The organism is Streptomyces sp. NPDC031274 (assembly GCF_055570235.1).
Window position 1 is genome coordinate 44,777 of record NZ_JBVIHP010000036.1, and the last position, 46,106, is coordinate 90,882.

Genomic DNA, 46,106 nt, shown 5'->3' on the forward strand with positions numbered 1-46,106 from the left:
AGAGAGGAGTGAGTGGGGGGCCGGAGTAGGGGGGAGTCAGAGAAAGGGGAAAACCGGAAGGTGTCAAAAGGGAGAAAGGGGGGCGGGGGACGCGGGGGGGTGGGGCCCGTGGGGTCCCGTTGCCGTGTGCCCAGGTGTCTGCGCGTCTCCGCACGGTGTCCCAATGGGTCACATGTCTCATTGGGACATTGGCGGGAGTAGAGTCGGACGCATGAGCAACTACCACTCGATCGACGGCGGCTCGCGCCACGCCGACACGGGAATAGATGCACACCGGGGGACACAGAGCGCACAGAACAAGAACGAGAAGAGGCATCCCAGATGTCAGCGCAAGAACCCGCCCTGTCCGCCGAGATGAAGGCCGTCCAGTACCGCAGCGTCGGCGCCGCCCCCGAGGTGGTCACCGTCCCGCGCCCGGAGCCGGGTCCCGGCCAAGTACTCCTGAAGGTCACCGCCGCGGGCGTCTGCCACTCCGACATCGCGGTGATGAGCTGGCCCGCCGAGGCGCTGCCCTTCCCACTACCGCTCACCCTCGGCCATGAGGGCGCGGGGACGGTCGCCGCGCTGGGCGAGGGCGTCACCGGCTTCGAGGTCGGCGACTCCGTGGCCGTCTACGGCCCCTGGGGCTGCGGAGCCTGCCTGATGTGCGCGCAGGGCAAGGAGAACTACTGCACGCGCGCCGACGAGCTCGGCATCCGCCCGCCGGGGCTCGGGGCGCCCGGCGCCATCGCCGAGTACATGATCGTGGACGACGCGCGCCATCTGGTCCCGCTCGGCGACCTCGACCCGGTGACCGCTGTGCCGCTCACCGACGCGGGCCTGACCCCGTACCACGCCATCAAGACCTCCCTGCCCAAGCTGGCCCCCGGCAGCACCGCCGTGGTCATCGGCACCGGGGGCCTCGGGCACGTCGCCATCCAGCTGCTGCGCGCGCTGACGTCGGCACGGGTGATCGCCCTGGACGTCACCGAGGAGAAGCTGCGCCTCGCCCGCAAGGTCGGCGCCCACGAGACCGTCCTGTCGGACGAGCACGCGGCGGCGAAGGTCCGCGAGTTGACCGGGGGCCTCGGCGCCCACGCCGTGTTCGACTTCGTCGGCGCACCGCCCACCATCGCTACGGCGACCGCCTGCGCCGCGGTGGAGGCGGACATCACCATCGTCGGCATCGGCGGCGGGATCGCGTCCGTCGGCTTCGGCACGACTCCCTACGACGCGGCGGTCCGCGCCCCTTACTGGGGCAGCAGGTCCGAGCTGATCGAGGTCCTCGACCTGGCGCGCTCCGGCGTGATCGACGTCCACGTGGAGACGTACGCCCTGGACGACGCACCCAAGGCGTACGAGAACCTGCACGAGGGCCGGATCAGCGGCCGGGCGGTCATTCTGCCCAACGGCTGACCCGGTTTCCGGGGGCCAGGGCGGTGGCGGACCACCGCGCCGACCGCCTCGTGCCTAGACGCGCAGCAGTTGTTCCACGGATTCGCGGTACTGCCGCAGAGCGAGGCGCAGTTCTTCCGTCTGCGTCTCGCTGTCCTGGCCCTGCCAGCTTGTGCGCAGGGTCCGCCGCCGTTCCGCGAGGGTTTCGGTCAGATGCCTGACGGCGTCGTCGAAGAGGCTGTCGGCCTCTCTCACCGCCTGGCGGGGGTCGTCGACGAAGGCGCTGAGGGCCTGTTGGAGTCGTAGGCCGAGCTTGTCCCGTTCGTCCTGCGGAAGCAGTACGGAGCCGGGGGCGGACTCGGTGACCGGGGGGATGGGGGTGACGGGAGTGACGGCGGCGGGAGCGGGGGAGCCGCTGCCGACAACCGGCTCGTGCGGTGTGAGGTGCTTGGCGTCCGTCATGACGTGCCGCTTCCCTTCGCGTGACGTCGGGTCAGTGCCCACGGTGCGTGGCCGCGGTCGGCGGGGGACCGCCGGCTGTTACGGGGCGAGCTGTTCCGGTTCGAGTCGACCGCGTGCTCGGAGGTCAGGGCCTCGAAGAGGTGCCGGGCCTCGACCATGGCCTCGCGCAGTTCCTCGGTGCCGCCCTTCTTGTATGCCGCCGTGTGCACGCTGCGGTAGCCGTGGACGGAGTGGGCGTGGTGCACGGAGAGCGCGGCCACCTGCTCCTCGAAGCGCTCGCCGTCGGGGAAGCCCCGGTCCCTGGCCAGGCGGGCAAGAAGCGCGTCGGCCTCGGCGACCGCCTGCTGCGGGGATTCGACGAACTGCTCCTGGACACCGGCCCATTGGGCCAGGTACCGCTCGCGCGCGCCGGGCGGCAGGGGCTCGGCCTTGATGGAGCCGTGAAGTCGTACCCGGTCACGGAGTTCTTGCTCGGCTGCCCGTACGTCGCCGTCGTGGCGGGCGACGGTGTGGTCGTACTCGGGCCCGAAGCGGTTCTTCAGGCCGCGTCCGCCGCCCCGGGCTCGCCGCAGTCCGACGATGAGGACGGCGGCTGCCGCAATGACGACCACGGCGATGATGACGGCGGTGATCATGGCTGCCTCCCTTTGTCTCGTGGTCCGTTCGGCGCCGAGGCCGGCCGATGGGTGCCCACGCGACGTGGGCACCGATCGGGGCGTCTGTGATCAGCGGTCGAACGGCTGGTTGTGGGTTCGCATGGCAGCCGAGTACCCCCATGTTCGGCAATCAGTCGACTGAGGAGCGGTTCGCCCGCGGGCAGGGCCGGTTGGACCGCTGTTCAGGAAGCGCCGAAGACACGTTCGAGCGGCCGGACCAGGCGCACGGTGCCCCCTCACACCTGCCTGTCCGGCCCGGCAGCGGACACGCCCACGCTGCGGATACCGCCGGATCCGACGCGTCGGATGACATGCTGAAACGACTGGCCAAGTCTTGATCGCAGTACGGCGAGCGCCGCTGGAACCCGGGCCACGCCAAGGAACCACGCGAAGGACAAGAACGACGTGCTGACCGTGCTGGTCCTTGCCGCCGAACACCGCGCCGGCGCCCTGATCCCGCAGATCGAGACCGTCCCGGGCGTGTACGTCATCTCCCATGCGGACGACAGTTTCCTCGCGCTCGCACGGGCCCGCGCCCTGCTGCCCGACGTTCTGGTCATCGACCTCAGCGCCCGCTTCGCGGGCGACGCCGCCACGGTCATCGACCAGGCCCGCCGACTCGAGCCGCCCAGCCACATCCTGGTCCACGCGGGCGACGCCGTGGTGGGGACCGTTTCGCCCACCGGAGCGGTCGGCCCCGGGCAGGACGACTCACCACGCGGCCTGGTGCACACGCTGGCACGGCTCGCCGCCGAGGCGGCCCCGCCGCTGTGACCGGACCGGTGCTCCGGCCCAGCCGGTCCGGGCAGCCCCGCTACAGATCCGCGACCCGCGCCGAGAGCCCGTAGTCGAGTTCGGAGCCGTCGACGAGGAGCGCCTCCACGGTGCGGGTCCCGGGGTCGATGTCTGCCTCCATCCCGTCGCCCGTGTACCGGGGGAACCCGGAGGCTCCGGTTTCGCCCGTGGCCACCACGACGGCCGAGCGCAGGGCGCCGCGTGCATCGGTCGTACTCTCGCCGTTCCCCGAGAACTCGGGCACCAGCAGGATCTCGAAACGCTGCGGGACAGTGTTCATGCTCGTGACGCTAGACAGGAGTGGCGCGCCACGCATGTCCACCACTGCCGCTCGGTGCCGCACGCGCCCCTCATCCGAGGGTCAGCTCGATCCGCAGCGGCCCCGGGAGGGCGGCCTGTGCCGACGGCTCGACGCGGACGGTGGCCACGGCCGTGCCGGGCGGGCCCCAGAGAGGGTCCGCCCGGCAGGTGAGCGTGTACACGCCCGTTGTGGGGGCGCTGAGGGAGAACCGTCCCTCGGCGTCCGTCAGGGCGGCGATGTCCGGCAGGGGCTGGGGCCCGTCGGTGAACAGGACGTGGGCGCCCGGCACCGGGTTGCCCGACGCGTCGCGGACGACGCCGGTGATCTCCACTGCGGACCTGCTGCCGTTCATCGGGGTCAGCTCACGCCTTCCACGCCACGTAGTTGTTGAAGACCGGGGTGGTGAACCGGGTTCCCGAGTTCACCCGCGAGCCGCCGTAGGCGTGGATGCCGAAGCCGTAGCGGCCGGTGCTGTCGATGCGGTAGACGGAGCTGCCGCTCTGTCCACCGGCGGTGTCGATGTCGTAGTACACCTTGCGCGCGGCGACGGAGTCGATCCCGCGTGCCGCGTACCACTGCGTCCCTGACGGCTTGTCGCCCGGGTAGCCGGAGATGTTACCGGTGGTCTTGAGCAGGTCCGAGTCGGACCAGACGCCGAAGCCGAACCAGCCCGTGGTGGAGCCGATGTTGGAGGGCGTGACGATGGCGCCGTAGTCGAAGTTCTCGTCGCCGTTGTCCGTCCAGCCGGTCACGGAGCGGAAGCTGGTGCAGGTGATGCTGCCGTAGGGCAGGGAGGCGGCGTTGCGGCCCGGCATGACCTGAATGCTCTTCACCCAGCCGTCACGGCCCGCCACACCGCTGCCCTTGATGTAGACGACATGCCCTGCCGTGGCGAGGGTGTGCGGTCCAAGGAGCCAGCCGGTGCCCTGGTAGAGGGCGTTGTCGCGGGCGGTGATCAGCAGGTAGCAGTGCACCCGCCATGGATACACGCTGGTGTCGTTGATCTTTACGCGGTCGTCGGGGCCGTGCACGGTCTCGGGCGCCAGCGGCGGTGGGCCGTACGACGCCTCTCCGATGTCGGGGAGCGTGGCGGTCGGGGCCGTCCAGGCCTCCGGTGCGAAGTGGTCGGGGCGCCGGTAGCCCTCGACGTTCTCCAGACCCTCCCCCATCGACTGCTGGACCTGGCCCTGAGTCCCCTCGGAGGGCGGCTGCAGGACCGCTTCCTGCTCGGCGGCCAGGGACTGGGCTCCGTCCTGCGGCTCGTTCGTCACTGCGGTGTGCGGGTCTTGCGCCATTCTGGATCACCCGGCTTCTCTCGGAGCTGCGATGTGATGCCTTTCAGGACGCTGCGGCCGCAACGTTTTAGCGTCGATTCCCCTTCTTACTGCCGCCGGACAAGAGCGGCAATGAGCCTTTTGCGCCGTCCTGTAGCGGGTGCGCATGCCTTCCGTACGGGTGCCGTATGTGTCAACAAGGTGACTCCCGGGGCCCGTACGACGCTCAGGGCGTCACCTTGCCCCGCCGCCGCACGGCGGGCGGCCCGGGCCAGGTCTCAGCGGTCCCGGCCGGACACCCGTGCCCCGCCCGCTGCGGGAGCGGGCGGGCCACGATGCCTCAATCACGTCTCCATGGAGCTACGGGCGGGCGTAGGGCCGGGTCATGATCTCCATGTTGTGGCCGTCCGGGTCGGCGAAATACGCCCCGCGACCGCCGAACAGCCGGTTGATCCGGCCGGGTTCGGTGTGGTTGGGGTCGGCGTAGTAGGTGACCCCGACCGCCTCCAGGCGGGCGATCATGGCGTCGAACTGCTCGTCGGGCACCAGGAACGCGTAGTGCTGCGACTGGATGTGCTCGTCGCTCGGCGCGTAATAGTCGAGTGTCACGCCGTTGCCGAGATCGACGGGCAGGAACGGCCCGAACGGGGCGCCGACCTTCAGGCCGAGGATCACGGCGATGAACTCGGCCGACAGCCGCCGGTCCTTGGCGAAGACGGCGGTGTGGTTCAACTGGACCGTGGTGACAGGTGAATTGGGCGTGACAGGTGAATCGGGGGCGTAGGGGTGCTGCTCGCGCGGCATGGGTGACGTCATGGGTGATGTCTCTTCCGGGTCCTGGGTTCCACTGGAGGTGCGCCGCATGGGGCGCGGGGAGGTAAGACGGAAGAGGGGACGGCGGGGCTCTGGCCCGCCTCGCGCTCACGCCGAGGCCGGATGCCTCACTCGTACGTGGCCCATGGCCGACCCGGCAGTCACCTGAGTGACCTTAATGCGCGCTACGAGGCGGAGCAATGCTGTTTTTATCGGGCTTCGCTGTCATGGTGGGGTCAAGGGGTGGCGGCTTGTCCCTGGACCGGGCGTTAGCCTCGTCCTTTGACGACGAGGCGGCGGAAGGGAGACGGGCGTGGCGGAGCAGGAGCGGCGTTCCCGGCGGCGGGGGCAGGGTGAGCTGGAGGCACAGGTCCTCTCGGCCCTGCGCGAGGCGGAAGGCCCCGCGACCGCGGGCTGGGTGCAGGAGCGGCTCGGCAGCGACCTGGCGTACACGACGGTCGTGACGATCCTCACCCGACTCCTGGACAAGGGCGCGGTGACCCGTGAGCGCGCGGGCCGCTCCTTCGCGTGGACACCGTCGTCCGACGAGGCGGGTCTCGCGGCACGCAAGATGCGCAAGGTGCTCGACGGCGAGCGCGACCGGGAGGCGGTCCTGGCCAGTTTCCTCACCGCCCTGCCGCCCGGGGACGAGCAGCTGCTGCGGGAGTTCCTGCGGCAGGCCGAAGCGGAGAAGGACGTCTGAACCGTCATGGGGATGTTCGTCCTTCTGCCCCTGGTCCTTCCGCTGACGGCCTGGCCGGTCGCCCGGCTCGCCGAGCAGCGTCTGCATCCGCGGACCGCCACCCGACTGCTCACGACGGTCGCCGCGGTCATGGCGCTCTGCAGCACTCTGTGCCTGGGCCTGCTGATGGTCGTCGGCACGGCTCAGCTGCCCGGTAACCCGCTGCCGGACGGCTGGTCGGACCCCGAGGTGCGCGCCGCCGTCCCGTACGACGAGGTCGCCGGGCGCCTGGCCATTCCCGGGCTGCTCGCCGTGGCCGCCGCGTGCGGCAGAACTCTGTGGCGCCACCGTCAGGTACGCCGCCGCGCCCACCAGGCCCTTGCCGGGCTCCCCGGCACCGCCGTCGCGGTCCTGCCCGACGACGAGCCCTACGCGTACGCGCTGCCCGGCGGCGTCCGCGACCGGGTCGTGGTCACCACCGCCCTCCTCGACTGCCTCGCCCCCGCGGAGCGCCGCGCCCTGTTCGCCCATGAGCGCGCCCACCTCGCGACCCGGCACCACCGCTATCTCCTGGCCGTACAGCTGGCCGCGCGCGCCAATCCGTTCCTGCGCCCGCTGCGCACGGCCGTGTCCTACACCACCGAGCGATGGGCGGACGAGGACGCAGCGCACGTCGTCGGCGACCGCAGAACCGTCGCCCGCGCGATCGGCAAGGCGGCCCTCCACTCCCGGGGCGCCCCGGCCCCGACCCTCGCCGGACTCGCCGCGCCGGGACCCGTACCGCGCCGGGTCGCGGCTCTCCTCGGCCCGGCACCCGCCGCGCGCACCTGGCCGTCCCTGTTCACCTCGGTGGGGCTCGCGGCCTGGGCGGCGGCCGCGGGGGCGGCGGCTTCCGCCATGTCGTCGGCGAACTCCGCCGTCACGATGGTCCTCATCCTGCACGCGGCCACCCCGCTCTAGACCGGCAGGCCCGCTCTGGACCGACAGGCCTGCCGGATCAGTTTGCCGTTCCTTTACAGTGGCTGTAGAAGCACTACCGCTTCCCTGCCACCGCCCTCGTACGACACCACGTACGAGTACGAGAAGGAGCCACGGACCCGCAATGGGTGAGCCTCCCAGTACGAACCGTGCCATTTCCCGCCCGCTGTCCGAGCGCGAGGGAACGGGGGTGGCACGGTGACCGAGATCCTGCTTCTGCTGCTCGCCCTGCTCCTCACGCTCGCTTGCGCGGTTTTCGTCGCGGCCGAGTTCTCCCTGACCACCGTCGAGCGCAGTGACCTGGAGCGCGCCGCCGAGGCGGGCGAGCGGGGCGCCGAGGGGGCCCTCCAAGCCGTCCGGCGCCTGACCCTGCAGCTGTCCGGCGCACAGCTGGGCATCACCGTCACGTCCCTGGTGATCGGCATGCTCGCCGAGCCCTCGCTCGCGGCCGTGCTGCGCGGGCCGCTCGAAGCGGCCGGGCTCGGCGGGGCCGCGTCCCCCGTGGCGAGCGTCCTCGGGGTGATCGTCTCCACCGTGGTCCTGATGGTCGTCGGCGAGCTGGTGCCCAAGAACTGGGCGATCTCCCGGCCGCTGGCCGTCGCCAAGGTGGTGGCGGCACCGCAGCGCGGCTTCACCGCCGCCTTCGGACCGTTCATCCGGCACTTGAACAACACCGCGAACCACGTCGTGCGCCGCTTCGGTCTCGAGCCCGCCGAGGAGCTCGCCTCCGCGCGCACCCCCGAGGAGCTGGTCGCCCTGGCCAGGCGCTCGGCCGCCGAGGGCGCCCTGGAGGCGGACTCCGCCGAACTGTTCGTCCGCACACTGCACTTGAGCGAGCTGACGGCACAGAACGTGATGACCCCGCGGGTGGACGTACGCGCTCTGGAGGCGCACGCCACGGCCGCCGACGCCGCGAACCTGACACACGCCACAGGGCTGTCCCGCTTCCCCGTCTTCCGCGACAGCCTGGACGAGGTCATCGGCACCGTGCACATCCGCGACGTGCTCGCCCTGGCCCCCGAGAAGCGGCGGCTCACCTCGGTCACCGAGCTGGCCACCGAGCCCCTCCTCGTGCCCGACAGCCTGCCCGCGGACCGGCTTCTGGAGCGGCTGCGGGAGACCCGCACGATGGCCGTCGTGATCGACGAGTACGGCGGCACGGCAGGTGTGGCGACGGTGGAGGACATCGTCGAGGAGGTCGTCGGCGAGGTCCGCGACGAGCACGACCCCGTAGAGGTCCCCGATCTGCTGCCCGCACAGACGGCCCCGGACGGCCGCACGGTGTGGGAGGCCGACGGCGGCGTCCGCATCGACCAGCTCACCGCGATAGGACTCACCGCGCCCGAAGGACCGTACGAGACCGTGGCAGGCCTGATCGCCACCCGCCTGTCCCGCATCCCGGCCAAGGGCGACGCCCTCGACCTCGACGGCTGGCAACTGGCCGTCCTGACGGTCGAGCACCACCGCGCCGACCGGATCAGCATCACCGAACCGGCACTCCAGGTGCCCCGCCAGGCCGTGGAGGAGGCACGATGACCACCATCCAGCTCACCATCGGCGCCCTGACGCTGCTCACCAACGCGTTCTTCGTCGGCGCCGAGTTCGCCCTGATCTCGGTACGCCGAAGCCAGATCGAACCCCGCGCCCAAGAAGGCGACAAGCGCGCCCGCATCACCCTGTGGGGTCTTCAGCACATCTCCGCGATGATGGCCACCGCCCAACTCGGCATCACCGTCTCCTCCCTGGTGCTCGGCGCGGTGGCGGAACCCGCCATCGCGCACCTCCTCGAACCCGGCTTCGAAGCGGTCCACATCCCGCACGCGCTCGTGCACCCGATCGCCTTCGTCATCGCCCTGACCGTGGCGACGTATCTGCACATGCTGATCGGCGAGATGGTCCCCAAGAACATCGCGCTCGCCGCGCCCGCCAGGACCGCGCTGCTCCTCGGCCCGCCGCTGGTGGCCCTCACCCGTGCCCTCAGGCCGGTCGTCTTCGGCATCAACGCCTTCGCCAACACCCTGCTGAGGCTGTTGCGGGTCGAGCCGAAGGACGAGGTCGAGTCCGTCTACACGGACGACCAGCTCGCCCGTATGGTCATCGACTCCAGCGCGGCCGGGCTCCTGTCGGCGGCGGACGGCGAGCGGCTGCGCGACGCCCTGGAGCTCGGCACCCGGCCGGTCGGCGAGATCCTCGTACCGGCGGCCAAGATGCGCACCGTCGAGCACACCGTCACCCCGGCGCGCCTGGAGCGGGTGGCCGCCGACGCGGGCTTCTCCCGCTTCCCGGTGACAGGACCGGAGGGCACGCTGCTCGGCTACCTCCACATCAAGGACACCCTGGGCATCGCCGAGCGGGACCGGCCCTTCCCGCGCGGCGCCCTGCACGCGGTCACGCGGGTGCACATCGACACCCCGCTCGACGACACCCTCACCGCGCTGCGGGCGGCGGGCAGCCACTTGGCCGCGGTCACCGGCGAGAGCGGCACGGTGCTCGGGTTCGTCACCATGGAGGACGTCCTGACCGAGCTGGTCGGACCCTCTCCGGCGGCGTTCGGCTGATTCACAGGCGGCGTGACTGTACGTGTGGGGGCTTCGGTGGCTAGGGTGCCGGTGATGTTCTACACAGGTGTAGCACCCGCATTCACTGTAAGACGCGAGACCGCGGGCCCGGGTTCCCCCGGGAGGTCCCGTGAGTGAGCCTGTCCGGTCGGTGGACCAAGCCGGGGCGTTGCGAACGCCGTTGCCCGCCGCGCGCAGTGCCCCTCCGGCGGCGCCACAAGCCCCCACCGTGGCGCCGAAACCGCCGGTCAAGCAGCGAGACGCGTTCTTCGACAACGCGAAGTACCTGGCGATCGTGCTGGTCGCGATGGGCCATGCGTGGGAGCCGCTGCGCGGCGACAGCCGTGCGGCGGCCGCGCTCTACATCACCGTCTATACGTTCCACATGCCGGCGTTCATCGTCATCTCCGGCTACTTCTCGCGCAGCTTCGACGCGAGCCCCGGCCGCCTCAAGCGCCTGGTGACCGGCATCGCCGTGCCGTACGTCATCTTCGAAGTCGCGTACACCTTCTTCAAGCGCTACGCGGACGACGACCCCACGTACCCGATCAGCCTGCTGGACCCCTGGTACCTCACCTGGTTCTTGATCGCGCTCTTCATCTGGCGGCTCACCACCCCGCTGTGGAAGGTGGTGCGCTGGCCCCTGCCGCTCTCGCTCGCCATCGCCGTGCTGGCCTCGGTCTCGCCGGACATCGGCGACGACCTCGACCTCCAACGGGTGCTGCAGTTCCTGCCGTTCTTCGTCCTCGGCCTGTGTCTGAAGCCCGAGCACTTCCAGATGGTGCGCCGCCGCGAAGCCCGGCTGATCGCGCTGCCCGTCTTCGCGATGGTCATGCTGTTCGCGTACTGGGCGGCGCCGCGCATGAACGCCGCCTGGTTCTACCGTCGGGACAGCGCACAGGAGCTGGCCGCGCCCGGTTGGACCGGGGGCGTGATGACGCTCGCGATGTTCGGCTGCTCGGTGGTCCTCGTCGCGTGCTTCTTCGCCTGGGTACCCGGGCGCAAGCTCTGGTTCACCGCCCTTGGCGCGGGCACGCTCTACGGCTATCTGCTGCACGGCTTCCTCGCCAAGGGCTCCCGCTTCTGGGACTGGTACGAGCTCGACTGGCTGCACACGCCGCTCGGCGAGATCACGGTCACGCTCGCCGCGGCGACCGTCATCACCGCGCTGTGCACGCCGCCGGTGCAGCGTCTCTTCCGGTTCGCGATGGAACCCGACATGGAGTGGGCGTTCAAGAAGGACGCGAAGGCGCTGGCCCGCGGGCGGGGCACGCGCCGACGCTGAGGGGCAAGTGCCGGGCCCTGCGACCACCTCCTCGGCGCGCTCAGCTGTGAGCGGGTAGTTGCAGGGCGAAGCGGCGGACGGCATCGGTGAAGGCAGCCGGGTCGTCGAAGTTCGCGAGATGTCTCGCCCGCGGGATCAGTTCGACACGGGCGTGCGGATGCGCGCGGACGAAGTCCCTCTCGCCGGACCGGAAGACGCTGTCCTTCTCGCCGTTCAGGATGAGCACGGGAGCCGCCACATGACGCATCGCATCCGCGTCGAAGCGGCCGAGGACCTCGCCCCAGGCGGCCGGCAGCGTGTGGAAGGCGTAGCCGGAGCGGACGGTGGCGTCCACCACCTCGGGCGGATAGAGCCGACGCAGCAGCCTGTCGTTCCAGCGGGTCAACCGGTCCGCCGGTATACGGGGGACGAGCCCGGCGGCCCACCGGTACGGCGTCGCCCACGGACCACGAGTCGAGGCGCTTGCGCCCGCGAGGACCAACCCCCGCAGCCGCTCCGGGCGGCGCCGCGCGAACTCCAGCGAGGCGTACCCACCGAGCGAGTGTCCGACGACCAGCGCCGGGCCGTGGTCGAGCGAGTCCACCGCTGAGGCGATGATCTCCGTCGCCGCGTTCAGGCTCCAGGGTTCAGCGGAGCGGGCGCCGTGGCCCGGCAGGTCGACGGCGGCCACCCGGAACTCCTCTCGGAGCGCGGCGAGCTGCGGGCTCCACTGTCCCGCGCTGAACCTGGTCCCGTGTACGAAGACGATGGGCGGTGCATCCGCAGCCGTCATGATTCCCCCAGATCAGAGTGTTGTCAGCCCGCGTCAGTTGGACGCGGGCCCGAATCGGCGTCGGTACGCCGAAGGAGTCAGTCCCGTCTCGCGACGCATCAGGGCGCGCAGATTGGCGGTGGTGCCGAGCCCGCTGCGCCGCGCGACCGTCTCGAAGGGGGCCACGCCCCGCTCGATCAACCGGCAGGCCAACGTGAGGCGTTCGCCGGTGAGCCAGGCCAGGGGCGTGGTGCCGAGCTGGGCCTGGAAGCGGCGGTGCAGGGTCGCGGTGCTGAGTGCGGCGCGCGCCGCGAGACAAGGCACCGACAGGGCCGAGTCGAGCCGTTCCTGGGCCCAGGCGAGTACGGGGGCCAGGGACTCGTCCGGCACTTCGGGCACAGGGCGCTCCACGAACTGCCGTTGTCCACCGTCCCGGTGGGCGGCGAAGACGAGGCGGCGGCTGACCGCGTTGGCGACCTCGGCTCCGTGATCGCGGCGGACCAGGTGGAGTCCGAGGTCGAGTGCGGCGGCGCTGCCCGCGGCGGTGAGGATGTCGCCGTCGTCGACGAAGAGCACGTCCGGTTCGAGCTGTACGCCGGGGAAGCGGGCCCGGAAGTCGTCCGCCCACTGCCAGTGCGCGGTGGCGCGGCGCCCGTCGAGCACTCCGGCCTCCGCGAGCGTGAAGGCGCCGCTGCAGAAGCCGACGAGCCGGGCTCCCCGGGCGTGCGCCCGGCGAACGGCATCCAGGACGGCCGGGCGGCGGGGAACCTCGATGTCGGGACGGTTGGGCACGATCAGGGTGTCCGCCGCATCGGCCGCGTCCAGTCCGGCGACGCCTGTCAGCGTGAAGAAGCCGTCCCGCATCAGGGTGCGCGGCTCGGGCGAACAGAGGCTGAACTCGTAGAGATCACGACCGAGTTCGGGCCTGCGCAGGCCGAACACCTCGGTGGCGCAGCCGAGCTCGAAGGGGTTGGAGTTCGCGTCGACGATGACGACGACGCGGTGCGGGGCCCCTGCTCCGGCAGCCTGAGAGGATTCTTTCGGCATACGCCATTTCTACCACTCACAAAGTCGGCGGCGAACGCCGAGGCTGGACACATGAGCAACGAACCCATCGCCCTCGGCAAAGCCCTCGCCTCCTTCGACGCCCTGTGGAGCCCCCGCATCGTCACCCGCGTCAACGACTACGACGTACGTGTGGCGAAGGCGGACGGCGACCACCTGTGGCACGTTCATGACGACACTGACGAGTTCTTCCTGGTCCTCGAAGGCGAACTGCGCATCTCCCTGCGCGAGCCGTCCGGCGAACGCACGGTCGACCTCCCCGCGGGCACGGTCTTCACGGTCCCGCGCGGCACGGAACACAAGCCGTCGGCCCCGTCCGGTGCCAAGATCCTCCTCTTCGAGCCCACGGGCACCCCGACGGTCGGTGACCGCCACGAGGAGATCCCGGATCACGTCGACGCGACGACGGGTCACAGCCTCGATCTCTGAGAGTGGCCCCGGCGACCCCCTGGGCACCGGAACCTGACAGCGGTATGCCAGGTGGTGACCCCGCCGTCACGAGAGAGTGGGCCAGACATGTGGACCGCTGGATTCTGGAAGGCCACCGCGGAGCGCGCGCTCCGTACCTTCGCTCAGTCGCTCGCCGCTGTCCTGATCGCCGGGGCGACGACCCTCCTGGACGTCGACTGGAAAGTGGCGCTCGCCACCGCGGGGATGGCGACGCTGCTCGCCGTCCTCACGGCGGTCGGCGCCGCGAACATCGGGGCGCGCGGGCCCGGCATCACGGAGACGCCGACCCCTCACAAGGAACGCACCGCGCCCTGAACCGCGCCCTGACAGGAGTCAGGGCCGGACCACCCGGCCGGCCTCCACCGAGATCCGCTCGCCCCGGAACCGCTCCCGAAGCCTCCGGTCGTGCGACACGACGACCAGCGTGCCCCGGTACTCCGCGAGCGCCTGGTCGAGCTCCTCGACCAGGGCGGGGGAGAGGTGGTTCGTCGGCTCGTCGAGCAGGAGGAGGTCGGCCGGACGCGTCACCAGGCGGGCGAGGGCCAAGCGGCGGCGCTGTCCCACGGAGAGCCCCTTCACCGGCACGACCAGGTCCTCCTCGCGGAAGAGACCGAGGGAGAGGAGCGCCTCCGCGTGGTCATCGGGCAGCCCCGCGAGACCCGCCGCGAAGGCGTCAAGGAGCGGCCTCGCCGTGTCCTCGTAGGACCCGTTGATGTACTCGATCTCCTGCGGCAAGTAGCCGACGCGGGACGGGAGGCGGACCTCCCCGCGATCCGGAGTGAGCACCCCGGCCAGGACGCCGAGCAGCGTCGACTTGCCCGCGCCGTTCACCCCGGTCACCAGCGTGCGCGAACCCGGTTCGAGGAGCAGGCTCTCGACGGCGAGACGCTCGCCCACCACGACGTCCGTCAGGACCGCCGGGCGTACGAAGGGGTGGTCGCCGCCCCCGATGCCCTCACCGGGCGTGAAGTGCAGCGGGTCGGGTGGGCGCGGCACCGGCTCCGCGTGCAGCCTGCGCAGCCGCTCGCGCGCGTTGCGCACGACACCGGAGATCTGGCCCTCCACGGACCGCTGGTGGCCCGCGAACCGAGGACTGTCACTCATCCGCCAGCCCACCGAGAGCCGCTCGGAGCCGCCCTCAGCGAGCCGCTCCTGGCGTTCGACCTCCTGGTTCCACTCCCGGTAGCGCTCCTCCCAGCGCCGCCGGGCCGTGGCGCGCTGCTCCAGATAGCCGTGCCAGCCGCCGCCGAAACGGGCCACGCTGCGGCGGTCGCCGTCGACCTCGACGATCGCCTCGGCGACCCGGTCGAGGAAGACCCGGTCGTGGGTGACGGCGACGACGGTGCCCCGGTGGGCGCGCAGCCGTTCCTCCAGCCAGCCGAGGGCCTGGTCGTCCAGGTGGTTCGTCGGCTCGTCCAGGAGGAGCAGTTCGGGCTGCGGGGCCAGGACGCAGGCGAGGGCGAGGCGCGCGGCCTCGCCGCCGGACAGCGATCCCAGGGTCCGGGAACGCTCCAGGTGGGGTACGCCGAGTCCGTGCAGGGCCGCGTCGAGGCGCGCGTCGGCGCGGTAGCCGTCACGCGCCTCGAACGCGGCGATGAGGTCTCCGTACGCGGCGAGTTCGGCCTCTCCCGCCGAGCCGAGCGACTCCTCGGCCTGCCGGATCCGCCGCTCCAGGTTCCGCAGTTCGGCGAGCGCTTCGTCCACCGCGTCCCGCACGGTGGCGTGCGGCGGAAGGCGCAGGGTCTGCGCGAGATAGCCGGTGCCGCCGTCCGACACGACGGCCACCTCGCCGTCGGCGGGCACGAACTCGCCCGCCATCAGGCGCAGGAGCGTCGACTTCCCCGAGCCGTTCTCACCGATGACACAGGCCTTCTCGCCGGGCCGCACCGACAGGGAGACCTGTTCGAGCACAGGCCGCTGCGGATACCCGTACGACACATCGCGCAGGACGAGTTGACTCACAGTGCGCATCCCCCTCGGATCAACGGGTTGCCCCTCGGTTGTACGGGTCGACGCCTCGGTCACACGGGCTGACCGAACAGCTCCCGCAGTACGTCCTCCATCGTGACCATGCCGGCCAGCCTGCCGTCCGAGCCGAGCACCGCCGCCACATGCGTGCGGCTGCGGCGCATCGCGGTCAGCACGTCGTCCAGCGGTGTGGTCTCGCGGACCTGGGCGATCTTCCGCATGTCGGGCACCCGGAACGGAAGATCGCGCGGCATCCGGTCGAGCGCGTCCTTGACGTGCAGATAGCCGACGATACGAAGGCCGTCGTCCACGACGGGGAAGCGCGAGAAGCCGGACTCCGCCGAAAGCCGCTCAAGCTCCTCCGGCGTCACGCCCACCCGGGCGTAGACCACGCTCTCCAGCGGGAGCACCACATCCCTGACGGGGCGGCGGCCCAGCTCGAGGGCGTCGTGCAGCCGCTCCTGGGCGCGGTCGTCGATCAGCCCCGCCTCGCTGGAGTCCTTGACCATCCGGGCGAGCTCGTCGTCCGAGAAGGACGCGCTCACCTCGTCCTTCGCCTCGACCCTGAGCAGCTTCAGCAGGCCGTTGGCGAACGCGTTGATCGCGAAGATGACCGGGCGCAGCGCCCGCGCGATCGCGACGAGGGGCGGGCCGAGCAGCAGCGCCGTGCGCACCGGCTCGGCCAGCGAGATGTTCTTGGGGATCATCTCGCCGAGCAGCATGTGCAGATACGTCGCCACCGTCAGGGCGATGATGAACGAGATCGGGTGGACCATGCCGTGCGGCACCCCGACCCCGTCGAACAGCGGCTCCAGGAGATGCGCGATCGCGGGCTCGGCGACGATGCCGAGCACCAGCGTGCACAGCGTGATGCCGAGCTGCGCGGCGGCGAGCAGCGCGGACACGTGCTGAAGACCCCACAGCACGCTCTTGGCACGCCGGTCGCCGTCCTCGGCGTGCGGCTCGATCTGGCTCCTTCGTACGGAGATGAGGGCGAACTCGGCGCCCACGAAGAAGCCGTTGACCACGAGGGTCGCAAGGCCGATCAGCAACTGGACGGCGATCATCGCTCCTCCTCCTGGTGGTCGTCGTGCAGGGGCGCGTGCAGCAGGACGCGGGCCGCGCGGCGGCCGCGCGCGTCCACCACGTCGAGCCGCCAGCCGCCCACGTCGAGGCTGTCGCCCTCGGCCGGGATACGGCCGAGCTCGGTCGCGACGAGCCCGGCAAGGGTCTCGTAGGGCCCGTCAGGCGCGCGCAGGCCGACGCGGGCGAGCTGGTCGGTGCGGGCCGAGCCGTCGGCGGAGTACTGCGTCCGGCCGTCGTCGTCCGTGCCCGCGGCGGCGATGTCGGACGTCTCGTGCGGGTCGTGCTCGTCCCGCACCTCGCCGACGACCTCCTCGACGATGTCCTCCAGGGTCGCGACGCCCGCCGTGCCGCCGTACTCGTCGATGACCACGGCCATCGTGCGCTTGCCGGAGAGCCGGTCGAGCAGGCGGTCGACGGTCAGCGTCTCCGGTACGAGGAGGGGCTGGCGCATCAGCTCCGCGACGGGGTGGCGGGCCCTGCGCTCGGCCGGTACCGCGAGGACGTCCTTGATGTGCGCGACGCCGACGACCGAGTCGAGGTTGCCGCGGTAGACGGGGAAGCGGGACAGGCCCGTCGCGCGGGTGGCGTTCGCGACGTCTTCGCAGGTGGCCATCACGTCGAGGGCCATGACCTTGACGCGCGGTGTCATCACGTTCTCCGCGGTGAGGTCGGCGAGGTTCAGGGTGCGGACGAACAGCTCGGCGGTGTCCGCCTCCAGGGAGCCCTCCTTGGCGGAGTGCCTGGCGAGCGCCACCAGCTCCTTGGGGCTGCGCGCGGAGGCCAGCTCCTCGGTGGGCTCGATGCCGAAGCGGCGAACGGAGCGGTTCGCGGTGTTGTTCAGGTGCGCGATGAAGGGGCGGAACAGGGAGCTGAACAGGCGTTGCGCGGTCGCCACCCGTTTGGCGACGGCCAGCGGCGACGAGATCGCCCAGTTCTTGGGGACCAGCTCGCCCACGACCATCAGGAAGACCGTCGACAGGGCCGTACCGATGACCAGGGCCACCGATGAGGCCGCCGACGAGGGGATGCCCACCGAGCGCAGTGGGCCCGCGATCAGCTTGGCGATGGAGGACTCGGAGAGCATGCCGACGACCAGGTTGGTGACGGTGATGCCCAGCTGGGCCCCGGAGAGCTGGAAAGTGAGGTTCTTGACGGCCTTGAGGGCGCCTGCGGCGCCGCGCTCGCCGCGTTCGGAGGCTCGCTCCAGTTCGCTGCGTTCGACCGTCGTGAGGGAGAACTCGGCCGCGACGAAGACGCCGCACGCCAGCGAGAGCAGCACCGCCACGAGGAGCAGGAGCACTTCGGTCATCGGGTCACCTCCGTCCCATGATCGGGCAGGGACCGGGGGAATGCGCGATGTCGGGTACTGGGAGGCTCGCCCATGGGCGGACGGTCACACCTTTCGTTGACGTTCGAGTGGTCCGTCTATTTTAAGGGATCAGCACAGTCTGCTCCTGCGGATCAAAGGTCCACTCCTGCGGATCGTCCCCGGGTACCCATGGCTGGGCCACTCAGTCGGCGAGGTGCTTCACCCAGCGGCTCCACTGCGGCTCGGGCGCGTAGCCCGCGGCATGCCACGTGTGATGGGCCTGCTCGTTGCGGTCCAGGACCATGGCGTCGCCGCGGCGCCCGCCGAGGTTCACGAAACGCTCCTCGGCCGCGGCGAGCAGCGCCGAGCCGATGCCCTGGCGGCGGTGGTCGGGGTGTACGGCGAGACGGTAGAGGTGGCAGCGCCAGCCGTCGAAGCCGGCTATCGCGGTTCCGGCGATGAGTCCTTCGCGCTCCGCGATCAGCAGGGCCTCGGGGTCCCGTGCGACGAGACGGGCCACGCCGTCGTGGTCGTCGCTGATGCTCGTGCCCTCCGCGGCCGCGCGCCAGAACCGCAGCACGGTGTCGATGTCCGAAGGGGTCGCGCTGCGGATGTGGAGATCGCTCATGGGGGAGATGTAAGCAGTGCGTCCGCCTGTCTGGCGAGTGGTTTCCGCGGGCCCGGGCGGCCGTGCACCGTCCTGGGTACCTCCCATCACTCGCCGCGCAGCTGCTCGATGACCGGACCGAACGCGTCCATGACGGGCTCGAGGACGGTGATGTACGAGAAGCCGTACCGCTCCCGCTGGGCGCGCAGCTGCTCGGCTATTTGTTCGACCGTGCCGATGAGGAGGACCGGCAGGCCGAGGGCCTCGTCCTCGGTGAGGTGCGGGATGTATTCGAGTACTGGCTGGATCGCTCCCCGGCGGTCGCCGGTCACCTCGACCAGTTGGATCAGCAGGTTCAGCTCCGCCGGTTCGGAGCGGCCCGCCGCGAAGCGTCGGTAGGCGGCGATCCGGTCGTCCAGCTCCTCGGGCGTGAGGTGGCTCATCTTTCCGCTGCTGTCACCCGGAGCCACCTTGGCGCCGGTGAACGCCGCGATGTCGGCGTGCTCGGCGGTCAGCTTCAGCATGCGGTCGCCGTTGCCGCCGACAAGGAGCGGCGGCCGGGGCTTCTGCAGCGGCCTTGGCTGGTGCTCGTCGGAGCCGAGGAGTTTGTTCAACTCCTCGATGGTGCGCCGGAGATGAGCCACGCGCTCACCGGGCGTGCCCCAGGGCAGACCGGCGACGTCGTGCTCCGGCTTGACGTATCCCGTGCCGAGGCCCAGCTCGAGGCGCCCGTCCGTGAGCGCGTCCGTCGTCGCCACCTCGCGGGCGAGCAGTGTGGGGTTCCAGAATCCGGCGTTCAGGACGAACGTGCCGACGCGGGGCCGCTCGGTGGCCTCGGCGGCGGCGACGACCGAGGGGAACGGGGCCGGCAGGCCGAGATGGTCGGCGACCAGGATGACGTCGTAGCCGAGTGCCTCTGCCTTGCGGCACTTCTTGCGCCACTCGTCGCCGGTGGAAGCGGTGACCATGTTGACCCCGAAGCGGAACGGGCGGGCCATGAACTCTCCTCGTACGGATGGACAGTTGGGCGCAGCGGCCCCAGTCCATCACTCGTGCGCGATGGCCGCCAGCACATTCATGCGCGATGCGCGCAGCGCGGGCAGCAGCGCAGCGGCGAGGCCGACGATCACCGATCCGATCAGCACCGCGATCACCGTCGTCCAGGGGATCGCGAACGCCGTCATGCCCTGCAGCGCGAGCACCTGCTGTGCCGCGACACCCCACACCAGGCCGAGTGCGAGCCCGAGCAGCGCGCCGAACACCGCGATCACCACCGACTCCAGGCGGATCATCCGGCGCAGCTGCCGCCGGGCGAGCCCGATGGCGCGCAGCAGGCCGATCTCGCGGGTGCGCTCGACGACCGAGAGGGCCAGGGTGTTGACCACGCCGAGGACCGCGATGATGATCGCCAGGCCGAGCAGCGCGTAGACGAGGTAGAGCATCACGGCGATCTGCGCGCGGATCAGATCCTTGTAGTCGGCCTGGTCGCGGACCTGAACCTGCGGAAACGGATCGAGCGTCTTCTCCAGCCGGTCGCGCAACGTGTCGGGCCCCGTGCCCGAGGCCGCGTTGACGTACAGCGCGGAGTCCTGACCGCCCGGCACGAACTCCTCGACGGTCTCCATGCCGAAGAAGAGTCCGCCCTCGACGCCGAACCCCTCGGCTCCCGGCTGATCGGTGAGCGCGCCCACTGTCAGTTCCGTCGTGCGCCCGCCGGGGAACTCCACGGGCAGCTTCGAACCCGTCCGGATCTTGTGGTCCCGCGCGAAGTCCCGCTGCATGGCGATGTTTCCGGGCGCGAGCGCCGTGGAGGTGTCGCCCGAGACGTACGTGACGTGGGCGACGTCGTCGAGGCGCGGATCGTAGCCCGCCGCGGTCGTCTCCACGCTCTTGCCGTCCGGCATGGAGACCTTCACCGGTGCGAACCGCTGACGCACGACGAGCCCGACGCCCTCCGTCGCCCGCACCTTCTCGGTGATCTCCCGCGAGAACGGCACGAAGTTGCTGTTCTGTACGACGAAGTCGGCGCCGAGCGTCTTGTCGATCTGTTCGTCGAAGGACTTGGTCATCGACGCGCTCGCCACCGACATGCCGCTCACCAGGGCGAGGCCCACCATGAGGGCGGCGGCCGTGGCGCCCGTGCGGCGCGGGTTGCGCAGCGCGTTGCGCTGGCTCATCCGGCCGACCGAGCCGAACAGGGCGGGGAACGCGCCGCCGAGCACCCGGATCACCGGGCGGACGAGGAGCGGACCCGCGATCACGGTGGCGATCAGGGTGAGGACGATGCCGAGGCCGAGCAGGGACGCAGCCGTGGACGTCTTCTCCGAGGTGGCGCAGCCCACGAGTGCGGCGGCGCCCGCCGCACCGACGACCACACCGACGGTCGCGCGGATCTTCAACGGCCTGCCCACGCCCGCGATCTCCGCGTCGGCGAGCGCCGCCATCGGCGAGACCTGGGCCGCACGCCTGGCCGGGAGGTACGCCGCGACGAAAGTGACGCCGACCCCGACGACGTACGAGGCGACGGGAGTTCCCCACCCGATGACCATCTCGGTCGACTTCAGGTTCATCCCCAGCAGGCCCATCAGCTCGATGAGCCCGGCCGCGAGCCCGATCCCCGCCGCGAGGCCGACCGTCGAACCGACCACGCCGAGCAGGACCGCCTCGGTGAGGACGGAGCGGCGGACCTGCCTTCGGTCGGCCCCGAGCGCGCGCAGCAGGCCCAGCTCGCGGGTGCGCTGCGCGATCAGCATCGAGAAGGTGTTGACGATCAGGAAGATGCCGACCAGGACGGCGATGCCCGCGAAGCCGAGCATCACGTACTTGATGACGTCCAGGAAACCGCCGAGGTCGGACGCCGCCGAATCCGCCTGTTCGTCGGCGGTCTTCAGGTCGTAGCCCGAGCCCAGTTCGGCGGCGATACGCCGCTTCAGTTCGATGTCGCTCACACCGGGAGCGGCGTCCACCGAGATGCCCGTCGCCGCGTCCTTGTCGCCCAGGAGCTCACGCTGGGCGGCCCGAGTGTCCAGGAAGACCAGGGCCGCGCCGGGGTTGGTGGTGGTGAAGGTGACGATGCCGACGACCTTGACCTTGAACGAGCCGGGCGCGGCGAGCACCGTGAGGGTGTCGCCGATCTTCACGTCCTTCTTGTCGGCCGTGTCCGCGTCGAGCAGCGCCTGGTGCTTGCCGCGAGGGGCGTGCCCCGAGGTCAGATCGACGGGGCTGCGGTCGGTGACCTGCCAGTTGGTGGCGATGGTGGGGGCGCCGGTGGTGGGGCCCACCGAGTCGTTCTCGCTGTCGACGATCGTGATGTTCTCGACGGCCGCGTCGACACGGGTACGGGCCACCCCGTCGATCTCGGCCACACGGCCTGCGAGCTTGGCGGGGATCGTCGGCGTCTGTCCCGAGGGCACCGCCTCGTCGAGGTTCTCCTTCGGCTCGACGGTCACATCGGCGGAGGTCGAGGCGAAGAGCCGGTCGAAGGTGCGGGACACCGTGTCCGAGAAGATGAGGCTGCCCGCCACGAACGCCACCGAGAGGATCACGGCGAGGGCGGAGAGCAGCAGCCTGCCCTTGTGCGCGAGGAAGCTCCTGAGAGTCGCCTTCAGCATGGCCGCTGACCGCCTCAGTCCCGGTCCGGCTTGCCGTGGGCCTCGCTGTCGAGGTCCGGACCGCCGTCGGCCTCGGCGCGGCTCTCCGGCGGCAGCGCGTGAGCCACGTCGAACCGCTTGAGGCGTTCCAGGACCGAATCCGCCGTCGGGTGCGGCATCTGGTCGACGATCCTGCCGTCCGCGAGGAAGAGCACCAGGTCGGAGTGGGCGGCCGCGCCCGGGTCGTGGGTGACCATGACGACGGTCTGCTCCAGTTTGTCGACGGCCTCGCGCAGGAATCCGAGCACTTCGAGGCCCGCGCGGGAGTCGAGGTTGCCCGTCGGCTCGTCCGCGAAGATCAGCTCGGGGCGCGCCGCGAGCGCCCGCGCGCAGGCGACGCGCTGCTGCTGGCCGCCGGACAGCTGGGCGGGCCGGTGCTTCAGGCGGTCGCGCAGGCCGAGCGTGTCGATGACGTACTCGAGCCACTCGCGGTCGGGGCGCTGGCCCGCGATGTCCATCGGCAGCGTGATGTTCTCGACGGCGTTCAGGGTGGGGATGAGGTTGAAGGACTGGAACATGAACCCGATGCGGTCCCGCCGCAACTGCGTCAGCTCCCGTTCCTTGAGCCCCGTGATCTCGGTGTCACCGATCCACACCTGTCCCGCGGAGACCGTGTCGAGCCCGGCGAGCAGATGCATGAGCGTGGACTTGCCCGAACCGGACGGGCCCATGACCGCCGTGAAACGCCCGCGTGCGATGTCCACGTCGACCGAGTCGAGGGCGAGCACGGTGGTTTCGCCGGAGCCGTACGCCTTGGTCAGAGCGCGGGCGCGTGCGGCGACCCCGGCGGGCTCCGCAAGGCCTGTGGCCGGTGCCGAAGCAGGTGTGGGCAAAGCCGCCTCCTGGGTCGTGACTGTCCAACTCCCGTAATCCCAACTCCCTTGATTCTGCCGAGAGTAGAGGGCGGGTGCGGGCGCCGGTATCCCTCCGAGGTCGTGGACCCGATACGTATGTAAGGGGCACTGGCCCGGTGCTCACCCGGCTCTCTTGTGCGCCCCTGAGCCTTCCCGCGCCTTCCCGCGCCCTCTTGTCGGTGCTAGCGCTGCGGCGCTAGCTTGACAGCATGGCGAAGACTCAGCTGAACGTGCGGGTGGACGAAGGCACCGCCCGGGCCGCTCGTGAGCGTGCGCTCTCCCGCGGGATGAGCGTGAACCGCTACATCGAGGAACTGGTCAAACAGGACGCCGGCGAAGTCGGGCACACCTTCGTCGAGGCCGCCGCCGACTTCATGAAGCAGTACGAATCCGTCTTCGCCGAAGAGTTCGGTCCCGAGCGCGAGGGTCGTCGTTGAGCCTTTGAACCTCAGAATCGATCTTGCCTGGCTGTTGATGATCGCCGAACACAAGACGCCCGGAGACCCGCAGGTGACCGACTGGGGTGCCCTGGTGGCCGCCGTCAGTCGGCACGAGGCGGAGATCTTCGGCGTGCCCGTCTACGAAAGTCCCCACGACCGCGCCGCCGCCCTGCTCCAGGTACTCCTGCACATCCCCGCCCTGGAGCGCTCCAACGCCCTCTTCGCCTCGTCCGTCGCCTACGCCTATCTGGTCGCGAGCGGCATGAAGGTCGTCACCTCGCCCGAGCAGGTACGGGAGCTGGCCCGGCTCGTGAAGGAGGACGGGGCGAGCGTGCACACCATCGCGGAGGAGCTGCGGAGATGGAGTCTTTGACCGTCACCCGGAGCCAGTGCCCGGGTGAGTGAACTCCTGGCCCCCTGAGGTCAGTTCACCCACAACCGATCATGCGGCGAGGATAGGTTCGGTGCGAGAGAGCCGCACCCCAGGAGGACGTCCATGCCTGCCGCCATCCAGCCGATGATCATCACCCCTGAACTCGACCGCCTGTTGCGGTTCTACCAGGAGTTGTTCGGGGCGCGGGAGGTGTCGAGGAGTCCGGAAGAAGGGCCCGCGTTCTTCGTGGACCTGCGCATCGGCGACTCGGAGCTCGGCGTCGTCTCGGACGCGAGCGTGCCGCTCGGCTCGCCGCAGCGCATTCTGCTGAGCGTGGCGGTGGAGGCGGTGGACGACCTCCTCAAGCGGGTGGACGCCCTCGGCGGCGAGGCGCTCGGTCCTGCCAACGACATGCCGTGGGGGCAGCGTGTCGCGCACATCAAGGATCCGGACGGCAACGCGGTCAACCTCACGCAGGCGATCTGACGCCCGGCGCAGGGCGCCCGTAGGTACGGGGGAGTCAGTCGTTCTCGGGCCGCCGGGCCGTACCGAGCACGCAGTACGAAGAGGGCAGCCGCGGGCCTTTCGGGGGCACCAACAGGCTTCGGTACGGGCCGATCTCGAATCCCGCGGCGCGCAGGGCGCCCACCGTGTCGCGGGCGACGTGACAGCCTCCGAAGAGCAAGGGCCAGAGTGTGCGGTCCAGGGCGCGCTGCGCGGTCGCCATCGCCGCGCCCGGAGCCACGCCGTGCTCGAAGAACCGCAGTTCGCCGCCGGGGCGCAGGACGCGCCGAAGCTCTCCGAGGGCGCGGGGCACGTCCCGCACGCTGCACAGCACCAGTGAGGTCACGGCGCCGTCGAAGGCCTCGCTCTTGACGGGCAGCGCCTCGGCGACGCCGGGCACGACGTCGACCGGTACGTCGACCCGTACGGCCGTGGACGCGGCCAGTTGTCGCAGGGTGCGCTCGGGTTCGATGGCCACGACCTCGGACACCGCCGACGGATAGTGCGCGAAGTTCAGACCGTTCCCCGCGCCGACCTCGATCACACGGCCGGAGAGACCGGAGAGAAGCTCCTTGCGGTACGCGGCGATCACCCGCTCGGCGGCCACGCTCTGGCGGGCGTAGAAGCGGGCGAAGACGGGGTGGTGCACGGCGTCCCGGGACGCGGCTTTGGCGGAACGAGGTGACATGGGCCCTCCTCGACGGGGCGAGCGGATACCGGAATGGTGCCCAGGCGGCGCCGCTTTCCCCCACGCGGACGCGTCGGCCCGCATACTGCTCACGTCCGAGCGTGGGACCGCGCGGAGGTCACATCACTGCGTCGGTCTGTAGCGGGCCCGCGGTGATGCGCAGTTCACGGATGCGGATCGTCTCCTCGTCGGCGAGGTAGAAGATGTGCATGAACGGGGCGCGCACCACGCGGTCGGGTTCGGTCTTCTTGGCCATGGTGGCCTCTCCGCGCAGCAGGAGGACGCCGTCGTCCGCTTCCCAGAATTCCAGGATCTCGTGGGTGATGACCAGCGGTCCGTCGATCTTGACGAAGAACGCCTTGATGGCCTCGACGCCCCGGACGTGCGCGGTGCCGAAGAACATGTCGGTGTCCTCGGTCAGCGGCGCGAAGCCTTCATCGAACTCCAACGTGTCGATGGCGTCCATGAACTTCAGGACCCACGCGGGCGCGGGCGCGGTCGTCGCTCGTGCTGTGTTTGCCGTCGTCATGAGTAGTCGTCCTCTCCACGGGTAGCACTGGTAGCGTAACGCTACTAGTTCCACATCGCTACCAGTCGAGTGGCCTACTGGTCCGGCTCGGGCCGAGCCTCAGCCGCTCGCGGAGGCCCCCTTGTCGGCGCCCCCTTCCTGGGCGGGCATGGGGTGAAGGGTGGGGGCCTCTATCGGCTCATGGCAGCTACTGCACGCGAGGTACGGATTGGTCGTGTTGCCGCACGTCGTGTGGACCAGCGGGTGACGCGTGGCATCCCCGTCGGTCGCGTGGGTCTCGGCCCAGCGTGTGATCGCCACGATGGCGGGGACGACGAGTTCACGGGCGCTGTCGGTGAGCTGGTACTCGTACCACGGCTTGTCTGTTCGGTAAGGGCGCTTGGAGAGCAGGCCCAGGTCCGTCAGGCTGGTCAGTCGTGCGGTGAGGATGTTCGCCGAGATGCCGAGTGCTCGTTTGAGTTCCCCGAATCGGCTTGCTCCGAAGAACACCTCCCGCAGGATCTGGTAGTTCCAGCGCTCCGAGATGGCGCTCAGGAACTCCTGCCCGTGCTGGAAGGTGGCGTGGTCCGTCCGGTCGGACATGATTTCTCCCCTCCGGTGGCCCAGTGGTATAAAGTTAGAAGTAGTTCTGAAATGCTACCAGTCCCTGGCCGGGGTGCTGGGCTTCAGTCATCGAGCGGCGACACGTTCACCGCCGTACCCGGCGCCTCCCGCGCCGTGAACGCGGCGCTGTCCCAGACACCCCCCAGCTCCGGCCCCAGCCAGCCCCCGGATCCCGCACGGAAGTCGCTCGGCGCAAGCGTCCCCGCGCCCTGCGGCACCGCACCGAGCAGCGGAGCGCCCGCGGCCTGGGGCAGGTCCGCGAGGTTGCAGCGTGCGGCCAGATCCGGTGTGGTGGGCCAGCTGCCGATCGTCACCCCCAGCGGCTCCAGGCCGCGGGCCCGCAGCGCCTCCGCGGTGAGTGCCGTCGTGTTCAGGGTGCCGAGGCCCGCCGGCGTGACCACCAGGACCGGGGCCGTGAGGAGGCGTGCGGCGTCGGCGAGGGTGGCGCCCTCGTCGTCGTAGCGCACGAGCAGGCCGCCCGCGCCCTCGACCAGGACCAGATCATGTCCGGCCGCCAACTTCTGCGCCGCCTCGGCCACTTCGTACGGCCGGACCGGCGCCATGCCTGCCCGCCGCGCGGCGGTGTTCGGCGCCAACGGCTCCGGAAAGCGGGCCAGTTCGAGGGTGGTGATCCCGTCCCCCGCGAGACGCGTCACCTCTTCCGCGTCGCCAGGCTCACCGGGTGCCACCCCCGTCTGTGCGGGCTTGAGCACCGCGACACTGCGCCCCGCGGCGAGCGCCAGGGCGGCGACGGCGGCTGTCGTGACCGTCTTGCCGATCTCGGTGCCGGTCCCGGACACCACGATGACTGTCATGTCTGCTCAGCCTTCCCTTGCCGCCGCGCACACCGCGCGCCCGATCCGTGCCACGTCGTCGTCGCTCGTGACGAACGGCGGCATCGTGTAGATGAGGTCGCGGAACGGCCGTACCCACACCCCCTCGCGCGTCGCGGCGCGCGTGGCCGCCGCCATGTCCACGTCGTGGTCCAGCTGCACGACGCCGATCGCGCCGAGCACGCGTACGTCCCGTACGCCCGGCAGTCCGGCAGCTTCGGCCAGCGAGCCGCGCAGGCCCGCCTCGATGCGCTTGATCTCGGTCCGCCAGTCCTGCCCGAGCAGCAGCTCGATCGAGGCGCAGGCCACCGCGGTGGCGAGCGGATTGCCCATGAACGTCGGGCCGTGGGCCAGGACAGGCACCTCGCCCCGAGAGATGCCGTCCGCGACCCGCGGCGTGCACAGCGTGGCCGCCAGCGTCAGATAGCCGCCGGTCAGCGCCTTGCCCAGGCACATCACATCGGGCGTGACCCCCGCGTGGTCGGCGGCGAACAGCTCGCCCGTGCGGCCGAACCCCGTGGCGATCTCGTCGAACACGAGCAGCACGTCGTGCTCGTCGCAGGCCTCCCGCAACACCCGCAGATAAGCGGGGGAGTGGAACCGCATACCGCCCGCGCCCTGCACCACGGGCTCCACGATCACTGCGGCGAGCTCGTCGGCGTGGCGTCCGATCATCTCGCGCAGATGGTCGGCGTACGCGTCGTCGTACGCCTCGTAGCCCGCGGGCGGCATGTCCGCGAACACCTGCTGGGGCAGCGCCCCCTGCCACAGCTCGTGCATGCCGCCCTCGGGGTCGCACACCGACATGGGCTGCCAGGTGTCCCCGTGGTAGCCGCCGCGCCAGGTCAGCATCCGCCGCTTGGCCGGGCGGCCCAGGGAACGCCAGTGCTGCAGGCACATCTTGATCGCGACCTCGACCGACACCGAACCGGAGTCCGCGAGGAAGACATGCTCGAGGCCGTCCGGAGACATGTCGACAAGGTGCTTCGCGAGGCGCACGGCGGGCTCATGGGTGAGCCCGCCGAACATGACATGACTCATCCGGTCCAGCTGACCGCGCGCCGCGTCGTTGAGCACGGGGTGGTTGTAGCCGTGGATCGCCGACCACCAGGACGACATGCCGTCGACCAACTCACCCCCGCCGCCCGCGAGACGGAGCCGTACGCCGCTCGCCGACTCGACGACCAGGGGCTCCTGGCGGCCGGGCATGGGGCCGTACGGATGCCACACGTGGCGACGGTCCAGGTCGAGCAGTTCGGGCACGGAGAGGTTGGAGAGGTTGGAAGGGTCAGGCATTGGGCGCCAGATCCGTTCCCGCGCCCCGTCGGCGTACCGCCACCAGATCCGTGCGCGCCTCGGTCTCCGCGGCCTCGGTGGGAGCGGGCGCCGCTTCGGACGAGCCGCACGGCCCGCAGCCGCCCCCGCCGTCCCCGTGCGACCCGCATCCCGCCGCCGCGATCGCGTCCGCGCGGTGCTCCGGCAGCGTCACCGTGCCCGCGCCCTCGACCTCGAATCCGGCGTCCGCGATCATCTCCAGGTCGGTCTTGCCCGCCTGGCCCTCGCTGGTCAGGTAGTCGCCCAGGAAGATCGAGTTGGCGAGGTGCAGGGCCAGGGGCTGCATCGTGCGCAGGTGCACCTCGCGGCCGCCCGCGATGCGCACCTCCACGTCGGGGCAGACGAAGCGGACCATCGCCAGGATGCGCAGGCAGCGCTGCGGCGTGAGGTTCCACTCCTTGGCCAGCGGGGTGCCCTCGAAGGGGATCAGGAAGTTGACCGGCACCGAGTCGGGGTCGAGGTCGCGCAGCGCGTAGACCACGTCCACCAGGTCCTCATCCGTCTCGCCCATGCCCGCGATCAGACCCGAACAGGCGGAGAGGCCCGCGGCCTGCGCCTGCTGCACGGTGTCTACGCGATCGGCGTACGTGTGGGTCGTGGTGATCTGGCCGTACGTCCCCTCGGACGTATTGAGGTTGTGGTTGTACGCGTCCGCGCCCGCCGTGCGCAGTTTGTCCGCCTGCCCCGCGGAGAGCAGCCCGAGGCACGCGCACACCTCGACGTCCTCGTTCTGCTCCTTGATCGCCTCGATGGTCCGCGAGACCCGGTCGACGTCACGGTCGGTCGGTCCGCGGCCGCTCGCGACCAGGCAGACCCGCTTGGCGCCGCCCGCGACCCCGGCCGCCGCGGACTGCGAGGCCTCGTCGGGCTTCAGCCAGGTGTACTTGAGGATGCCCGCCGTCGAGCCGAGGCGCTGCGAACAGTACGAGCAGTCCTCCGGGCAGAGACCTGACTTGAGATTGACCAGATAGTTGAGTTTCACCCGCCGCCCGAACCACTGACGCCGCACCTTCCCGGCGGCGGCCACCACGTCGAGAAGCTCATCGTCGGAGGTGGCCAGCACGGCCAGCGCCTCTTCGCGGGTCGGCAGCTCGCGCCGAAGCCCCTTGTCCACCAGCGTGTTCAGCAGATCCATGGCGCTGATCCTTACGTACGAGAGCCTCCCTTTCCAAGGAGACTTCGCACAACAGAAACGCTGAGAGGTGTGGGTATTGCCACATCCTGGCCCGGTGGCCGGACGGCTAGGGTCTGTGCACTGTCTACAAACCGGCCAGTGATGACGACCCGGAGGAACCGCCATGGCGAGCTCGCCGTTCGACTGGATCGACGAGCAGGCGAGCCTGCGCGCCCGGGCCGGACTCGTCCGCACCCTGCGCCCCCGTCCCGCCGACGCCGGAGGCCTCCTCGACCTGGCGAGCAACGACTATCTGGGCCTCGCCAGACACCCCGTGATCACGGAGGGCGCGGCGGCCGCGGCCCGGCGCTGGGGCGGCGGAGCGACCGGCTCCCGGCTGGTGACCGGCAGCACCGAGCTGCACGCGGAACTCGAGCGTGAACTCGCCGAGTTCTGCGGCTTCGAGGCAGCTCTCGTCCTCTCCTCCGGATACGCGGCGAACCTCGCCGCGGTCACCGCCCTCGCTCCGCACGGCTCGCTGATCGTCTCGGACGCGGGCAACCACGCCTCGCTGATCGACGGCTGCCGCCTGGCGCGCGGTACGACGCAAGTGGTGCCGCACGCCGACCCCGAAGCGGTGCGCAAGACGCTCGACGGGCACGCGGGTCCCGCGGTCGTCGTCTCGGACACGGTCTTCTCGGTCGACGGCGACGCGGCTTCACTGACCGAACTGGATTCCGTTTGTGCGGAGTTCGGTGCCGGTCTCATCGTCGACGACGCCCACGGGCTCGGGGTGCTCGGCGACGGCGGGCGGGGTGCCCCGCAGGCGGCCGGACTCGCGGGCAACGCCCACACGGTGGCCACGGTCACCCTGTCGAAGTCCTTCGGCAGCCAGGGCGGCGCGGTCCTCGGCCCCGCCAAGGTCATCGACCACCTGGTCAACGCGGCCCGCACCTTCATCTTCGACACGGGACTCGCCCCGGCCGCCGTGGGGGCGGCTCTCGCGGCTCTGCGCCTGCTGCGCGGGGAGCCCGAGCGCGCCGCACGGGCTCGCGAGGTCGCGGCCGAACTGCATGAACGCCTCACGGCGGAGGGCCTCTCGGCGGTACGGCCCGATGCCGCCGTCGTCTCCGTGCGCGCGCCGTCGCCGGAAACGGCCGTGCGGTGGGCCGCCGACTGCCGGGGCGCGGGCCTCGTCGTCGGCTGCTTCCGTCCGCCGTCGGTGCCCGACGGCATCTCGCGGCTGCGGCTGACCGCCCGGGCGGATCTCACCGGCGCACAGATCGCCGATGCCGTCCGGGTGATCAGCCGCACCGCACCGCGATAGTCACCGGAGGCCGTGGACGAAGGCCTCCCAGGTGGCGGGCGAGAAAAGCAGGGCGGGCCCTGCCGTGTTCTTCGAATCGCGCACGGCGAGCAGCCCCTGCTTCGGCCCTGAAGCGAGCGGAGCTGTTTCCACGCAGTTGTTCATGCCGTTGCTGCGGCTGCTGCGATGCCACCGTGCGTCGTGCAGAGACGTGCTTGAAGGTACGTGCCGAGGCAGTGCAGTCATGGTGCCCCCTTACGCGCCGTCACATATCCCGGCGATGTGATCCGTTGATTCCTCGGGTGAAAGTGCCTTTCTGCGAAGGGAGTTGAAGGCATCCGTGTACGCCCGGAGGTCCTCTCTCCGTTCGAGGTAGAGGCTACTCGTCAAGTGGTCGAGAACAACCACATCCAGATCAGCAATGTTCGGAAATGAGAAAATAACGAAAGAGCCGATGAGGCCGACGTGCTCCCCTGCGGTGAACGGCAGCACCTGAATCCGCACGTGGGGCAGTTGTGAGGCTTCCAGTAACCGTTTCAACTGGCCCGCGAGGACCTGACTGCCGCCCACCGGCCTGTGGAGCACCGCCTCGTCCAGGACCACGCTCAGGTGCAGCGGAGGAGCCGCGCGCAGCACGTCCTGACGGGCCAGACGCACCTCGACCAGCGCGTCCACCTGCTCGTCCGGCCTTCCGGCGAGCGCTGCCCGCGTCACCGCGCGCGCGTAGTCCGGAGTCTGCAGCAGCCCCGGCACGACGGTGGTCTCCAGGGTGCGGACCCGGCAGGCCTGTGACTCCAGGCTGATGAAGTCGCGGTAGGCGGGCGGCAGCAGCTCGCGGTAGGCATGCCACCAGCGGCGGCGCCCGCCGTCGTCCTCCGGGCCCGCAAGCGCGACCAGTAACTGGCGCAGGTGCGGGTCCTTCACCTCGTACGCCTCGAGCAGCAGGCGTACGTCGGCCGCCTTGGCGCCGCTACGCCCCGTCTCGATCCGGCTGACCTTCGACTGATGCCAGCCGACCCGGTCCGCTGCCTGGCCGCTGGTGAGTCCGGCGTGCGTGCGCAGCGCGCGGAGCTCGGCGCCGAGTTTCCGGCGGCGCACCGCGGGACCGTACCGCATGTCCGTCTCCTTCCCGGCGGAGCCTCTTTCCCGGACTCCTCAGGCCTCTCACCGGCGACAGTAGAGGAAGCGTCGGCCTCTCACCCAAATACGGTCTTCCGTAGCAGAGTTCACCGCTTCGAGCGACAGATATATGCACATCTTGGTGGATGGCCACCTGTGAGCGCCCCGAGAGTGGCAGGCTGGCGCAGAGCACCATTCCGGGACTGTCCTCGTGCCTTCCGTGACGAGTCGGAGCCGAGCCCCGGTGGGAAAGGGACAGCGTCGCCATGGCAGACCTTCAGGAAGCATCCGTCACCCTGCCGAGCGATCCTGCCTCGGTCTCCGCGGCCCGGAAGTACGTCTTGACCGTCCTCACCGAGTGGGGCCTCGCGGACGACACGGAGGCCGCCGACACCGTCCGGCTCATCGTCTCCGAACTCGCCACGAACGCCGTCCAGCACACCCGGGGCCAGTCGCCCACCTTCACGGTGGAGATGGAGCTCGACCGGGAGGAACAACTGCGCATCGGCGTCACCGACAGCCATCCCCGCTACCCCAAGCGGCTGCCCGCCGCGGTCCAGCAGGACAACGGCCGTGGCTTGGTGATCATCCGCTGGCTGACCATGGAGTGCGGCGGCAGGCTGTCGGTCACGCCCACCCCCGAGGGCGGCAAGACGGTCTGGATCGCGCTGCCGTGGACCGCGACGATCCGCGGTGACGCGACAGCGGCCCCCTCGGCTTCGCCCTCACGCTCAACTGGCTGAGCGTTTCGCCCTCACCCCGCCGAGCGTCCGAAGGCCCCCCGGAGCAGCGCCCGGAAGGTGTCCGCCGCGGGGTGTGACCCGTCGGAGCGGTGGACGACCGAGATCGTACGGCGCAGGTTCCCCGGCTCAAGCGGCCTGACCCCCACCGGGGTGACCGCCGTCCGCGCCACCATCTCCGGTACGACGGCGACCCCGAGCCCCGCGCTGACCAGCGCGCACACCAGCGCGTAACTGGGAGTCTCGACCAGGACCGAGGGCGTCGCCCCGGCCCGGACGAGTACGGACTCCACGCCCTGCCGGGGTGGATGCGAAGGCGCCATGCTGATCAGCGGCTGACCGGCAAGATCGCTCAGAGGCAGCCGTGACGAGGTGCTCACGAGCGCGTGGCCGGGCGAGGTCACCAGGACCAACTCCTCGACCAGGATCTGCTCCGCGGACACGGACGCGGGCAGCGGCAGCGCGTCCGCGGGCTCGTAGGTGTGCGTGAGGGCCAGGTCGACCTCGCCCGCTGCCACGGCCGCGACGCCGAGCGGCGGTTCATAGCCCCGGACCGTCAGTTCGATGTCCGGATGGGCGCGGCGGAACGCGGTGAGCGCGGGCGGCATCAGATGGATCCCGGCGGTGGTGAAGGTCCCCACGCGCAGTCTGCCGCCGGACAGGCCCGCGAGCCGGGCCAGTTCGTGGCGGGCCTGCTCCATCTCGTCGAGGACCCGGCGCGCCCGCGCGAGAAGGAGCTCGCCCGCGCCGGTGAGGCGTGCCCCGCGGTGATGCCGGACCAGGAGCGCGGTGCCCGCCTCCCGTTCGAGCTTGGCCAGCTGCTGGGAGAGGGCGGGCACGGTGTAGCCCAGGCGTTCGGCGGCGCGGGTGATCGATCCGGCCTCGGAGACCGCCACCAGTGCGGCGAGCCGCGTCGGGTCGTACATGGAAGTCTCCCGGTGCAGGAGCGTGCGGGAGCCGACGGGCCGTGCGGCCGTGGGGTGCCGTCCGTCGGCGTGGGGGTAAACGCCTGCTTAAGGCAGACCCAGGATATTCCACATACCTGCTGAAGGCAGAACGACGGCAGCCTTGGGGTCGTGGACGCACAACCGGTCACCTTCGCCGGAGTCGCCGCGGGCATGGTCGCCATGCCGGGCGCCGACTTCGCCGTGGTGGTGCGCAACGCCCTCACCTCCCGCCGCGCCGGAGTCGCCTGCGCGATCGGGGCTGCGGAGGACGCGTACGGCCCGTTCGATCGAGGGCGGTACAGGTGTCGCGCTCAGCGTCCTGGGCCTGGTGCTCCTGACCGAGGGCCTGATGGCGTGACGCCGTCCGGCCCGCCGGTGTCGGTGTCGTCGTCATAGTCGCCCTTGCCCGCGCCGCGCACCAGGGCGGGAAGCAGGCCCCAGAGGCCCGCGCACACCACCAGCGTGCCCGCGCTCGCGATGATCCCGCCGGTGCGCCCCACCGCCACGTCCACGACCAGGAGCACGGAACCGGCGAGCGCGAACACCAGGACCACCATGCCGATACCGGCGAGGCGGGACGACACCCGCACGATCCGCGGCTTGGAGTGCTGCCCGAACAGCGACCTGTGCAGGGCGGCCGGCGCGGTGAACAGGGCGGCGGACAGGACGGCGAGCAGCAGTGTGGTGACGTACGTGGCGCGCTGCACCGTGTCGAGCGAGGGGAAGCGCTCGGTGAAGGCGAGCGTCAACAGGAACGCGAAGAGGATCTGCACCCCGGCCTGCGTGACGCGCAGCTCCTGGAGGATCTCAAAGAAGTTGCGGTCGGCGCGCTCGAAGCTCGTCTCGTGGCGCGGCGGCGGGTCGCCCGCGGGGGGAGCGCTGTTGTTTTCGGCCATGGCGCACGAGTATCCGCGTGGACGCCGTCCACGCCCGGCGGACGCGCCGATCAGAGGGCCGGGCGGGGGCGGCCGAGCGGCGGCGGCAGCCGTGAGGCTCCCGCCGCCGTCCGGCAGCTGACGTTCAGTGACGGGTGATCAGCGCACCCTGCCGTACCAGACGCTCTTCGTCCAGATCTTCTCGAGGCGCACCACGGTGTTGGACTTCGGGGCGTGCCAGATCCTGCCCTTTCCGGCGTAGATGCCGACGTGGTAGACGTTCCGGCCGGAGTGGAAGAAGACGAGGTCGCCGCGGGAGCGTTTCGACGCCGAGACGTGGCGGGTCTTGTTGTACTGCTGTGCGGCGGTGCGAGGCAGCTTCTTGCCCGCGCGCTTGAAGGAGTAGAGGGTCAGGCCCGAGCAGTCGAACCTGTGCGGCCCCTTCGCTCCGTAGCGGTACGGCGAGCCTTTCTTTGAGGCAGCGATCTTGAGCGCTTTGGTTCCGTGCGTCGCGGCTTCTGCTTCCGTCGTGAGCCCTGGGCCCACGAGGGTGCCGCCCACGACGGCGAGCGTGAGGACCGATACGGAGCCGGCCCTGGTCAGCAGCGACGGAACATGATTCAGCGCGGTCATGCGCAACCCTTCGTCAGCCGCCTGTGAAGGATGACCTGTCGGATTCGGGCTGGCGAAGTTGCCCGGCCGCGGTGTGCGGCTTCACCCCAAGGGTCGGCGTCCGGACCTTCCGGACCGACCCGTCATGCCTGGGTCCTCCACTCCTGCCGATGCACCGATGTCGACCGGTCATCCGGGTGGCGGCAGGACTCGGCGTCCACCCGGACCGCCCCGCCGCTGTGGCGGGGGCTTGTCGTCGGAAGGGATCTTGACCCGTCAAGGGTGCGAATTCCGAGCCGAAACGGCGTTTTGTGAGGCTCCTCACGCCTGAACCGTTCGGGTGGACAAAGTCTGATTCGGGATCGGGGTGAGGCCCTCGACGATCGTTCGACCAGCACCGGAACGAGGAATTCCGGCCGTCGCGTACACATCTGACGCAACCGCGGACAGCCCGAATGACTACGATCGTCTACGCCGAACGAGGTAGCCCGTTTGGTTCGTTTGAGTCCCGCCCCGGACGGTTCGGACGTCAGGGCCGGGGTGACGGAGGCTCAGGATGCCGACGGGGGCGGCACAGTGACCCGTCCGGCTCGCCGCTCCCCGTCCAGCACACGGAGCGCTCGGGCCAGCGTCGGCGCGTGCACGGCGCTCTCGCCCCGCTGGTGCATGAGTGTCAGGGCGTCCCGCAAGGCGGTCGCGCTGCTCACCAGGGCCTGTGCGGCGCGCAGCCCGCCGTAGGTGTCCGAGGCGCGGGCGGGATTGATCCGGCCGACCAGGTCGACCACTTCGAGGTACCGGTCGATCAACTCGCCCTCGGCGCGGGTGAGCGCGGGCAGCTGAGGAAGCTCGGGCGGCAGCACCGGTGGCTCACCTCGCGTCCGGGGTGCGCAGGGACGATGTGCGGGTCGCGATGATCCGGTCCACCAGGCCGTACTCGACCGCTTCGGAGGCGCTGAGGATCTTGTCGCGCTCGATGTCGGCCGCGACGAGCTCCGGGCTCCGGCCGGTGTGTTGGACGAGCAGCTTCTCCAGCTGCGCCCGGGTGCGCAGGAGTTCGTCGGCCTGGATCGCCAAGTCGGTCGCCTGGCCGTGGATCGGCTCGGCGAGCGAGGGCTGATGGATGAGGATCCGGGCGCCCGGCAGCGCGCATCGCTTGCCGGGGGTGCCCGCGGCAAGCAGGACGGCCGCCGCCGACGCGGCCTGGCCCAGGCAGGCCGTCTCCACGTCGCAGGTGACGAACTGGATCGTGTCGTAGATGGCCGTCATCGCGCTGAACGAGCCGCCGGGAGCGTTGATGTAGAGCGAGATGTCGCGGTCGGGCGCCAAGTATTCGAGGTGCATGAACTGCGCCATCACGTCATTGGCGGAGGTGTCGTCGATCGGCGTCCCGAGGAAGACGATGCGCTCCTCGAGCAGCTTCGAGTAGGGATCGAGGGTCCGCTGCCCCGTGGAGGTGCGGTCGGTGAACTCGGGCAGGACATGGCGGGCGAACGGTCGGTTCATGGCACGTCTCTCCTCTGGCGGGGGTGGCTGCTCCCCAAGGTGTCTGTAAAAAATGTACAGGACGTACGTAACGTCGTGATGGGGAGCATGTTCGAGTGATCCGCCGGAGTCAACAGACGCACCGCGTTTCAGCCGCTCGCTGAGAGCGCATGCCGAGAACGCGGCCACGAACGTCGGCCGCCGACCGCCCCGAAAGCCGCCCCGAGCCGAAAGCGTCGTATGAGCCCTGAAGCCCACCGAGTCCCCGACGCCGGGGAGCTCGTCCACCTCACCGCCCGCGAACTCGCCGCCCGGATCCGCGAGCGCGAACTGTCCGCGCGCGAGGTCGTCCAGGCGCACCTGGACCGGATCGAGCAGGTCAACGGCGCCGTGAACGCCGTGGTGACCCTCTCGGCGGAGCGCGCGCTCGACGAGGCGTACGCCGCCGACGAGCAGGCAGCGCGCGGCGAACCGCTCGGCCCGCTGCACGGGTTGCCCATCGCACACAAGGACACGCACGACACCCGTGGCATCCGGACCACCTACGGGACCCCGCTCCTGGCCGACAACGTCCCGGACCGCGACGAGCTGATCGTCGAGCGCATCCGCGCCGCCGGGGCGATCACCGTCGGCAAGACCAACGTGCCCGAGTTCGCTGCCGGTTCACACACCTTCAACCCGGTCTTCGGTGCCACCCGCAACCCGTACGACCTTCGGCGGTCGGCGGGCGGCAGCAGCGGGGGAGCGGCGGCGGCGCTCGCGTGCGGCATGCACCCGCTGGCCGACGGCAGCGACATGGGCGGCTCTCTGCGCAACCCCGCGTCGTTCTGCAACGTGGTCGGCCTGCGCCCCTCGCCGGGTCGGGTGCCGAGCTGGCCGGACACCGCCCCGTGGTCGACGATGGCCGTGCAGGGGCCGATGGCGCGCACGGTGGCCGACGCGGCCCTGCTGCTGTCCGTCGTCGCCGGGCCCGACCCGCGCTCGCCGATCGCTCTGGAGATGCCGGGGAGCGCGTTCGGCGGATCACTGGAACGGGATCTGAGGGGGCTGCGGATCGCCTGGTCGCCGGACCTGGGGGGAGCGGTGCCGGTCGACCGCGAGGTCACCGAGGCGTTCGCGCCGGCCGTCACGGTCTTCGCTGACCTGGGGTGCTCGGTCGAGGAGGCCTGCCCTGACCTCTCCGGTGCCGACGAGGTGTTCCGGACCTTCCGTGCCTGGCAGTTCCACCTGGCGCTCGGCGAGCTCGTGGAGACCGCGGCCGACCGGATGAAGCCCAGCCTGGTGCGGAACGTACGGCAGGGGCGAACGCTCACCGGTACCGACCTGGAGCGGGCCACCGTGCTGCACGGCGAACTGTTCCACCGGGTGAGGGAGTTCTTCGAGCGGTATGACGCCCTGGTCCTGCCGACCAGCCAAGTGGTGCCCTTTCCGGTGGAGTTGGAGTACCCGGCCGATGTCGACGGAGTGTCGATGTCCGACTACCTGGAATGGATGCGCTCGGCGTACCTGGTGTCCGCGACCGGCAGCCCCGCGCTGTCGGTGCCCGCCGGATTCACCCCGGCCGGACTGCCGGTCGGGATGCAGATCGTCGGGCCGCACCGTGCCGATCTACGGGTCCTGCAGATCGGTCACGCCTTCGAGCGGGCCTCTCGGCACGGCGAGCGCAGGCCGGAGTGGGGCGGCGTTACGCGTTCGGGCGCCCGGGTACTCGGGCGCCATGAATCGCTTGGAGCATCTGGACCATCTGGACAAGAGCCTCGTCGATGAACTGACGCGTGCCGCCCGAGAGGCGGTACGCGACGAGTTGAGAGAGCAGACGCGCAAACAGCGCCGGACGGCGGCGCTGTACGCGGGGGCGGGGGTCGTCGGTCTCTACGCGGGTGCCGCGCTGGCGCTCGCCTTCGGCCTCGCGCTCGCCCTCGGCCTGCCCGACTGGGCGTCCGCGCTGATCACCGCGGTGGTACTGGGCATCGTGGCCTATCTGCTGCGCGGCGCGGCCCGCCCTTCGGCGGCCCGTCCTCCTACTGACGGACCGTCAACTGCCATACCTTCCCGGGCCCCTGGATCCATGTCGCCGCCAACCCCTGAGCAGCCGGTGACGCCGCCGACCCCTGAACGGCCCGTGACGCCGCCGACCGTGGACGCGGCGGACCCGGGCGTGGATCCCGAGATGCCACACCGCTGGGGCCAGTGAGCCGCGACGTCTCACTGTGGATGTTTGGCCAATGGATTACGGGCCACTCGTGAAGAAGAGGTGGCCAACTTGAACACATCGTCAGATCCAGCGAAGAGGAAGACGAGTTCGCAGAACTCGAGGAATTCAACCGAACGCGCGGAGAGCGACAAGAACCATCGCGCGGAGAACGGCAGGGCGAACCGTCGGCCGGGCCCCATGGAGGTGCTGCGCACGGCACGCACCCAGCTCGCCGAACTCACCGGGATGACAGCCGAGTCCGTGTCGTCCTTCGAACAGACCGAGGACGGCTGGACGTTGGAGATCGAGGTCCTGGAACTCACCCGGGTTCCGGACACGATGAGTCTCCTCGCGAGTTACCAGGTGGAGTGCGACCCGCAGGGTGAGCTCCTTGGCTACCGGCGCGTCCGCCGCTACGAACGCGGGCGCGCCGACTCGCCCAAGCCCGGCGGCCGCTGAAGCCGTCCCGCGCGGGATTCCGCAGTTCTTCGCACAGAGCGGCTCCTCCACGGAGCGGCTCTTTCCCCAGACTTCCCAGACAAGGAGGGCCGGTCGGCATGACCGTTGTACCTGCACAGCAATCGGGTGGGTCGGGAGGCACCAGTGGCCTCTACGACGTCCTGGAGCTCGTCCTTGACCGCGGGCTCGTCATCGATGCCTTTGTGCGTGTCTCGCTCGTCGGCATCGAGATCCTGAAGATCGATGTGCGTGTGGTCGTCGCCAGCGTCGACACCTATCTGCGCTTCGCCGAGGCGTGCAACCGCCTCGACCTGGAGGCCGGGCCGCACAGGGATCCCGGACTCCCCGACCTCGTGGGCGAGATGACCGAATCCGGTGCGCGCGGCAAGTCCAAGGGCGCGCTGTCCGGTGCCGCGGAGACCATCTCCGACGCGTTCAAGCAGTCCCGTGAAGAGGGCCAGTCGGAGCCCCGCCCGCGCGCACGCAAGAGCACGTCCGCGCGCAGGAAGGAGGAGCAGGAATGAGTACGTACGTCTATGGCATCACCGAGAGTTCGCACCCCTCGCTCCCCGAAGGGATGGGCGGCGTGGGAAAGCCGGCGCGCCCCGTGCGCGTCATCAAGGAAGGCGACCTCGCTGCCATTGTCAGCGACGCGCCCGAAGGGCTGCGCGCAAAGCGCAACGACCTGTTGGCCCATCAGAACGTGCTGAACGAGGCGGGCGCGGCAGGTCCGGTCCTCCCCATGCGGTTCGGAAACATCGCCCCGGACGACACGGCCGTCGCGAGCGTGCTCGCGGAACGCGCCGAGCACTACCGGGAGCGGATCACGACGCTGGCGGGCAAGGTCGAGTACAACGTCAAGGCCAGTCACGACGAACAGGCCGCCCTGCACCGTGTGATGGCCGACAACCCCGAAGTCCAGAATCTCGCCGAGGCCAACCGGCAATCGGGTGGCGGCAGTTACGACCAGAAGCTGCAGCTCGGCGAGATGGTGGTGGCCGCGCTCCAGAGCCGGGAGGCCGAGGACGCGGTGGAACTGCACCGCATCCTTGAGCCGACGGCGCACGCCGTCAGCGTGGGCCCCGAGTCCACGGGATGGCTGGCCAATCTGTCGCTACTGGTGGAGCGCGATTCGGCCGGGGCGTTCCTCGACGCCGTCGAGGAGGCCCGCAAGAGCCATCCGCACGTCGAACTGCGCGTCAACGGCCCGCTGCCGCCCTACAGCTTCGTGGAGCCCGGGCCCTCCGAGCCGGCGGGAGCCACGCCGGAGGCCATGGGCTCGCAGAGCGGCCGGGAGTAAGCGCATGGGACTGATCGGCGAAGTCCTGATGCTGCCGTTCGCACCCGTGCGCGGCGGCCTCTGGGCGGTGAGCCAGGTACTCGCCGAGGCCGAGCGCCTCTACTACGACCCGGCCACCGTCCGCTCCGAACTCGCCCTTCTCGAGCAGCGGCTCGAGTCGGGGGAGATCGGCGAGGAGGAATTCGACAGCCAGGAGGACGAGTTGCTCGACCGACTGGAAATAGGCCTGCGCACCGGCGCGGGAACCGACAACGGGACCACACGATGAATCGACTTGGATTGGGCCTCGCCGTAGGGGCCGGATACGTCCTGGGACGTACGAAGAAGATGAAGCTGGCCTTCGCGGTCGGCACCATGGTGGCCGGCAAGCGGATGAATCTCAGCCCGCGTGCCCTTGGGGACCTGCTGTCCCAACAGCTGCAGAACAACCCGCAGTTCAAGGAGATCGGCGACCAGCTGCGCGGGGACCTGCGCGGGGTCGGCAAGGCCGCCACCGGAGCACTGGTCGAGCGGCAGATCTCGGGCCTCGCCGACCGGCTGCACGGACGTACGGCGGATGTGCGGGACCAACTGGACGGCGTGACACCGGACATACCGGGACGCGGCAGCGAGGACGAGGCCGAGGAACCGGACGACGCGTACGAGGAGTACGACGACCAGGACGACCGGGACCACGAAGAGTCCGCGGAGGCGGAGCGCGAGGAGACCGAGGAGCCCGAGGAGGCCGAGGAGAAGACCCGGCCGCGGAAGAAGGCGCCCGAGCAGCGGGCCGCCCCCAAGAAGGCCCCGGCCAAGAAGAGCCCCGCCCGTAAGACGGCGACCCAGAAGAGCCCGGCCAGAAAGACGGCGAAGAAGGCTCCCGCCAGGGCCGCGGCGAAGACGTCCGCGCGCCGCGCCACCGGAGCCCGGGTGCCGAAGGAGGGCAGTCGTGATGAGTGACACCCTGAAGTCCGCGAAGAACGGGGCGAAGGAGAATCCGCTCGCCGGCATCGCGCAGAGCGAAGCCGCCGACCGGCTCAAGTCAGAGGTCCAGGAGTATCTCGGTGCCCAGGCCCAGCGTCTGCTGGTCGGAGTGGGCCACAAGCTCGGTGAGACGACGGGCAAGCTCAACGACATCGCCGAGGGCAACAGTCCGGGCTTCGCCAAGCTGGCCCTCGACGGCGGACGCAAGATGGCCGAGGGCAAGGGCCCGGTGCGGTCCGCCATCGAGGTCGGTGCGGGCAGGGCCAAGGACAGTGTGGTCGGCGCCTTCAAGAACATGACCGGCGGCAAGGGGCGCCGGAAGGGCGGGGCCGGCAAGAAGCCGACGGTCATCATGGAGTTCGTGGACGTCGGCGTGCCGCTGCGCACGGCGTACGACCAGTGGACCCAGTACCAGGAGTTCAGCACCTTCGCCAAGGGCGTCAAGAGCGCGAACCGCGCCGACGACACCACCTCCGACTGGCAGGCCAAGGTCTTCTGGTCCAACCGGAGTTGGAAGGCCCACACCACCGAGCAGGTGGCGGACGACCGGATCGCCTGGACCTCGGAGGGCGCGAAGGGCACGACGAAGGGCGTCGTCTCCTTCCACTCGCTGGCCGAGAACCTCACGCGCGTCCTGCTGGTCCTGGAGTACTACCCGAAGGGGCTCTTCGAGAAGACCGGCAACATCTGGCGCGCGCAGGGCCGCCGGGCACGGCTGGACCTGAAGAACTTCGCACGGTTCATCACCATCAAGGGTGAGGCGGAGGACGGCTGGCGCGGCGAGATCCGCGACGGTGAGGTCGTCCAGAGCCATGAGGACGCGCTCGAGGAGGAGCAGGGCGAGGAGAACGAGGCGGGCGAATCGGAGGACGTCGCCGAGGACGAGTACGAGAGCGACGACGAGGAACGGCCCGAGGGGTCCGAGGAGCCTGAGGAGTCCTACGAGGACGAGCAAGACGAGGAGGACGAGGAGGACGAAGGCGCGGACGAGGCGCGGTACGAGGAAGACGAGGCTGAAGAGGACGAGGGCGAAGAGGACGAGGCGAAGTACGACGAAGAGCCCGCTGTGAGCGGGAGTCGCCGATGACGATGCCGAGCCGGATGCCCGAGCCGTACGGGCAGGGCGGCGGCGCGAACCTCGCCGACATCCTGGAGAGAGTGCTCGACAAGGGTGTCGTGATCGCCGGGGACATCCGGATCAACCTGCTCGACATCGAACTGTTGACCATCAAGCTGCGGCTCATCGTCGCCTCCGTCGACAAGGCGAAGGAGATGGGGATCGACTGGTGGGAGGACGACCCCGCACTGTCCTCAGGTGCGCGCCGCAATGAACTCGCCCGTGAGAACGCCGAGTTGCGTGCTCAGGTTGCCGAACTGGAGCAAGGCGCGACGGAGCGACGCACGGTGGAGCGAGGGAAGACGGAACAGAGTAGGACGGAACAGAGTAAGACGGTGCAGGGCAAGACAGCGCAAGGCAGGGCGAAGCGGAGCAGCGCGGAGGAGAGCACATGAGTGGACTGCGGTACGTCTACGCCATCTGCCGTCCCTTCGACGCGGCGCTCCAGACCCAGGTGACCGGGGTGGACGGCGCGCCCCCCGGTCAGCTGCCGCACCACGGCCTGATCGCCGTGGTCGGCACCGTGCCGGAGCGGGACTTCGCGGAAGAGCCGCTCCGGCGTCACCTGGAGGATCTTGACTGGCTGAGCGCGACCGCGCGCGCCCACCAGGCCGTGATCGACGCGCTCACCGCGGTCACCACTCCGCTGCCGCTGCGGCTCGCCACCGTGTTCCGGGACGACGCGGGTGTGCGGGCGATGATGGAGGAGCGGGAGGACACGTTCCACCGGACGCTCGACCGACTCGACGGCCGTGTGGAATGGGGCGTCAAGATCCATGCCGACGCCGAGGCGACCCGCCCGGCCGAGGAGCCGGAGAAGGCCGCGACGGGGCGGGACTACCTGCGCCAGCGCCGACAGCGCAACAGGGCTCATGAAGAGATGTGGCAGAGCGCCGAGAAGTTCGCGGACCGGCTGCACGACATGCTCCGCGGGTACGCGGAGGATGCCCGACTGCACGCGCCTCAGAACTCCGCGCTTTCCCGGGAATCGGGCCGCAACGTACTCAATGCGTCCTATCTGGTGCCGCGTTCGGACTCGGAGGCCTTCGTGGAACTGGTGCAAGGCGTCCAGGGCGAGGGGGCCGGAATGCGCGTGGAGCTCACCGGGCCGTGGGCCGCGTACTCCTTCGCGGGCCTGGAAGCCGACGGGGACGGCGTAGCGGGGGAGGCGGGACTGTGACAGTCGTCGAACGCCGGGAGGTCGCCCTGGTCGACCTGCTCGACCGGTTGCTCGCGGGCGGGGTCGTCATCACCGGGGACCTCACCTTGCGCATCGCGGACGTCGATCTGGTCCGTATCGACCTGAACGCACTCATCAGCTCGGTGAACGAGCAAGTCCCCTCACCCTTCGAGGAGTTGCTGTGAGCGAGCGGGCAACGGGGAAGAACCGTCTCGAACTCGAACCGGACACGGTGGAACGCGACCTGATCAAACTCGTTCTGACCGTCGTGGAACTGCTGCGCCAGCTCATGGAGCGGCAGGCCGTGCGCCGGTTCGACACCGGGGAGCTCGACGAGGACCAGGAGGAGCGCATCGGGCTCACGCTGATGCTCCTCGACGACCGTATGGCCGAACTGCGCGAGCGCTACGGCTTGCGGCCCGAGGACCTGAATCTGGACCTCGGGCCGCTGGGGCCGCTGCTCCCGAGGGAGTAGCCCCTCTCGGCCGCCGGTCTGTGCTCAGGAGGCGGTCGGCTTCGCGAACTCCGCCAGGAACGCCTCACAGAACGCCTTCAGGTCGTCCGGCTTGCGGCTTGTGATGAGCGTGTTGGGCCCGTCGTCGCAGATCTTCACCTGCTCGTCCACCCAGGTGCCGCCGGCATTGCGGATGTCCGTGCGCAGGCTCGGGAACGAGGTGAGTCCCCGGCCGGAGACGACGTCCGCCTCGACGAGGACCCACGGGGCATGGCAGATGGCGGCGACCGGACGGCCGCTGTCGAAGAAGCCGCGTACGAAGGACACCGCACTTTCGTCGAGGCGCAGGGCGTCCGGGTTGGCCACGCCGCCCGGCAGGACGAGCCCGTCGAAGGAGTCGGCGGACACCTCACCGACGACCTTGTCCACGGGGAACGTGTCGGCCTTGTCGAGATGGTCGAAGGCCTGGATGCGGCCCGGCTCCGTCGACACGAGGACGGGCTCGCCGCCCGCGTCGGTCACCGCCTTCCAGGGGTCGGTGAGTTCGATCTGCTCGACGCCCTCCGGCGCCATCAGGAATGCGACACGCATGGTTGCTCACTCTCCTCGCGGGCCCCGGACGGTCACGTCCGTGGCGCGTTGCATGGTCGGATCACCGGTTCCCTGGTCCCACCAAGGTCAACCAAAATGGTCACCGTGACTGACCTGTGGCCAAATGGGTACTCAGAGTCACATGCGAATGAGTGTGATGGATGTGGGCGCCAACGCGGTCCGGCTGGTCGTCGTGGACGCCGAGGGCGGTGTGCCGTTGCCGGTCCACACCGCCAAGTGGAAGGTGAGACTCTCCGAGGAGGTTGGGCCGAGCGGAGTGATCCCCGAGGAATGCGTGGGGCAGCTCGTCACGGCGGTCACCGCCGCCGCCAAGACCGCCCGGCGGTGGGGCTCGGCCGAGCCGCTGGCCTTCGCGACGACGGTCGTACGCAGCGCGCCCAACCGTCTTGACGTGCTGCGGACCGTGGGCGAGGAGACCGGCGTACGGCTGTGCACGCTGCCCGGCGAGGTGGAGGCCGAGCTCACCTTCCTCGGGGCCCGCCGGTGGATGGGCTGGCGGGCCGGACCGCTCGCCCTCTTCGACATCGGCGGCGGTTCGCTCGAGGTGGCCTTCGGGCGCGGGCGGCTGCCGGATTACGTGGCTTCGCTGCCTCTCGGCGCGCGCAGGCTGAGCCGGGAGTTCTTCGACGGCGAGGATCCGCCGAGCGAGCAGAGCGTGAAGGAGCTACGGCGCAAGGTGCGCCACCAGCTGCGGGACGTCGCCGCACGGATCCGCTGGGAGGGTCCGCGCACCGCGGTGGCGACGTCACGGACGTTCCAGCAACTGGCGCGACTTGGAGGTGCGGCACCCGGTCGCCACGGGCCTTTCATGGCACGTCAGTTGAGCCGCGCGGACCTGCGCGAGTGCCGCGACCGGCTCGCCAAACTGCCGGCGGCCGAACGGGCCGGGCTGCCGGGGGTCTCGGCACCACGGGCGGTGCAGAGCCTGGCCGGGGCGATCGTGGGGCACACGGCGATGAAGCTGACGGGCGTGAAGGCGGTCACCATCTGCCCCTGGGCCATCCGTGAGGGCGTCCTGCTGCGGCACATGGAGGACGGCGGGGCGTGGTGGGCGGAGGCCAGCGCGCGGGAGGAGATGGCGGGACCGGTGGTGCGGCCGGCGGCGGGGCCGGTGGCGCTGCGGATCGCGGCTCTGCAGAACTGAGGCGCGGCTCTGCGGAATTACCGGCGCTCTGCGGAACGGGGTCGCGGCTCTACGGAACTGTCGCCGCCCTGCGGAGCGGGGGGCGCGGCGCTACGGACCTGTCGCCGCCCTGCAGAACAGGGGGCGCGGCTCCACGGAACTCTCGCGACCCTGCGCAACAGAGGCGCGGTCCCCATTACCTTCTTCGTAGCCCCGCAATGGGGTTACCGGCCTTCGGAGTTGGCATGACTACCTCCCCTTGTCGAACGGATGGCCTGGGGGGTGA

The 46,106-nt window shown here is 70.4% G+C and carries 56 protein-coding genes, 1 pseudogene and 1 riboswitch; of the genes and pseudogenes, 28 read left to right on the forward strand and 29 right to left on the reverse strand.

The window, feature by feature from the left end; genetic code table 11:
* Positions 1 to 354: 354 nt before the first annotated feature.
* On the forward strand, positions 355 to 1,395 hold the full coding sequence (locus ACZ5CR_RS39155; protein ID WP_468866914.1) for an NAD(P)-dependent alcohol dehydrogenase: 1,041 nt from the start codon (positions 355 to 357) through the stop codon (positions 1,393 to 1,395).
* A 54-nt stretch (positions 1,396 to 1,449) separates the two neighbouring features.
* Here the strand turns inward: ACZ5CR_RS39155 and ACZ5CR_RS39160 are convergent, their stop codons facing one another.
* Together ACZ5CR_RS39160 and ACZ5CR_RS39165 are read right to left on the reverse strand one after the other, a co-directional pair.
* Positions 1,450 to 1,836 (reverse strand): PB1 domain-containing protein, encoded by a 387-nt coding sequence (locus ACZ5CR_RS39160; protein ID WP_468866812.1) that lies wholly within the window; start codon positions 1,834 to 1,836, stop codon positions 1,450 to 1,452.
* Positions 1,833 to 2,471: a hypothetical protein gene (locus ACZ5CR_RS39165; RefSeq protein ID WP_468866814.1), complete on the reverse strand. Its 639-nt coding sequence runs from the start codon at positions 2,469 to 2,471 to the stop codon at positions 1,833 to 1,835. The genes ACZ5CR_RS39160 and ACZ5CR_RS39165 overlap by 4 nt, the downstream gene beginning before the upstream one ends.
* Before the next feature lie 426 nt (positions 2,472 to 2,897).
* Between ACZ5CR_RS39165 and ACZ5CR_RS39170 the strand changes: the two genes are divergently transcribed.
* Complete coding sequence (locus tag ACZ5CR_RS39170) at positions 2,898 to 3,266, forward strand: hypothetical protein (RefSeq protein WP_468866816.1); 369 nt, start codon at positions 2,898 to 2,900, stop codon at positions 3,264 to 3,266.
* A 40-nt stretch (positions 3,267 to 3,306) separates the two neighbouring features.
* Here ACZ5CR_RS39170 and ACZ5CR_RS39175 read toward each other — a convergent pair whose 3' ends face one another.
* The 4 genes from ACZ5CR_RS39175 to ACZ5CR_RS39190 form a co-directional block, all read right to left on the reverse strand.
* Positions 3,307 to 3,567: a hypothetical protein gene (locus ACZ5CR_RS39175; RefSeq protein WP_468866817.1), complete on the reverse strand. Its 261-nt coding sequence runs from the start codon at positions 3,565 to 3,567 to the stop codon at positions 3,307 to 3,309.
* 70 nt (positions 3,568 to 3,637) lie between these two features.
* Positions 3,638 to 3,940: a carboxypeptidase-like regulatory domain-containing protein gene (locus tag ACZ5CR_RS39180; RefSeq protein WP_468866820.1), complete on the reverse strand. Its 303-nt coding sequence runs from the start codon at positions 3,938 to 3,940 to the stop codon at positions 3,638 to 3,640.
* Between the two features lie 10 nt (positions 3,941 to 3,950).
* On the reverse strand, positions 3,951 to 4,883 hold the full coding sequence (locus tag ACZ5CR_RS39185) for a trypsin-like serine peptidase (protein WP_468866822.1): 933 nt from the start codon (positions 4,881 to 4,883) through the stop codon (positions 3,951 to 3,953).
* Between the two features lie 339 nt (positions 4,884 to 5,222).
* Complete coding sequence (locus tag ACZ5CR_RS39190) at positions 5,223 to 5,666, reverse strand: VOC family protein (RefSeq protein WP_468866916.1); 444 nt, start codon at positions 5,664 to 5,666, stop codon at positions 5,223 to 5,225.
* Positions 5,667 to 5,988: 322 nt separating this feature from the next.
* On the opposite strand from ACZ5CR_RS39190, the gene ACZ5CR_RS39195 reads away from it, so the two are divergent.
* The 5 genes from ACZ5CR_RS39195 to ACZ5CR_RS39215 all read left to right on the forward strand — a co-directional run bounded on the left by ACZ5CR_RS39195 (position 5,989) and on the right by ACZ5CR_RS39215 (position 11,178).
* On the forward strand, positions 5,989 to 6,378 hold the full coding sequence (locus ACZ5CR_RS39195; RefSeq protein WP_453533707.1) for a BlaI/MecI/CopY family transcriptional regulator: 390 nt from the start codon (positions 5,989 to 5,991) through the stop codon (positions 6,376 to 6,378).
* 6 nt (positions 6,379 to 6,384) lie between these two features.
* Complete coding sequence (locus ACZ5CR_RS39200) at positions 6,385 to 7,317, forward strand: M56 family metallopeptidase (protein WP_468866824.1); 933 nt, start codon at positions 6,385 to 6,387, stop codon at positions 7,315 to 7,317.
* A 216-nt stretch (positions 7,318 to 7,533) separates the two neighbouring features.
* A complete protein-coding gene (locus ACZ5CR_RS39205; RefSeq protein WP_468866826.1) occupies positions 7,534 to 8,871 on the forward strand; it encodes a hemolysin family protein in 1,338 nt (445 codons plus the stop codon).
* Positions 8,868 to 9,893 (forward strand): hemolysin family protein, encoded by a 1,026-nt coding sequence (locus ACZ5CR_RS39210; protein WP_468866828.1) that lies wholly within the window; start codon positions 8,868 to 8,870, stop codon positions 9,891 to 9,893. The genes ACZ5CR_RS39205 and ACZ5CR_RS39210 overlap by 4 nt, the downstream gene beginning before the upstream one ends.
* 130 nt (positions 9,894 to 10,023) lie before the next feature.
* Entirely contained in the window at positions 10,024 to 11,178 is a 1,155-nt protein-coding gene (locus ACZ5CR_RS39215; protein WP_468866830.1) for an acyltransferase family protein, read from the forward strand.
* Between the two features lie 40 nt (positions 11,179 to 11,218).
* Here the strand turns inward: ACZ5CR_RS39215 and ACZ5CR_RS39220 are convergent, their stop codons facing one another.
* Both ACZ5CR_RS39220 and ACZ5CR_RS39225 read right to left on the reverse strand, forming a co-directional pair.
* Complete coding sequence (locus tag ACZ5CR_RS39220) at positions 11,219 to 11,950, reverse strand: alpha/beta fold hydrolase (RefSeq protein ID WP_468866833.1); 732 nt, start codon at positions 11,948 to 11,950, stop codon at positions 11,219 to 11,221.
* Between the two features lie 33 nt (positions 11,951 to 11,983).
* Positions 11,984 to 12,976, reverse strand: a complete 993-nt coding sequence (locus ACZ5CR_RS39225; RefSeq protein ID WP_468866835.1) for a GlxA family transcriptional regulator — start codon at positions 12,974 to 12,976, stop codon at positions 11,984 to 11,986.
* Between the two features lie 51 nt (positions 12,977 to 13,027).
* Here ACZ5CR_RS39225 and ACZ5CR_RS39230 point away from each other — a divergent pair, with 51 nt between their 5' ends.
* Positions 13,028 to 13,423, forward strand: coding sequence for a cupin domain-containing protein (locus ACZ5CR_RS39230; RefSeq protein ID WP_468866837.1), 396 nt, complete (start codon positions 13,028 to 13,030; stop codon positions 13,421 to 13,423).
* Between the two features lie 87 nt (positions 13,424 to 13,510).
* Positions 13,511 to 13,759, forward strand: a complete 249-nt coding sequence (locus ACZ5CR_RS39235) for a holin (RefSeq protein WP_468866839.1) — start codon at positions 13,511 to 13,513, stop codon at positions 13,757 to 13,759.
* 18 nt (positions 13,760 to 13,777) lie between these two features.
* On the opposite strand, the gene abc-f is transcribed toward ACZ5CR_RS39235, so the two are convergent.
* The 7 genes from abc-f to ACZ5CR_RS39270 form a co-directional block, all read right to left on the reverse strand.
* On the reverse strand, positions 13,778 to 15,415 hold the full coding sequence (gene abc-f, locus ACZ5CR_RS39240) for a ribosomal protection-like ABC-F family protein (protein WP_468866840.1): 1,638 nt from the start codon (positions 15,413 to 15,415) through the stop codon (positions 13,778 to 13,780).
* Positions 15,416 to 15,465: 50 nt separating this feature from the next.
* Positions 15,466 to 16,479, reverse strand: a complete 1,014-nt coding sequence (locus ACZ5CR_RS39245; protein WP_468866843.1) for a hemolysin family protein — start codon at positions 16,477 to 16,479, stop codon at positions 15,466 to 15,468.
* Positions 16,476 to 17,807, reverse strand: a complete 1,332-nt coding sequence (locus ACZ5CR_RS39250; RefSeq protein ID WP_468866845.1) for a hemolysin family protein — start codon at positions 17,805 to 17,807, stop codon at positions 16,476 to 16,478. The genes ACZ5CR_RS39245 and ACZ5CR_RS39250 overlap by 4 nt, the downstream gene beginning before the upstream one ends.
* A 202-nt stretch (positions 17,808 to 18,009) precedes the next feature.
* Positions 18,010 to 18,435: a GNAT family N-acetyltransferase gene (locus ACZ5CR_RS39255; RefSeq protein WP_468866847.1), complete on the reverse strand. Its 426-nt coding sequence runs from the start codon at positions 18,433 to 18,435 to the stop codon at positions 18,010 to 18,012.
* 86 nt (positions 18,436 to 18,521) lie between these two features.
* Positions 18,522 to 19,412 carry an LLM class F420-dependent oxidoreductase gene (locus tag ACZ5CR_RS39260; protein WP_468866848.1) on the reverse strand — a complete coding sequence of 297 codons (891 nt, stop codon included), beginning with the start codon at positions 19,410 to 19,412 and terminating at the stop codon, positions 18,522 to 18,524.
* Positions 19,413 to 19,460: 48 nt separating this feature from the next.
* Positions 19,461 to 22,025: an ABC transporter permease gene (locus tag ACZ5CR_RS39265; RefSeq protein ID WP_468866850.1), complete on the reverse strand. Its 2,565-nt coding sequence runs from the start codon at positions 22,023 to 22,025 to the stop codon at positions 19,461 to 19,463.
* Between the two features lie 14 nt (positions 22,026 to 22,039).
* Positions 22,040 to 22,897 carry an ABC transporter ATP-binding protein gene (locus ACZ5CR_RS39270; RefSeq protein WP_468866852.1) on the reverse strand — a complete coding sequence of 286 codons (858 nt, stop codon included), beginning with the start codon at positions 22,895 to 22,897 and terminating at the stop codon, positions 22,040 to 22,042.
* A 230-nt stretch (positions 22,898 to 23,127) separates the two neighbouring features.
* Between ACZ5CR_RS39270 and ACZ5CR_RS39275 the strand changes: the two genes are divergently transcribed.
* From ACZ5CR_RS39275 to ACZ5CR_RS39285, 3 genes are all read left to right on the forward strand, one after another.
* Positions 23,128 to 23,355: an antitoxin gene (locus tag ACZ5CR_RS39275; protein WP_468866855.1), complete on the forward strand. Its 228-nt coding sequence runs from the start codon at positions 23,128 to 23,130 to the stop codon at positions 23,353 to 23,355.
* A 4-nt stretch (positions 23,356 to 23,359) separates the two neighbouring features.
* Positions 23,360 to 23,731: a fic family toxin-antitoxin system, toxin component gene (locus tag ACZ5CR_RS39280; RefSeq protein WP_389906541.1), complete on the forward strand. Its 372-nt coding sequence runs from the start codon at positions 23,360 to 23,362 to the stop codon at positions 23,729 to 23,731.
* A gap of 123 nt (positions 23,732 to 23,854) precedes the next feature.
* The gene (locus tag ACZ5CR_RS39285) at positions 23,855 to 24,217 is read left to right on the forward strand and encodes a VOC family protein (protein ID WP_468866856.1); all 363 of its coding nucleotides are present in this window, start codon (positions 23,855 to 23,857) and stop codon (positions 24,215 to 24,217) included.
* A 34-nt stretch (positions 24,218 to 24,251) separates the two neighbouring features.
* Here ACZ5CR_RS39285 and ACZ5CR_RS39290 read toward each other — a convergent pair whose 3' ends face one another.
* From ACZ5CR_RS39290 to bioB, 6 genes are all read right to left on the reverse strand, one after another.
* Complete coding sequence (locus tag ACZ5CR_RS39290) at positions 24,252 to 24,923, reverse strand: class I SAM-dependent methyltransferase (RefSeq protein ID WP_468866858.1); 672 nt, start codon at positions 24,921 to 24,923, stop codon at positions 24,252 to 24,254.
* A gap of 118 nt (positions 24,924 to 25,041) precedes the next feature.
* The gene (locus tag ACZ5CR_RS39295) at positions 25,042 to 25,452 is read right to left on the reverse strand and encodes a nuclear transport factor 2-like protein (protein ID WP_468866861.1); all 411 of its coding nucleotides are present in this window, start codon (positions 25,450 to 25,452) and stop codon (positions 25,042 to 25,044) included.
* A 99-nt stretch (positions 25,453 to 25,551) separates the two neighbouring features.
* Positions 25,552 to 26,034 carry a winged helix-turn-helix transcriptional regulator gene (locus tag ACZ5CR_RS39300; protein ID WP_468866863.1) on the reverse strand — a complete coding sequence of 161 codons (483 nt, stop codon included), beginning with the start codon at positions 26,032 to 26,034 and terminating at the stop codon, positions 25,552 to 25,554.
* 83 nt (positions 26,035 to 26,117) lie between these two features.
* A complete protein-coding gene (gene bioD / locus ACZ5CR_RS39305; protein ID WP_468866865.1) occupies positions 26,118 to 26,870 on the reverse strand; it encodes a dethiobiotin synthase in 753 nt (250 codons plus the stop codon).
* Between the two features lie 6 nt (positions 26,871 to 26,876).
* Complete coding sequence (locus ACZ5CR_RS39310; protein ID WP_468866867.1) at positions 26,877 to 28,184, reverse strand: adenosylmethionine--8-amino-7-oxononanoate transaminase; 1,308 nt, start codon at positions 28,182 to 28,184, stop codon at positions 26,877 to 26,879.
* Positions 28,177 to 29,358, reverse strand: coding sequence for a biotin synthase BioB (gene bioB, locus ACZ5CR_RS39315; RefSeq protein ID WP_468866869.1), 1,182 nt, complete (start codon positions 29,356 to 29,358; stop codon positions 28,177 to 28,179). Before bioB ends, ACZ5CR_RS39310 begins: the two co-directional genes overlap by 8 nt.
* 163 nt (positions 29,359 to 29,521) lie before the next feature.
* Here bioB and ACZ5CR_RS39320 point away from each other — a divergent pair, with 163 nt between their 5' ends.
* Positions 29,522 to 30,664 (forward strand): 8-amino-7-oxononanoate synthase, encoded by a 1,143-nt coding sequence (locus ACZ5CR_RS39320; RefSeq protein ID WP_468866871.1) that lies wholly within the window; start codon positions 29,522 to 29,524, stop codon positions 30,662 to 30,664.
* Here ACZ5CR_RS39320 and ACZ5CR_RS39325 read toward each other — a convergent pair whose 3' ends face one another.
* Together ACZ5CR_RS39325 and ACZ5CR_RS39330 are read right to left on the reverse strand one after the other, a co-directional pair.
* Positions 30,665 to 30,889 (reverse strand): DUF397 domain-containing protein, encoded by a 225-nt coding sequence (locus ACZ5CR_RS39325; RefSeq protein WP_468866872.1) that lies wholly within the window; start codon positions 30,887 to 30,889, stop codon positions 30,665 to 30,667.
* 9 nt (positions 30,890 to 30,898) lie between these two features.
* Complete coding sequence (locus ACZ5CR_RS39330; RefSeq protein WP_468866874.1) at positions 30,899 to 31,759, reverse strand: helix-turn-helix domain-containing protein; 861 nt, start codon at positions 31,757 to 31,759, stop codon at positions 30,899 to 30,901.
* A gap of 269 nt (positions 31,760 to 32,028) precedes the next feature.
* Here ACZ5CR_RS39330 and ACZ5CR_RS39335 point away from each other — a divergent pair, with 269 nt between their 5' ends.
* Positions 32,029 to 32,505 (forward strand): ATP-binding protein, encoded by a 477-nt coding sequence (locus ACZ5CR_RS39335; protein WP_468866876.1) that lies wholly within the window; start codon positions 32,029 to 32,031, stop codon positions 32,503 to 32,505.
* A gap of 11 nt (positions 32,506 to 32,516) precedes the next feature.
* Here the strand turns inward: ACZ5CR_RS39335 and ACZ5CR_RS39340 are convergent, their stop codons facing one another.
* A complete protein-coding gene (locus tag ACZ5CR_RS39340; protein ID WP_468866878.1) occupies positions 32,517 to 33,428 on the reverse strand; it encodes a LysR family transcriptional regulator in 912 nt (303 codons plus the stop codon).
* A gap of 150 nt (positions 33,429 to 33,578) precedes the next feature.
* Between ACZ5CR_RS39340 and ACZ5CR_RS39345 the strand changes: the two are divergent.
* Positions 33,579 to 33,713: pseudogene (locus ACZ5CR_RS39345) on the forward strand (LysE family translocator); the annotation flags it as partial.
* A gap of 47 nt (positions 33,714 to 33,760) precedes the next feature.
* Here the strand turns inward: ACZ5CR_RS39345 and ACZ5CR_RS39350 are convergent.
* From ACZ5CR_RS39350 to ACZ5CR_RS39365, 4 genes are all read right to left on the reverse strand, one after another.
* Positions 33,761 to 34,345, reverse strand: a complete 585-nt coding sequence (locus ACZ5CR_RS39350; RefSeq protein ID WP_468866880.1) for a DUF6328 family protein — start codon at positions 34,343 to 34,345, stop codon at positions 33,761 to 33,763.
* Positions 34,346 to 34,483: 138 nt separating this feature from the next.
* Positions 34,484 to 34,957, reverse strand: coding sequence for a C40 family peptidase (locus tag ACZ5CR_RS39355; RefSeq protein ID WP_468866883.1), 474 nt, complete (start codon positions 34,955 to 34,957; stop codon positions 34,484 to 34,486).
* Between the two features lie 3 nt (positions 34,958 to 34,960).
* A riboswitch (cyclic di-AMP (ydaO/yuaA leader) is annotated at positions 34,961 to 35,124 on the reverse strand.
* A gap of 363 nt (positions 35,125 to 35,487) precedes the next feature.
* Complete coding sequence (locus ACZ5CR_RS39360) at positions 35,488 to 35,796, reverse strand: hypothetical protein (protein WP_468866885.1); 309 nt, start codon at positions 35,794 to 35,796, stop codon at positions 35,488 to 35,490.
* Positions 35,797 to 35,803: 7 nt separating this feature from the next.
* Entirely contained in the window at positions 35,804 to 36,439 is a 636-nt protein-coding gene (locus ACZ5CR_RS39365; RefSeq protein ID WP_468866887.1) for an ATP-dependent Clp protease proteolytic subunit, read from the reverse strand.
* A gap of 219 nt (positions 36,440 to 36,658) precedes the next feature.
* Between ACZ5CR_RS39365 and ACZ5CR_RS39370 the strand changes: the two genes are divergently transcribed.
* The 12 genes from ACZ5CR_RS39370 to ACZ5CR_RS39425 all read left to right on the forward strand — a co-directional run bounded on the left by ACZ5CR_RS39370 (position 36,659) and on the right by ACZ5CR_RS39425 (position 44,106).
* On the forward strand, positions 36,659 to 38,185 hold the full coding sequence (locus ACZ5CR_RS39370) for an amidase (RefSeq protein ID WP_468866889.1): 1,527 nt from the start codon (positions 36,659 to 36,661) through the stop codon (positions 38,183 to 38,185).
* Complete coding sequence (locus tag ACZ5CR_RS39375; protein WP_468866891.1) at positions 38,136 to 38,612, forward strand: phage holin family protein; 477 nt, start codon at positions 38,136 to 38,138, stop codon at positions 38,610 to 38,612. The genes ACZ5CR_RS39370 and ACZ5CR_RS39375 overlap by 50 nt, the downstream gene beginning before the upstream one ends.
* A gap of 60 nt (positions 38,613 to 38,672) precedes the next feature.
* Entirely contained in the window at positions 38,673 to 39,071 is a 399-nt protein-coding gene (locus ACZ5CR_RS39380; protein WP_468866892.1) for a gas vesicle protein GvpO, read from the forward strand.
* A gap of 98 nt (positions 39,072 to 39,169) precedes the next feature.
* Positions 39,170 to 39,595: a gas vesicle structural protein GvpA gene (locus ACZ5CR_RS39385; protein WP_389906559.1), complete on the forward strand. Its 426-nt coding sequence runs from the start codon at positions 39,170 to 39,172 to the stop codon at positions 39,593 to 39,595.
* Entirely contained in the window at positions 39,592 to 40,371 is a 780-nt protein-coding gene (locus ACZ5CR_RS39390) for a GvpL/GvpF family gas vesicle protein (protein ID WP_468866895.1), read from the forward strand. The genes ACZ5CR_RS39385 and ACZ5CR_RS39390 overlap by 4 nt, the downstream gene beginning before the upstream one ends.
* Before the next feature lie 4 nt (positions 40,372 to 40,375).
* Complete coding sequence (locus ACZ5CR_RS39395) at positions 40,376 to 40,639, forward strand: gas vesicle protein GvpG (RefSeq protein ID WP_468866898.1); 264 nt, start codon at positions 40,376 to 40,378, stop codon at positions 40,637 to 40,639.
* Complete coding sequence (locus tag ACZ5CR_RS39400) at positions 40,636 to 41,310, forward strand: DNA primase (RefSeq protein ID WP_468866899.1); 675 nt, start codon at positions 40,636 to 40,638, stop codon at positions 41,308 to 41,310. The genes ACZ5CR_RS39395 and ACZ5CR_RS39400 overlap by 4 nt, the downstream gene beginning before the upstream one ends.
* Entirely contained in the window at positions 41,303 to 42,421 is a 1,119-nt protein-coding gene (locus ACZ5CR_RS39405; RefSeq protein WP_468866902.1) for an SRPBCC family protein, read from the forward strand. Before ACZ5CR_RS39400 ends, ACZ5CR_RS39405 begins: the two co-directional genes overlap by 8 nt.
* Complete coding sequence (locus ACZ5CR_RS39410) at positions 42,418 to 42,846, forward strand: gas vesicle protein (protein WP_468866905.1); 429 nt, start codon at positions 42,418 to 42,420, stop codon at positions 42,844 to 42,846. Before ACZ5CR_RS39405 ends, ACZ5CR_RS39410 begins: the two co-directional genes overlap by 4 nt.
* Positions 42,843 to 43,631 (forward strand): GvpL/GvpF family gas vesicle protein, encoded by a 789-nt coding sequence (locus ACZ5CR_RS39415; protein ID WP_468866907.1) that lies wholly within the window; start codon positions 42,843 to 42,845, stop codon positions 43,629 to 43,631. Before ACZ5CR_RS39410 ends, ACZ5CR_RS39415 begins: the two co-directional genes overlap by 4 nt.
* Positions 43,628 to 43,816 carry a gas vesicle protein gene (locus tag ACZ5CR_RS39420; RefSeq protein WP_160509195.1) on the forward strand — a complete coding sequence of 63 codons (189 nt, stop codon included), beginning with the start codon at positions 43,628 to 43,630 and terminating at the stop codon, positions 43,814 to 43,816. The genes ACZ5CR_RS39415 and ACZ5CR_RS39420 overlap by 4 nt, the downstream gene beginning before the upstream one ends.
* Entirely contained in the window at positions 43,813 to 44,106 is a 294-nt protein-coding gene (locus ACZ5CR_RS39425) for a gas vesicle protein K (RefSeq protein ID WP_468866908.1), read from the forward strand. Before ACZ5CR_RS39420 ends, ACZ5CR_RS39425 begins: the two co-directional genes overlap by 4 nt.
* Positions 44,107 to 44,130: 24 nt before the next feature.
* Here the strand turns inward: ACZ5CR_RS39425 and ACZ5CR_RS39430 are convergent, their stop codons facing one another.
* The gene (locus ACZ5CR_RS39430; RefSeq protein WP_468866910.1) at positions 44,131 to 44,676 is read right to left on the reverse strand and encodes a type 1 glutamine amidotransferase domain-containing protein; all 546 of its coding nucleotides are present in this window, start codon (positions 44,674 to 44,676) and stop codon (positions 44,131 to 44,133) included.
* Positions 44,677 to 44,818: 142 nt separating this feature from the next.
* On the opposite strand from ACZ5CR_RS39430, the gene ACZ5CR_RS39435 reads away from it, so the two are divergent.
* Entirely contained in the window at positions 44,819 to 45,841 is a 1,023-nt protein-coding gene (locus ACZ5CR_RS39435; protein WP_468866912.1) for a Ppx/GppA family phosphatase, read from the forward strand.
* Positions 45,842 to 46,106 lie beyond the last annotated feature (265 nt).

Bases quoted from the DNA above. Each gene is read 5' to 3' on its own strand.
- ACZ5CR_RS39155 (WP_468866914.1), top strand. From the start codon at position 355: ATGAAGGCCGTCCAGTACCGCAGCGTCGGCGCCGCCCCCGAGGTGGTC.
- ACZ5CR_RS39160 (WP_468866812.1), bottom strand. From the start codon at position 1,836: ATGACGGACGCCAAGCACCTCACACCGCACGAGCCGGTTGTCGGCAGC.
- ACZ5CR_RS39165 (WP_468866814.1), bottom strand. From the start codon at position 2,471: ATGATCACCGCCGTCATCATCGCCGTGGTCGTCATTGCGGCAGCCGCC.
- ACZ5CR_RS39175 (WP_468866817.1), bottom strand. From the start codon at position 3,567: ATGAACACTGTCCCGCAGCGTTTCGAGATCCTGCTGGTGCCCGAGTTC.
- ACZ5CR_RS39180 (WP_468866820.1), bottom strand. From the start codon at position 3,940: ATGAACGGCAGCAGGTCCGCAGTGGAGATCACCGGCGTCGTCCGCGAC.
- ACZ5CR_RS39185 (WP_468866822.1), bottom strand. From the start codon at position 4,883: ATGGCGCAAGACCCGCACACCGCAGTGACGAACGAGCCGCAGGACGGA.
- ACZ5CR_RS39190 (WP_468866916.1), bottom strand. From the start codon at position 5,666: ATGCCGCGCGAGCAGCACCCCTACGCCCCCGATTCACCTGTCACGCCC.
- ACZ5CR_RS39200 (WP_468866824.1), top strand. From the start codon at position 6,385: ATGGGGATGTTCGTCCTTCTGCCCCTGGTCCTTCCGCTGACGGCCTGG.
- ACZ5CR_RS39210 (WP_468866828.1), top strand. From the start codon at position 8,868: ATGACCACCATCCAGCTCACCATCGGCGCCCTGACGCTGCTCACCAAC.
- ACZ5CR_RS39220 (WP_468866833.1), bottom strand. From the start codon at position 11,950: ATGACGGCTGCGGATGCACCGCCCATCGTCTTCGTACACGGGACCAGG.
- ACZ5CR_RS39225 (WP_468866835.1), bottom strand. From the start codon at position 12,976: ATGCCGAAAGAATCCTCTCAGGCTGCCGGAGCAGGGGCCCCGCACCGC.
- ACZ5CR_RS39230 (WP_468866837.1), top strand. From the start codon at position 13,028: ATGAGCAACGAACCCATCGCCCTCGGCAAAGCCCTCGCCTCCTTCGAC.
- ACZ5CR_RS39235 (WP_468866839.1), top strand. From the start codon at position 13,511: ATGTGGACCGCTGGATTCTGGAAGGCCACCGCGGAGCGCGCGCTCCGT.
- abc-f (WP_468866840.1), bottom strand. From the start codon at position 15,415: ATGCGCACTGTGAGTCAACTCGTCCTGCGCGATGTGTCGTACGGGTAT.
- ACZ5CR_RS39245 (WP_468866843.1), bottom strand. From the start codon at position 16,479: ATGATCGCCGTCCAGTTGCTGATCGGCCTTGCGACCCTCGTGGTCAAC.
- ACZ5CR_RS39250 (WP_468866845.1), bottom strand. From the start codon at position 17,807: ATGACCGAAGTGCTCCTGCTCCTCGTGGCGGTGCTGCTCTCGCTGGCG.
- ACZ5CR_RS39255 (WP_468866847.1), bottom strand. From the start codon at position 18,435: ATGAGCGATCTCCACATCCGCAGCGCGACCCCTTCGGACATCGACACC.
- ACZ5CR_RS39260 (WP_468866848.1), bottom strand. From the start codon at position 19,412: ATGGCCCGCCCGTTCCGCTTCGGGGTCAACATGGTCACCGCTTCCACC.
- ACZ5CR_RS39265 (WP_468866850.1), bottom strand. From the start codon at position 22,025: ATGCTGAAGGCGACTCTCAGGAGCTTCCTCGCGCACAAGGGCAGGCTG.
- ACZ5CR_RS39275 (WP_468866855.1), top strand. From the start codon at position 23,128: ATGGCGAAGACTCAGCTGAACGTGCGGGTGGACGAAGGCACCGCCCGG.
- ACZ5CR_RS39285 (WP_468866856.1), top strand. From the start codon at position 23,855: ATGCCTGCCGCCATCCAGCCGATGATCATCACCCCTGAACTCGACCGC.
- ACZ5CR_RS39290 (WP_468866858.1), bottom strand. From the start codon at position 24,923: ATGTCACCTCGTTCCGCCAAAGCCGCGTCCCGGGACGCCGTGCACCAC.
- ACZ5CR_RS39295 (WP_468866861.1), bottom strand. From the start codon at position 25,452: ATGACGACGGCAAACACAGCACGAGCGACGACCGCGCCCGCGCCCGCG.
- ACZ5CR_RS39300 (WP_468866863.1), bottom strand. From the start codon at position 26,034: ATGTCCGACCGGACGGACCACGCCACCTTCCAGCACGGGCAGGAGTTC.
- bioD (WP_468866865.1), bottom strand. From the start codon at position 26,870: ATGACAGTCATCGTGGTGTCCGGGACCGGCACCGAGATCGGCAAGACG.
- ACZ5CR_RS39310 (WP_468866867.1), bottom strand. From the start codon at position 28,184: ATGCCTGACCCTTCCAACCTCTCCAACCTCTCCGTGCCCGAACTGCTC.
- bioB (WP_468866869.1), bottom strand. From the start codon at position 29,358: ATGGATCTGCTGAACACGCTGGTGGACAAGGGGCTTCGGCGCGAGCTG.
- ACZ5CR_RS39320 (WP_468866871.1), top strand. From the start codon at position 29,522: ATGGCGAGCTCGCCGTTCGACTGGATCGACGAGCAGGCGAGCCTGCGC.
- ACZ5CR_RS39325 (WP_468866872.1), bottom strand. From the start codon at position 30,889: ATGACTGCACTGCCTCGGCACGTACCTTCAAGCACGTCTCTGCACGAC.
- ACZ5CR_RS39330 (WP_468866874.1), bottom strand. From the start codon at position 31,759: ATGCGGTACGGTCCCGCGGTGCGCCGCCGGAAACTCGGCGCCGAGCTC.
- ACZ5CR_RS39335 (WP_468866876.1), top strand. From the start codon at position 32,029: ATGGCAGACCTTCAGGAAGCATCCGTCACCCTGCCGAGCGATCCTGCC.
- ACZ5CR_RS39340 (WP_468866878.1), bottom strand. From the start codon at position 33,428: ATGTACGACCCGACGCGGCTCGCCGCACTGGTGGCGGTCTCCGAGGCC.
- ACZ5CR_RS39350 (WP_468866880.1), bottom strand. From the start codon at position 34,345: ATGGCCGAAAACAACAGCGCTCCCCCCGCGGGCGACCCGCCGCCGCGC.
- ACZ5CR_RS39355 (WP_468866883.1), bottom strand. From the start codon at position 34,957: ATGACCGCGCTGAATCATGTTCCGTCGCTGCTGACCAGGGCCGGCTCC.
- ACZ5CR_RS39365 (WP_468866887.1), bottom strand. From the start codon at position 36,439: ATGAACCGACCGTTCGCCCGCCATGTCCTGCCCGAGTTCACCGACCGC.
- ACZ5CR_RS39370 (WP_468866889.1), top strand. From the start codon at position 36,659: ATGAGCCCTGAAGCCCACCGAGTCCCCGACGCCGGGGAGCTCGTCCAC.
- ACZ5CR_RS39375 (WP_468866891.1), top strand. From the start codon at position 38,136: ATGAATCGCTTGGAGCATCTGGACCATCTGGACAAGAGCCTCGTCGAT.
- ACZ5CR_RS39385 (WP_389906559.1), top strand. From the start codon at position 39,170: ATGACCGTTGTACCTGCACAGCAATCGGGTGGGTCGGGAGGCACCAGT.
- ACZ5CR_RS39390 (WP_468866895.1), top strand. From the start codon at position 39,592: ATGAGTACGTACGTCTATGGCATCACCGAGAGTTCGCACCCCTCGCTC.
- ACZ5CR_RS39395 (WP_468866898.1), top strand. From the start codon at position 40,376: ATGGGACTGATCGGCGAAGTCCTGATGCTGCCGTTCGCACCCGTGCGC.
- ACZ5CR_RS39400 (WP_468866899.1), top strand. From the start codon at position 40,636: ATGAATCGACTTGGATTGGGCCTCGCCGTAGGGGCCGGATACGTCCTG.
- ACZ5CR_RS39405 (WP_468866902.1), top strand. From the start codon at position 41,303: ATGAGTGACACCCTGAAGTCCGCGAAGAACGGGGCGAAGGAGAATCCG.
- ACZ5CR_RS39410 (WP_468866905.1), top strand. From the start codon at position 42,418: ATGACGATGCCGAGCCGGATGCCCGAGCCGTACGGGCAGGGCGGCGGC.
- ACZ5CR_RS39415 (WP_468866907.1), top strand. From the start codon at position 42,843: ATGAGTGGACTGCGGTACGTCTACGCCATCTGCCGTCCCTTCGACGCG.
- ACZ5CR_RS39430 (WP_468866910.1), bottom strand. From the start codon at position 44,676: ATGCGTGTCGCATTCCTGATGGCGCCGGAGGGCGTCGAGCAGATCGAA.
- ACZ5CR_RS39435 (WP_468866912.1), top strand. From the start codon at position 44,819: ATGCGAATGAGTGTGATGGATGTGGGCGCCAACGCGGTCCGGCTGGTC.